This window comes from Amycolatopsis sp. NPDC005003 (assembly GCF_053600695.1).
Genome location: NZ_JBSGAI010000035.1, coordinates 56,226 through 113,000, shown reverse-complemented (window position 1 = coordinate 113,000; position 56,775 = coordinate 56,226). Strand labels below are relative to the sequence as shown.

At 71.9% G+C, this 56,775-nt stretch carries 50 protein-coding genes (2 of these 50 running past the window's edge); 32 read left to right on the top strand and 18 right to left on the bottom strand.

The window, feature by feature from the left end; all coding sequences use genetic code 11:
- From ACWED2_RS33660 to ACWED2_RS33640, 5 genes are all read left to right on the top strand, one after another.
- On the top strand, window positions 1–2,030 hold the 3' portion of the coding sequence (locus ACWED2_RS33660; protein ID WP_449694543.1) for a bifunctional FO biosynthesis protein CofGH. 568 nt of this gene lie to the left of the window's left edge; only the last 2,030 of its 2,598 coding nucleotides appear in the window; its start codon lies off the left edge, out of view; the stop codon is at window positions 2,028–2,030.
- 44 nt (window positions 2,031–2,074) lie between these two features.
- Window positions 2,075–2,602, top strand: coding sequence for a DUF4232 domain-containing protein (locus ACWED2_RS33655; protein WP_449694542.1), 528 nt, complete (start codon window positions 2,075–2,077; stop codon window positions 2,600–2,602).
- A gap of 90 nt (window positions 2,603–2,692) precedes the next feature.
- Window positions 2,693–3,547 (top strand): HalD/BesD family halogenase, encoded by an 855-nt coding sequence (locus tag ACWED2_RS33650; RefSeq protein ID WP_449694541.1) that lies wholly within the window; start codon window positions 2,693–2,695, stop codon window positions 3,545–3,547.
- A 13-nt stretch (window positions 3,548–3,560) separates the two neighbouring features.
- Window positions 3,561–4,370 (top strand): class I SAM-dependent methyltransferase, encoded by an 810-nt coding sequence (locus tag ACWED2_RS33645; protein ID WP_449694540.1) that lies wholly within the window; start codon window positions 3,561–3,563, stop codon window positions 4,368–4,370.
- Complete coding sequence (locus tag ACWED2_RS33640; protein ID WP_449694539.1) at window positions 4,367–6,103, top strand: choline/carnitine O-acyltransferase; 1,737 nt, start codon at window positions 4,367–4,369, stop codon at window positions 6,101–6,103. The genes ACWED2_RS33645 and ACWED2_RS33640 overlap by 4 nt, the downstream gene beginning before the upstream one ends.
- On the opposite strand, the gene ACWED2_RS33635 is transcribed toward ACWED2_RS33640, so the two are convergent.
- On the bottom strand, window positions 6,089–7,012 hold the full coding sequence (locus tag ACWED2_RS33635) for an alpha/beta hydrolase fold domain-containing protein (protein WP_449694538.1): 924 nt from the start codon (window positions 7,010–7,012) through the stop codon (window positions 6,089–6,091). The two genes, ACWED2_RS33640 and ACWED2_RS33635, sit on opposite strands and share 15 nt — an antisense overlap.
- On the bottom strand, window positions 7,009–7,791 hold the full coding sequence (locus tag ACWED2_RS33630) for a class I SAM-dependent methyltransferase (RefSeq protein WP_449694537.1): 783 nt from the start codon (window positions 7,789–7,791) through the stop codon (window positions 7,009–7,011). Before ACWED2_RS33630 ends, ACWED2_RS33635 begins: the two co-directional genes overlap by 4 nt.
- A 198-nt stretch (window positions 7,792–7,989) precedes the next feature.
- Between ACWED2_RS33630 and ACWED2_RS33625 the strand changes: the two genes are divergently transcribed.
- The 9 genes from ACWED2_RS33625 (at window position 7,990) to ACWED2_RS33585 (ending at window position 22,347) form a co-directional block, all read left to right on the top strand.
- Complete coding sequence (locus tag ACWED2_RS33625; RefSeq protein WP_449694536.1) at window positions 7,990–10,221, top strand: discoidin domain-containing protein; 2,232 nt, start codon at window positions 7,990–7,992, stop codon at window positions 10,219–10,221.
- Window positions 10,222–10,227: 6 nt separating this feature from the next.
- Window positions 10,228–12,408, top strand: a complete 2,181-nt coding sequence (locus ACWED2_RS33620) for a discoidin domain-containing protein (protein ID WP_449694535.1) — start codon at window positions 10,228–10,230, stop codon at window positions 12,406–12,408.
- A gap of 101 nt (window positions 12,409–12,509) precedes the next feature.
- Entirely contained in the window at window positions 12,510–13,184 is a 675-nt protein-coding gene (locus ACWED2_RS33615) for a winged helix-turn-helix domain-containing protein (RefSeq protein WP_449694534.1), read from the top strand.
- Window positions 13,181–14,599: a sensor histidine kinase gene (locus ACWED2_RS33610; protein WP_449694533.1), complete on the top strand. Its 1,419-nt coding sequence runs from the start codon at window positions 13,181–13,183 to the stop codon at window positions 14,597–14,599. The genes ACWED2_RS33615 and ACWED2_RS33610 overlap by 4 nt, the downstream gene beginning before the upstream one ends.
- A 1,120-nt stretch (window positions 14,600–15,719) precedes the next feature.
- Entirely contained in the window at window positions 15,720–16,727 is a 1,008-nt protein-coding gene (locus tag ACWED2_RS33605) for a LacI family DNA-binding transcriptional regulator (protein WP_449694532.1), read from the top strand.
- Between the two features lie 831 nt (window positions 16,728–17,558).
- Entirely contained in the window at window positions 17,559–18,932 is a 1,374-nt protein-coding gene (locus ACWED2_RS33600) for an ABC transporter substrate-binding protein (protein WP_449694531.1), read from the top strand.
- Window positions 18,910–19,878, top strand: coding sequence for a carbohydrate ABC transporter permease (locus ACWED2_RS33595; protein WP_449694530.1), 969 nt, complete (start codon window positions 18,910–18,912; stop codon window positions 19,876–19,878). The genes ACWED2_RS33600 and ACWED2_RS33595 overlap by 23 nt, the downstream gene beginning before the upstream one ends.
- Entirely contained in the window at window positions 19,875–20,744 is an 870-nt protein-coding gene (locus ACWED2_RS33590; RefSeq protein ID WP_449694529.1) for a carbohydrate ABC transporter permease, read from the top strand. The genes ACWED2_RS33595 and ACWED2_RS33590 overlap by 4 nt, the downstream gene beginning before the upstream one ends.
- A 31-nt stretch (window positions 20,745–20,775) precedes the next feature.
- Complete coding sequence (locus ACWED2_RS33585) at window positions 20,776–22,347, top strand: glycoside hydrolase family 13 protein (protein ID WP_449694528.1); 1,572 nt, start codon at window positions 20,776–20,778, stop codon at window positions 22,345–22,347.
- A 145-nt stretch (window positions 22,348–22,492) separates the two neighbouring features.
- Here the strand turns inward: ACWED2_RS33585 and ACWED2_RS33580 are convergent, their stop codons facing one another.
- Window positions 22,493–23,827, bottom strand: a complete 1,335-nt coding sequence (locus ACWED2_RS33580) for an LVIVD repeat-containing protein (protein WP_449694527.1) — start codon at window positions 23,825–23,827, stop codon at window positions 22,493–22,495.
- 104 nt (window positions 23,828–23,931) lie between these two features.
- Between ACWED2_RS33580 and ACWED2_RS33575 the strand changes: the two genes are divergently transcribed.
- Both ACWED2_RS33575 and ACWED2_RS33570 read left to right on the top strand, forming a co-directional pair.
- Entirely contained in the window at window positions 23,932–25,380 is a 1,449-nt protein-coding gene (locus ACWED2_RS33575; protein ID WP_449694526.1) for a peptide ABC transporter substrate-binding protein, read from the top strand.
- Window positions 25,377–25,958, top strand: coding sequence for a nucleotidyltransferase domain-containing protein (locus ACWED2_RS33570; RefSeq protein ID WP_449694525.1), 582 nt, complete (start codon window positions 25,377–25,379; stop codon window positions 25,956–25,958). The genes ACWED2_RS33575 and ACWED2_RS33570 overlap by 4 nt, the downstream gene beginning before the upstream one ends.
- Before the next feature lie 144 nt (window positions 25,959–26,102).
- On the opposite strand, the gene ACWED2_RS33565 is transcribed toward ACWED2_RS33570, so the two are convergent.
- Window positions 26,103–26,981 (bottom strand): LysR substrate-binding domain-containing protein, encoded by an 879-nt coding sequence (locus ACWED2_RS33565; RefSeq protein WP_449694524.1) that lies wholly within the window; start codon window positions 26,979–26,981, stop codon window positions 26,103–26,105.
- A gap of 70 nt (window positions 26,982–27,051) precedes the next feature.
- On the opposite strand from ACWED2_RS33565, the gene ACWED2_RS33560 reads away from it, so the two are divergent.
- Window positions 27,052–28,059 carry an SDR family oxidoreductase gene (locus ACWED2_RS33560; protein ID WP_449694523.1) on the top strand — a complete coding sequence of 336 codons (1,008 nt, stop codon included), beginning with the start codon at window positions 27,052–27,054 and terminating at the stop codon, window positions 28,057–28,059.
- A gap of 47 nt (window positions 28,060–28,106) precedes the next feature.
- Here the strand turns inward: ACWED2_RS33560 and ACWED2_RS33555 are convergent, their stop codons facing one another.
- Window positions 28,107–28,841, bottom strand: coding sequence for an SDR family oxidoreductase (locus ACWED2_RS33555; protein WP_449694522.1), 735 nt, complete (start codon window positions 28,839–28,841; stop codon window positions 28,107–28,109).
- Between the two features lie 21 nt (window positions 28,842–28,862).
- Here ACWED2_RS33555 and ACWED2_RS33550 point away from each other — a divergent pair, with 21 nt between their 5' ends.
- On the top strand, window positions 28,863–29,495 hold the full coding sequence (locus ACWED2_RS33550; RefSeq protein ID WP_449694521.1) for a class I SAM-dependent methyltransferase: 633 nt from the start codon (window positions 28,863–28,865) through the stop codon (window positions 29,493–29,495).
- Between the two features lie 50 nt (window positions 29,496–29,545).
- Here ACWED2_RS33550 and ACWED2_RS33545 read toward each other — a convergent pair whose 3' ends face one another.
- A complete protein-coding gene (locus ACWED2_RS33545; RefSeq protein WP_449694520.1) occupies window positions 29,546–31,450 on the bottom strand; it encodes a S8 family peptidase in 1,905 nt (634 codons plus the stop codon).
- Between the two features lie 136 nt (window positions 31,451–31,586).
- Window positions 31,587–32,483 carry an NADP-dependent oxidoreductase gene (locus ACWED2_RS33540; protein ID WP_449694519.1) on the bottom strand — a complete coding sequence of 299 codons (897 nt, stop codon included), beginning with the start codon at window positions 32,481–32,483 and terminating at the stop codon, window positions 31,587–31,589.
- Window positions 32,484–32,564: 81 nt separating this feature from the next.
- On the opposite strand from ACWED2_RS33540, the gene ACWED2_RS33535 reads away from it, so the two are divergent.
- Window positions 32,565–33,011: a GNAT family N-acetyltransferase gene (locus tag ACWED2_RS33535; protein ID WP_449694518.1), complete on the top strand. Its 447-nt coding sequence runs from the start codon at window positions 32,565–32,567 to the stop codon at window positions 33,009–33,011.
- On the opposite strand, the gene lpdA is transcribed toward ACWED2_RS33535, so the two are convergent.
- The 4 genes from lpdA to ACWED2_RS33515 form a co-directional block, all read right to left on the bottom strand.
- Window positions 33,001–34,392, bottom strand: a complete 1,392-nt coding sequence (lpdA, locus tag ACWED2_RS33530) for a dihydrolipoyl dehydrogenase (protein ID WP_449694517.1) — start codon at window positions 34,390–34,392, stop codon at window positions 33,001–33,003. The two genes, ACWED2_RS33535 and lpdA, sit on opposite strands and share 11 nt — an antisense overlap.
- 245 nt (window positions 34,393–34,637) lie before the next feature.
- Window positions 34,638–35,501, bottom strand: a complete 864-nt coding sequence (locus tag ACWED2_RS33525) for an alpha/beta fold hydrolase (protein ID WP_449694516.1) — start codon at window positions 35,499–35,501, stop codon at window positions 34,638–34,640.
- A gap of 94 nt (window positions 35,502–35,595) precedes the next feature.
- A complete protein-coding gene (locus tag ACWED2_RS33520; protein WP_449694515.1) occupies window positions 35,596–36,366 on the bottom strand; it encodes a lysophospholipid acyltransferase family protein in 771 nt (256 codons plus the stop codon).
- A 68-nt stretch (window positions 36,367–36,434) separates the two neighbouring features.
- On the bottom strand, window positions 36,435–36,839 hold the full coding sequence (locus tag ACWED2_RS33515) for a nitroreductase family deazaflavin-dependent oxidoreductase (protein WP_449694514.1): 405 nt from the start codon (window positions 36,837–36,839) through the stop codon (window positions 36,435–36,437).
- A gap of 215 nt (window positions 36,840–37,054) precedes the next feature.
- On the opposite strand from ACWED2_RS33515, the gene ACWED2_RS33510 reads away from it, so the two are divergent.
- From ACWED2_RS33510 to ACWED2_RS33485, 6 genes are all read left to right on the top strand, one after another.
- Window positions 37,055–38,095: a LacI family DNA-binding transcriptional regulator gene (locus ACWED2_RS33510; protein WP_449694513.1), complete on the top strand. Its 1,041-nt coding sequence runs from the start codon at window positions 37,055–37,057 to the stop codon at window positions 38,093–38,095.
- 82 nt (window positions 38,096–38,177) lie between these two features.
- A complete protein-coding gene (locus tag ACWED2_RS33505) occupies window positions 38,178–39,311 on the top strand; it encodes a dihydrodipicolinate synthase family protein (protein ID WP_449694512.1) in 1,134 nt (377 codons plus the stop codon).
- Window positions 39,311–40,123 (top strand): sugar phosphate isomerase/epimerase family protein, encoded by an 813-nt coding sequence (locus ACWED2_RS33500; protein WP_449694511.1) that lies wholly within the window; start codon window positions 39,311–39,313, stop codon window positions 40,121–40,123. The genes ACWED2_RS33505 and ACWED2_RS33500 overlap by 1 nt, the downstream gene beginning before the upstream one ends.
- A gap of 51 nt (window positions 40,124–40,174) precedes the next feature.
- Complete coding sequence (locus ACWED2_RS33495; RefSeq protein ID WP_449694510.1) at window positions 40,175–40,840, top strand: IclR family transcriptional regulator; 666 nt, start codon at window positions 40,175–40,177, stop codon at window positions 40,838–40,840.
- 47 nt (window positions 40,841–40,887) lie between these two features.
- Entirely contained in the window at window positions 40,888–41,601 is a 714-nt protein-coding gene (locus ACWED2_RS33490) for a response regulator transcription factor (protein ID WP_449694509.1), read from the top strand.
- A gap of 2 nt (window positions 41,602–41,603) precedes the next feature.
- Window positions 41,604–42,884 (top strand): sensor histidine kinase, encoded by a 1,281-nt coding sequence (locus ACWED2_RS33485; protein WP_449694508.1) that lies wholly within the window; start codon window positions 41,604–41,606, stop codon window positions 42,882–42,884.
- Between the two features lie 97 nt (window positions 42,885–42,981).
- On the opposite strand, the gene ACWED2_RS33480 is transcribed toward ACWED2_RS33485, so the two are convergent.
- Window positions 42,982–43,803, bottom strand: a complete 822-nt coding sequence (locus ACWED2_RS33480) for an SCO6745 family protein (RefSeq protein WP_449694507.1) — start codon at window positions 43,801–43,803, stop codon at window positions 42,982–42,984.
- A gap of 220 nt (window positions 43,804–44,023) precedes the next feature.
- On the opposite strand from ACWED2_RS33480, the gene ACWED2_RS33475 reads away from it, so the two are divergent.
- The 4 genes from ACWED2_RS33475 (at window position 44,024) to ACWED2_RS33460 (ending at window position 48,599) form a co-directional block, all read left to right on the top strand.
- Window positions 44,024–45,415 carry an amino acid permease gene (locus ACWED2_RS33475; RefSeq protein ID WP_449694506.1) on the top strand — a complete coding sequence of 464 codons (1,392 nt, stop codon included), beginning with the start codon at window positions 44,024–44,026 and terminating at the stop codon, window positions 45,413–45,415.
- Window positions 45,412–46,155, top strand: a complete 744-nt coding sequence (locus ACWED2_RS33470; RefSeq protein ID WP_449694505.1) for a carbon-nitrogen hydrolase family protein — start codon at window positions 45,412–45,414, stop codon at window positions 46,153–46,155. Before ACWED2_RS33475 ends, ACWED2_RS33470 begins: the two co-directional genes overlap by 4 nt.
- Window positions 46,152–47,843, top strand: coding sequence for a flavin monoamine oxidase family protein (locus ACWED2_RS33465; RefSeq protein ID WP_449694504.1), 1,692 nt, complete (start codon window positions 46,152–46,154; stop codon window positions 47,841–47,843). The genes ACWED2_RS33470 and ACWED2_RS33465 overlap by 4 nt, the downstream gene beginning before the upstream one ends.
- 90 nt (window positions 47,844–47,933) lie before the next feature.
- Window positions 47,934–48,599 (top strand): TetR/AcrR family transcriptional regulator, encoded by a 666-nt coding sequence (locus ACWED2_RS33460; RefSeq protein ID WP_449694503.1) that lies wholly within the window; start codon window positions 47,934–47,936, stop codon window positions 48,597–48,599.
- 108 nt (window positions 48,600–48,707) lie between these two features.
- On the opposite strand, the gene ACWED2_RS33455 is transcribed toward ACWED2_RS33460, so the two are convergent.
- Complete coding sequence (locus ACWED2_RS33455; RefSeq protein WP_449694502.1) at window positions 48,708–49,439, bottom strand: TetR/AcrR family transcriptional regulator; 732 nt, start codon at window positions 49,437–49,439, stop codon at window positions 48,708–48,710.
- 67 nt (window positions 49,440–49,506) lie between these two features.
- On the opposite strand from ACWED2_RS33455, the gene ACWED2_RS33450 reads away from it, so the two are divergent.
- Both ACWED2_RS33450 and ACWED2_RS33445 read left to right on the top strand, forming a co-directional pair.
- A complete protein-coding gene (locus tag ACWED2_RS33450) occupies window positions 49,507–50,376 on the top strand; it encodes an alpha/beta fold hydrolase (protein WP_449694501.1) in 870 nt (289 codons plus the stop codon).
- A 74-nt stretch (window positions 50,377–50,450) separates the two neighbouring features.
- Window positions 50,451–50,861 carry a hypothetical protein gene (locus ACWED2_RS33445; protein ID WP_449694500.1) on the top strand — a complete coding sequence of 137 codons (411 nt, stop codon included), beginning with the start codon at window positions 50,451–50,453 and terminating at the stop codon, window positions 50,859–50,861.
- Between the two features lie 163 nt (window positions 50,862–51,024).
- On the opposite strand, the gene ACWED2_RS33440 is transcribed toward ACWED2_RS33445, so the two are convergent.
- Window positions 51,025–52,248 carry a helix-turn-helix domain-containing protein gene (locus ACWED2_RS33440; protein ID WP_449694499.1) on the bottom strand — a complete coding sequence of 408 codons (1,224 nt, stop codon included), beginning with the start codon at window positions 52,246–52,248 and terminating at the stop codon, window positions 51,025–51,027.
- Window positions 52,249–52,360: 112 nt separating this feature from the next.
- Between ACWED2_RS33440 and ACWED2_RS33435 the strand changes: the two genes are divergently transcribed.
- Window positions 52,361–53,206, top strand: coding sequence for an SGNH/GDSL hydrolase family protein (locus ACWED2_RS33435; RefSeq protein ID WP_449694547.1), 846 nt, complete (start codon window positions 52,361–52,363; stop codon window positions 53,204–53,206).
- Here the strand turns inward: ACWED2_RS33435 and ACWED2_RS33430 are convergent.
- The 4 genes in view from ACWED2_RS33430 to ACWED2_RS33415 are tightly spaced (at most 4 nt apart) and all read right to left on the bottom strand, a layout consistent with a single transcriptional unit that may run on beyond the window.
- Window positions 53,196–53,717 carry a pyridoxamine 5'-phosphate oxidase family protein gene (locus tag ACWED2_RS33430; protein ID WP_449694498.1) on the bottom strand — a complete coding sequence of 174 codons (522 nt, stop codon included), beginning with the start codon at window positions 53,715–53,717 and terminating at the stop codon, window positions 53,196–53,198. The two genes, ACWED2_RS33435 and ACWED2_RS33430, sit on opposite strands and share 11 nt — an antisense overlap.
- Window positions 53,718–53,719: 2 nt before the next feature.
- The gene (locus ACWED2_RS33425; protein ID WP_449694497.1) at window positions 53,720–54,703 is read right to left on the bottom strand and encodes an LLM class F420-dependent oxidoreductase; all 984 of its coding nucleotides are present in this window, start codon (window positions 54,701–54,703) and stop codon (window positions 53,720–53,722) included.
- The gene (locus ACWED2_RS33420) at window positions 54,700–55,887 is read right to left on the bottom strand and encodes an acetyl-CoA acetyltransferase (protein WP_449694496.1); all 1,188 of its coding nucleotides are present in this window, start codon (window positions 55,885–55,887) and stop codon (window positions 54,700–54,702) included. Before ACWED2_RS33420 ends, ACWED2_RS33425 begins: the two co-directional genes overlap by 4 nt.
- 4 nt (window positions 55,888–55,891) lie before the next feature.
- Window positions 55,892–56,775, bottom strand: the 3' portion of a protein-coding gene (locus tag ACWED2_RS33415; protein ID WP_449694495.1) for a class I adenylate-forming enzyme family protein. It continues 808 nt past the right edge of the window; the window shows 884 of its 1,692 coding nt (coding positions 809–1,692); the start codon falls outside the window, past its right edge; the stop codon is at window positions 55,892–55,894.

Below are 56,775 nucleotides of genomic sequence, written 5' to 3'. Positions count from 1 at the left end.
CGATGGGCATGATGCTGGAGACCACCGCGACCCGGCTGTGGAGCGAGAAGGGCGGCCCGCACTACGGCTCGCCGGACAAGGATCCGGCGGTCCGGCTGCGCGTGCTCGAAGACGCCGGGCGCAGCAGCGTCCCGTTCACCACCGGTGTCCTGATCGGCATCGGCGAGACGTTCGAAGAGCGTGCGGACGCGCTGTTCGAGATCCGCAAGGTCGCCAAGACCTACGGCGGCATCCAGGAAGTCATCGTGCAGAACTTCCGGGCCAAGCCGGACACGAAGATGCGCGCGACGCCGGACGCCGACCTCGAAGAGCTGGCCGCGAACATCGCCGTGGCGCGGCTGGTGCTCGGCCCGAAGATGCGGATCCAGGCACCGCCGAACCTGATCGGCAACCAGTACGACCTGATGATCCGCGCCGGCATCGACGACTGGGGCGGCGTCTCGCCGCTGACCCCGGACCACGTCAACCCGGAACGCGCGTGGCCGCAGATCGACGAGCTCGCCCGCCGCACCGAGAAGGCCGGCTTCGAGCTCAAGGAGCGGCTGACGATCTACCCGGAGTACGTCAAGGCCGGCGAGCCGTGGCTGGACCCGCGGATCACCCGGCACGTCGCCGCGCTCGTCGACTACGACACCGGGCTGGCCCGCGAAGGCGCGATGCCGGTCGGCATCCCGTGGCAGGAGCCGGACGGCGGCTGGCAGGAGTCCGGCCGCACCGACCTGCACACCGAGATCGACACCAGCGGCCGCACCGAAGACCGCCGCAGCGACTTCGACTCCGTGTACGGGGACTGGAAGGAGATCGGCGACCGGATCAAGACCGGGCCGGCCAGGTTCGACACGGACATCCTGGAAGCGTTGCGCAGCGCGGAAAAAGACCCCGCCGGGCTTTCCGACGACGCTGCGCTGGCCCTCCTGCACGCCGACGGCAAGGAACTCGACGCGTTCACCCGGATCGCCGACGACCTGCGGCGCGAGACGGTCGGCGACGACGTCACCTTCGTCGTCACGCGGAACATCAACTTCACCAACGTCTGCTACACGGGTTGCCGCTTCTGCGCCTTCGCGCAGCGTCGCACCGACGCCGACGCGTACACGCTCTCGCTGGAGCAGGTCGGCGACCGCGTCGACGAGGCGTGGGCCGCGGGCGCGACCGAGATCTGCATGCAGGGCGGCATCCACCCGGACCTGCCGGGCACCGCGTACTTCGACCTCGCGGCCGAGGTCAAGCGCCGTCAGCCGGAGATCCACCTGCACTCCTACAGCCCGATGGAGGTCGTGAACGGCGCTTCGCGGACGAACCTCTCGCTGAAGGACTGGCTGATCAAGGCCAAGGAAGCCGGTGTCGACTCGCTGCCGGGCACGGCGGCGGAGATCCTCGATGACGACGTCCGCTGGGTGCTCACCAAGGGCAAGCTGCCGACGTCGGAGTGGATCAAGGTGGTGACGACCGCGCACGAGGTCGGCCTGCCGACGACGTCCACGATGATGTACGGCCACGTCGACACGCCCGCGCACTGGGTCGCGCACCTCAAGCTGCTCGCGCGGCTGCAGCGCGAAGGACTGGAGAAGCACGGCCGGCGCGGGTTCAGCGAGTTCGTGCTGCTGCCGTTCATCCACCAGAGCGCGCCGATCTACCTGGCCGGTCTGGCCCGCCCGGGCACGACGCTGCGCGAGAACCGCGCGGTGCACGCCCTGTCCCGGCTGCTGCTGCACGGCATGATCGACAACATCCAGAGCTCCTGGGTGAAGCTCGGCGAAGAGGGCAGCCGCGCGGTGCTGCAGGGCGGGGTCAACGACATCGGCGGGACGCTGATGGAGGAGACGATCAGCCGGATGGCCGGCGCGTCGCACGGGTCGTACAAGACGATCAGCGACATGCGCGCGATGGTCGAGCCGCTGGGCCGCCCGCTGGTCCAGCGCACGACCGGTTACGGCCGGCCGAGCGCCGAGCGGCTGGCCGCGGCGGAGGCGTCGGACGGCGTCGCGACGCAGGTGCGCAAGCCGCTCCTGCCGCTGCTGACGCCGTGAGGTGAGGCGGGCGCCTTCCAGGGCGCCCGCTACCCTTTCGCCGCATGGGGGTTTCTCGCTTCACACCACTTCTCGTCGTAGCTCTTCTCGCGGGTTGTGGCACTCCGCCGCCACCGGCTCCGACACCCACTCCGCCACCGAGACCGACGTACGGGCCGCCGCCGCCCACCGGCCTGTCCCTTTCGGTCGGTCAGGTCGAAGCCGGTCTCGGGCACCGCGCCAGCGTCCTGACGCTGACCAACCGGGACACCGTGCCGCGCAAGGTCACCGGCTACCCGGACCTGAAGGTCCTGGCGGGCGACGGGACCCCGCTCGACGTCAAGGTCCTGCACGAGACGTCCTACTTCGCCTCGGATCCGGGCCCGCAGGACCTCACGCTCCAGCCGGGCGAGAAGGCGCTGTCGGTGCTCGCATGGTCGGCGACCGTCACCAGCGGCGACAAGCACACCGGCGCGGCGATCTCGGTGGTGCCGATCCCCGGGGAACCCGAGCAGAAGCAGCCCCTGGAGACCGATCTCGGCACCACCGACACCGTCAAGCTCAGTGCGTGGGCCAGCAGAATCGGCAATTGACGACCGTGTGTCACCGCTCACAAACCGACGGTTGACCAGCGGGCTTCTGTGCTACCTCTGTTTCTTCACCCGCCGGAAGGGACCTCGACGATGAGCACCTCCGTAGCGCCACTGGAAATGGTCGGCACCGACCGCTACCCGCTCACCGAACCGGACAGCCCGGCCTGGCGGGAGGTCGTCGGCCGCACCCGCGCGGAGCTGGCGGACGCCGGCTGCAGTGTCCTCACCGACTTCATCCGCCCCGAGCTGCGCGAGGTGCTGCGCGCGGAGTGCGCCGCACTCGAAGCGCACGCGTACACGAAGATCGAGCAGGTCAACGCCTACAACACCGCGATCGGCGAGCCGCTGCCCGAAGACCACCCCGGCCGGACGATCATGGAACGCGGCAACGCCTTCGTCGCGCGCGACCGCATCCCGGCGTCGTCGCTCATCAGCCGGCTCTACACCAGCCCGCTGTTCCAGCGGTTCGTCGCCGACTGCTTCGGGCTGCCGGAGCTGCACGAACTCGCCGACCCGCTGTCCGGGCTGACGCTCAACGTGATCGCGCCCGGCCGCGCGCACCCGTGGCACTTCGACACGAACACCCATACCGTCAGCATGCTGACGCAGGCCGCCGAGGACGGCGGGACGTTCGAATTCTGCCCGGGCATCCGGTCCGCCGCGGACGAGAACTTCGGCGCCGTGCGGTCGGTGCTGGCCGGCGACACCCGGCTGGTCCGCCGCCTGGAGCTGCGGCCCGGTGATCTCCAGCTGTTCAAAGGACGGTTCGCCCTGCACCGGGTCAGCACCGTGACGGGGACGGTCGCGCGGCACTCGGCGATCTTCGCCTACAGCGAGCGCCCGGGCGTCATCGGCAGCGCGGAGCGGACCCGGCAGCTGTTCGGCCGCGTCCTGCCGGCCCACCTCGCGGAGCGGACCGCCCGCGGCGACGCACTGCTCGACTAGAGGAGCCTGGCCCGTGCCCTTCGACTCGACCGGCAAGATCTCGTTCGACCACATCTACACCGCGCCCGACCCGCGGCCGTTCTTCGGCACGCTCAGGCGGGTCGGCTACGGCATTCCCCAGCTGGCGAAGCCGTACTTCGCGAAGCTGATCGAAGCGCACCCCGCCGAGCGGCCGACCGTGCTCGACGTCGGCTGTTCCTACGGCGTCAACGCGGCCCTGCAGCGCTGCGAAACGACGATGGACGACCTCTACGCCCATTACACCGACCCGGCCGTGCGCGCGCTGGACCACGCGGCGCTGATCGAAGCGGACCGGAAGCGCCTCCGCACCGGCAACCCGCGGTTCTACGGCCTCGACAGCTCCGCCCCGGCGCTCGAGTACGCGCTTTCCGCCGGCTACCTCGACGAAGCGATCCACGCCGACCTCGAACGCGACGACCCGGACGTCGTCCAGCAGAAGCTCCTGGACGACGTCGACCTCGTCGTCTCGACCGGCTGCGTCGGGTACGTCACCGAGAAGACGCTTTCCCGGGTCGCGCGGGGCGCGCGGCCGTGGATGGCGCACTTCGTGCTGCGGATGTTCTCCTACGAGCCGATCGCCGAGAGCCTCGCCGGGCTGGGGTACGAGACCGCGCGCGTCGGCGGGGTCTTCCGGCAGCGGCAGTTCGCCTCGGCCGAGGAGCAGGCGCAGATCCTGGACACCCTGAGCGCGGCCGGCGTCGACCCGAAGGGCCTGGAGTCCGACGGGTGGCTCTACGCGCAGCTGTATGTTTCCCGTCCTGCAGGCTTGCCCGAACTCGAACTCCAAGACCCGGAAGGATGACCGTGAGCAGTCCGGAATGGTCCACCCGCACCTTCGGCAACGAGGACCGGCTCCCCCGTGTCCCGCTTCCCACGCTGGAGGACAGCGGCCGCCGGTTCCTCGAGTGGTGCGCCCCGCTGCTGACGCCGGAGGAGCTGGCGGAGACCGAAGCGGCGGTTCGCGAGTTCCTGGCGAGTCCCGGGCCGGAGCTGCAGGCCCGGCTGGAGGAGTACGACCGCTCGCCGGGCGTGCGCAGCTGGCTCGACACGTTCTGGCCGTACCGCTACCTCGGCCGCCGCGACCGGATCGCGCTCAACGCCAACTTCTTCTTCCTGTTCCAGGACTCCCCGCTCGGCCAGGTGGAGCGCGCGGCCGAGCTGACCGCGTCCGCCGTGGACTACAAGCTGAAGCTCGACGCCGAACACGTGCCGCCGGTCCTCCTGCGCGGCACGCCGCAATCGATGGTGCAGCACAAGTTCCTGTTCTCGGCCACGCGGATCCCGGGCGAGGTGCTCGACACCGCGCGCACGCGGTACCCGTCGCCCGAGCGGCACATCGTCGTGTTCTCCAAGGGCACGCCGTTCCGGATGGACGTCCTCGCCGAAGACGGCCGCCCTCACTCGCCGGCGCAGCTGGCCGACGGGCTGCGCGCGATCCTCAAGGACGACCACGTCACCGACGTCCCGGCCGGCGCCTTCACGACGAAGGCACGCGCGGAATGGGCGGCTTCGCGGGCTGCGCTCCTCGAAGCGGGCAACGCGGAAGCCCTCGAGACCATCGAGACGGCGTTGTTCTGCCTGTGCCTGGACGACTTCACGCCGTCGGACGCCCTGGAGGCGGGCGACCGGCTGCTGTACGGCGACAACCGGTGGTACGACAAGGCCGTGTCGCTGATCGTGTTCGAGGACGGCACCGCGGGGATCAACGTCGAGCACTGCGAACTCGACGGCACGACGATCCTCGGCTTCACCGACGCCCTCCTGAGCGGTGCGCGCGAGGAGCGCGAAGCGGCTGACGCGGTCCCCGGCTACGAAGTCGTCGAGTTCACGCTGACCGACGCCCTACGCGAAGACGCGCGCGCCGCATGGGAAGCCTTCAAGGCCTACGCGGACGCGACAGCGACGCAGACCGTGTCGTTCGACTTCGGCGCCAACCGGGCGAAGGAGCTCGGGATGTCCCCGGACGCCTTCGCGCAGATGGCCTACCAGCTGGCCCACCGCCGCGCGAAGGGCCTGACCGGCGCGACCTACGAATCGATCGCCACCCGGCAGTTCCAGAACGGCCGGACCGAGGCCATGCGAGTGGTGACGCCCGAGGTCGTGCGCTTCGCCGACGCCATGACCTCCGACGCCTCTCCCGAGGAGAAGCGAGCGGCCTTCCGCGCGGCGGCGGCGAAACACGTCGCCCGGGCCAAGGAGTGCCAGGCCGGGGACGCGCCGGAGCAGCACCTGTGGGAACTGCAGCTGATCGCGAAACGCCGTGGCGAGCCCACGGACCTGCCGCTGTACACCTCGCCGGGCTGGGTGAAGTCCCGCGACGACTACCTGAGCACGAGCTCGGCACCGTCGGTCAACATCCAGTACTTCGGCTTCGGCTCGACCAGCCCGCAGTGCATCGGCGTCGCGTACGTGCTGCTGCCGGACCGGTGGAACATCTACCTCAGCACGCCTAAGCACGTGTCGGCGGAGATGTACCGCTTCGCCGGCGAACTCGCCGTCGCGGTGCGGGAACTGCAGGAGCTACTGGCCGAGTAGGCGGCGCAACCAGGTCCGCCGGGCGGCGCGGGCCGCCCGGCTGATCTTCGCCTCCGGCGCCAGCGAATCGAAGCCGTGGAAACCGCCCGGCCACACGTGCAGCTCGGCGTCCCCGCCCGCCTCCCAGATCCGGCGCGCGTAGGTGACGACCTCGTCGCGGAACGTCTCGACCGCGCCGACGTCCAGGAACGTCGGTGGCAGGCCGGAAAGGTCCTCGGCGCGGGCCGGGGCCGCGTAGGCCGGGACGTCGGCGGTGCCCCGGCGGTCGCCGAGGTACGCCGTCCAGCCGATGAGGTTGGCCGTCCGGTCCCACAGGCCGTGGCCGTCGAGGTCGATCGCCGACGGTGTGTCGTTGCGGTCGTCGAGCATCGGGCAGGCGAGCAGCTGGCCGGCCAGGGCCGGCCCGCCGCGGTCGCGGACCAGCAGCGCCAGCGCCGCGGCCAGCCCGCCGCCCGCGCTGATGCCGCCGAGCACGAGCGGACCGGCGCAGTTCTCGGCCGTCCACAGCAGACCGGCGTGGCAGTCCTCGAGCGCCGCCGGGTACGGGTGCTCGGGCGCGAGCCGGTAGCCCGGCGAGACGACGGTCAGGTTCGGTTCGCCCGACCAGGCCAGCGCGTTCCGGACGTCCTGGCCGAGGTGGCTGCTCGCGATCAGGCCGCCGCCATGGATGTAGTACAGGACGCCCACGCTCTCGGCCGGGCGCAGGACGAGCAAGGGGACCTCGCCCGCGTGCTTCTCGGATACCCGGTACGCCGGGTATGCGGCGGCCAGCTCTTCGAGCGTCCAGTTGTCCGCGGCGTTGAGCTCCCGGCGTCCCGGGATTTCGTCCAGGCGCGACAACGACGGGCGAAGCGCGCGGATCGCCTCGATGACCGGCGCCAGCTCGGGGTCGAACCGCGGCGGGGTCACGCCGTGGGGTCCGAGACGACGAGCACCAGCGAGCCCTCGAAGGTCGGCTGCTCGCGCAGCTTGCCGTAACGGCGTTCCCAGGTGCCGTCGTCGAGGTCGTGCTGGAGTTCCGCCGCGAACCGGTGGTGCACGCGGTCGTCGACGAAGCTCCACGCCGAGCACGACAGGCGCGCGCCCGGGTCCAGCAGGCGTTCCGGGCGGGCGTAGTAGGCCTCGTTGAAGCCGTCGGTGCAGTCGATCGGGATCGGCACCCCGATGACCGACGTGTGCCCGCCGAGGCCGTCGGCGATGTCGTCGACCGACGGGTAGCGCCGGGCCTCGGTCTCGATCACTTCGGGTGCGTAGTCGAGCAGCCAGAAGCGGCGCAGCAGGTCCGGGTCGCAGGTCAGGATGGCGATCGGGCCGCGGGTGACGCGGCGAATCTCCTTGAGGCCGGTCCACAGGTCGTTCCACTGGTGCACGCTGAACGTGCTCATCGCGCCCTCGAACGCCCGGTCCCCGAACGGCAGCTTCTCGGCGACGGCGTCGATCGCCGGCGGCAGGCCCGCCGGGCGTTGCGCGCGCATCGACGCCGACGGCTCGACGGCGGTCACTTCACGGTCTTCGGGTTCGTACGCGCCGGCGCCCGCGCCGACGTTGAGCACGGTCCGCGCATCCCCCAGCGCGTCGAGGATGTACTGGCCGATCCGGGGATCCGGCTTGCGGTAGTCGGTGTAGACCCCGCCGATCGCGCCGTAGTCCGCGTCCCCGGCGCTCCCGTCCGCACGTCGCTGGCTCATGACTGAAAACTATCAGCGCGGGCCACCGGCGAGGGTGTTGCTCCGCGAGGCGTAAGCGGACGTCGGGCATGCGGCCCAGTCGTCAATTTCTGTCGCAAACTTGCGTAAGTTCGTTCGACTATTGCGATTTCTTGTCCGGGATTCGTATGATCCCGATCACAGAGGTCCCCACCAGCTGCGGAAAGGCCAGTGCCGCCCATGTCTCCCAGCTCTGTCTTCAGCGCGCCCAAGTTCAGGTTCGGTGCCCTCGCCGCCGCGGTGATCGCCGCCGCCGGCGTCACCATCGCCGCGGTCCCGGCCGACGCGCTCGCCGCCGGCCGCGGCGCGACCGTGCCGTTTCTCGAGCAGGAAGCGGAAACCGCCGTGACGAACGGTTCGGTCATCGGCCCGAACCGGGCCGCGGGCACCCTCGCCGGTGAAGCCTCCGGCCGGAAGGCGGTGACGCTCTCCGGCCCGGGCCAGTACGTCGAATTCACCCTCACCGCACCGGCGAACTCGATCGACTTCCGGTACAGCGTCCCGGATTCCGCCGACGGCACGATCTCGCTGTACGTCGGCGGTGCCCACAACCGCGACATCGCGGTGACGTCGAAGTGGGCCTGGTACTACGGCTCGTACCCCTTCACCAACAACCCGGGTGACGGGCACGCCCACCACTTCTACGACGAGGCCCGCGCGCTGCTCGGCACGTCGTACCCGGCGGGCACCAAGATCCGGCTGCAGGCCGACGCGGGCGACGTCACGCCGGTCACCGTCGACCTCGCCGACTTCGAGCAGGTCGGCCCGGCCGCCGCGCGGCCCGCGAACTCGGTGTCCGTCACCGACTACGGCGCCACCGCCGGTGACACGAGCGACGACGCTTCGGCGTTCGACGCGGCGGTCGCGGCCGCCCGCGGCCAGGGCAAGGAGGTCTGGATCCCTTCGGGCACCTTCACCCTCGGCCACCACGTCACGGTCGACCAGGTGACGATCCGCGGCGCCGGGCCGTGGTACTCGGTGCTGACCGGGCCGCGCGCCGGGATCTTCGGCAAGGGCGAACCGGCGAGCTGCGGAACTCCGACGTATCCGGGCAATCCCGCCGTGCCCGGGGTCAGCAGCGCCGTGAAGCTGTATGACTTCGCGATCATCGGCCAGGTCGACGCGCGCGTCGACTGCGACCAGTCCAACGCCGTCGGCGGCGCGCTGGGCGGCGGCTCGGTGGTGCAGAACCTGTGGCTGCAGCACACGAAGGTCGGGCTGTGGCTCGACGGGCCGTTCGACGGGCTCACCGTGTCCGGCAACCGGATCCTCGACCAGACCGCCGACGGGCTGAACCTGCACCAGGGCATCAGCAACACGCTGGTGACGAACAACTTCCTGCGCAACACCGGCGACGACGGCCTGGCCATGTGGTCCGAGCACGACGCCGACCACCACAACACGTTCTCGTTCAACACCGTGCTGCTGCCGATCCTCGCCAACAACATCGCGGTCTACGGCGGGCACGACAACACCGTGTCCGACAACGTGGTGGCCGACAACCAGGACCAGGGCGGCGGCCTGCACATCGCGAACCGGTTCAGCGCGGTGCCGCTGTCGGGCACCACGACGGTCGCGCGCAACACCGCGATCCGCACCGGCGTGCTCGACTCGAACTGGCAGTTCGGCGTCGGCGCGCTGTGGTTCGACGGCCGCGACTCGGCCATCACCGGCCGGGTCGACGTCACGGACAACGACCTGGTGGACAACAACTACGAGGCGATCCAGTTCATCGACGGCGCCACCACGGACGTGCACTTCGACGGCGTCCGGATCACCGGCGCCGGCACGTTCGCCTGGCAGGTGCAGGCCAAGCCGTCGGGATCGGTGAAGAACGTCGTCGCGACCGGGGTCGGCCGCGCGGGCGTCTACAACTGCATGGGCCCGGACGCCATGGCCGGGCTCGCCGACCAGGGCGGCAACTCCGGCTGGACGACGACCTACTGCGGCTCGTGGCCGACACCGGTGTACGGCTCCGACAACGGCGGCACGACGACTCCGCCGACCACCACGCCGACCCAGCCGGGCGGGAACCTGGCGCTGCACAAGAGCGTCAGCGCGTCCGGCTCGCAGGGTGGCTACCCGGCGGCCAACGCCGTCGACGGTGACGCGAACTCCTATTGGGAGAGCACGAACAACGCGTTCCCGCAATCGTTCACCGTCGACTTCGGCAGCACGGTGACCGTCTCGCGGCTCGTCCTGAAGCTGCCGCCGTCGTGGGGCGCGCGGACCCAGACGATCTCGGTGGACGGCAGCAAGGCCGCGGCGACTTACACCTTCAGTCCGGGGTCCGGGAACACGGCAACGGTGACCTTCCCGGCAGCTTCGGTGCGCACCCTGCGGCTGACTTTCACCGCCAACACCGGCTGGCCCGCCGGGCAGCTGTCCGAACTCGAAGCCTATTCCTCCTGAGAGGTGATGACGATGTCCCGCATTCCGGCGTTGCTCGCCGCCGCGCTCGCGGCGTCCGGCTTGGCCGTGCTGTCCGGCGGCACCCCCGCGGCGGCGGCGTCCTGCCCGGCGACGGCCTCCGGCGGCGCGAGCGTGCCGTTCCGGACGGTCGAGGCCGAGTGCTCGGCCACCAACGGCTCGGCCGTCGGCCCCGACTACACGCAGGCGTCGATCGCCTCGGAAGCCTCCGGGCGGCAGGCCGTGCGCATCACGACCGGCCAATACGTCGAGTTCACGCTGCCCGCCGCGGCCAACTCGATCAACGTCCACTACAACCTCCCCGACGGCTCGTCCGGCCGCCTCACGGTGTCCGTCAACGGGACCAGGCTGGCCCTGCCGGTGACCTCCCGGTATTCCTATGTGGACACTTCTTGGATCCCCGGCGCGAAGACGCACCACTTCTTCGACGACGCCCGGCTGCTGCTGGGCCAGAACCTGGCCGCGGGCGCGAAGGTGCGCGTACAGGCGGATTCCGGCGACGTCGGTCAGGCGACCATCGACCTGGCCGACTTCGAGCAGGTCGGCGGCGCGGGCACGAAACCGTCGGCCGCGCTGTCGGTGACCGTCTACGGCGCCACGGCCAACGACTCGTCGGACGACTCGCAGGCGTTCCGCAACGCGCTCTCGGCGGCCCGTTCGCAGGGGCGTGAGGTGTGGGTTCCGTCCGGGCGGTTCGAAATCGGATCGGCGCTGCAGATCGACCAGACGACCGTCCGCGGCGCGGGCCAGTGGTACACGGTGCTGCACGGCAACAACATCTTCAACAACGGCAGCGCGTCCGGGAACATCAAGCTCTACGACTTCGCCGTGTTCGGCGACGTCACCGAGCGGAACGACGGCAGCCCGGACAACGCGTTCCACGGCGTCCTCGGGAACGGCTCGGTCGTGTCCGGGCTGTGGATCCAGGACACGAAGTGCGGGCTGTGGCTGATGAACGGCGCGTCCTCGAACGTCACCATCGAGAACAACCGCATCCTCGACACCCAAGCCGACGGCATCAACTTCGACGGCGCCGTCACGAACTCGACACTGCGCAACAACTACCTGCGCAACAACGGCGACGACGGCCTCGCGCTGTGGTCCAACGGCCAGGCCGACTCCGGCAACTCGCTGGTCGGCAACACGGTCGTGCAGCCGAACCTGGCCAACGGCATCGCGCTGTACGGCGGCTCGAACAACACGGTGAGCGGCAACCTCGTCCAGGACACCAACGCCCTCGGCGGCGGCTACCTGGTCGCGAACCGGTTCAACTCGGTGCCGCTGTCCGGCACGGTCACGCTGTCGAACAACACCGCGCTGCGGGCCGGCGCGCTCGACCCGAACTGGCAGTTCGGCGTCGGCGCGCTGTGGTTCGACGCGCGTGACCAGGCCATCACCGGCGTGACCGTCCGCGTCACCGGGTTCACCGCGATCCAGAGCCCGTACGAGGCCATCCAGTTCATCGACGGCAACGGCGCGGGCAAGCCGATCCAGGGCATCACCATCGACGGCGTCTCGGTGCAGGGCGCCGGCACGTTCGTGGCGCAGTCGCAGACACAGGGTTCGGTGTCGATCAGCAACCTGACCGCGTCCGGCGTCGGCGTGACCGGGACGTACAACTGCCCCTACCCGGCGTCGATCCCGAAGATGACCTTCAGCGGGTCGGGCAACAGCGGCTGGACCGGCACCTGGGGCGACTGCTCGACCTGGCCCGCGCCGAACTCGGGCCCGCCGCAGCCGCCGCAGCCCGGCACCAACCTGGCGCGGGGGAAGGCGATCACCGCGTCCGGGTCACAGGGCGGCTTCCCGCCGTCGAACGCGAACGACGGGGACGCCAACTCGTACTGGGAGAGTGCGAACAACGCGTTCCCGCAGACGCTGACGGTCGACCTGGGCACGGCGGCGTCGATCAACAAGGTGACGCTGAAACTGCCGCCGTCCTCGGCGTGGGGCGCGCGCACCCAGACGGTGACGATCTCCGGCAGCACCGACGGCGGCTCGTACACGACGCTGGTGGGTTCGCGCGGGTACCAGTTCGACCCAGCTTCCGGGAACACGGCGTCGGTGTCCTTCGCGACGACGTCCCAGCGGTTCGTGCGGCTGACGTTCACCGGCAACACCGGCTGGCCCGCGGGACAGGCGTCGGAGTTCGAGGTGGCGGCGGCCTGATGTGACGAAACCGCACGGCGGTTCGACGGTTCCGCACGGAAACCGCCGGGCCGCCGTGCGCTGCATTAGCATCGCCCCGGAGATCATCCCGGGGAGGACCAGTGCCGCGTCTGCTGCTCGTCGAGGACGACGAGGCCCTGGCCGAGGCGCTTTCGCTGGCGTTGCGCGCGCTGGGCCACGACGTCGTGCACGCTCCCACCGGCGAGCACGCGCTGACCTCGCTGGGCGACGCCGAGTTCGTCCTCCTCGACGTGATGCTGCCCGGCATCGACGGCTTCGAGGTGTGCCGCCGCATCCGCGCCCGCAGCCGGCTGCCGATCGTGCTGCTGACCGCGCGCGGCGACCCGATCGACGTCGTCGCCGGGCTCGAGTGCGGCGCCGACGACTACGTGGTCAAGCCGGCGGAGCCGCGCGTGCTCGACGCGCGGATCAAGGCGATCGGCCGCCGCGCGCAGCCGGCCGTGCCGGAAGCCGGCCTGCTGCGCGTGGGCGAACTGGAGATCGACGCCCCCGCGATGAGCGTCACCCGCGGCGGCGAGGAACTCGCGCTGACCGCCACGGAGATCCGCCTGCTCGTCGAGTTCGCCGAGCACCCGAACCAGGTGCTGAGCCGCCAGGTGCTGCTCAAGCGCGTCTGGGACTACGGCTACGTCGGCGACTCGCGGATCGTCGACGCGGCGGTCGCGCGGCTTCGGGCGAAGGTCGAGGACGACCCGGCGAATCCGGTGCTGCTGCGCACGGTCCGCGGCTTGGGCTATCGCCTGGTGACCAAGTGAGGCTCCCGGCGATCAGCCTGCGGACCCGGATCGCCGCGGCGATCGTCGGCGTGACCACCACGGCGACGGCGGTCATGGCGTATTCGGCCTACCAGGTGCAGGCGGACGAGGCACAGGGCCGCTTCGCCTGGTCGGCCGTGCGCAACGTGGCAGCCGACCGCCGGATCCTCGAGGAGTATTCGAAGGTGGGCACCGCAGGGTGGCTCGACGACGTCACCGCCCGCCTCGGCCCCATCCCGGACTGGGCCCTCGTGGCCGGGCGCCCCGGCGGGACGGTCGAAGTCGTTCGGGCCGCCACCGGGTACGTCTCGCTCATCCCGGTGCCGGACAAGCTCACGGTGCTGCGGACGGTACGGGACGAGCTGTTCCTCCAGACGCTGCCGGAGCAGTTCGGAAGCGCCTACGCGAGAGTGCCGCAGACCGGCCGGAAGGTGCTCGTGGTCAGCGCGAACCTGTCGCTGCCGGGCTACCACCTCGTCCAGTTCGTCGACTTCAGCCGGTTCGACGACGACCTGACCGAGCTGCGCTGGAAGCTGGTCCGCATCGCGCTCGGGGTGAGCGTGCTCGGCGTCGGCGTCGCGCTCCTGATCGGGCGCCGGATCCGCCGTCCGATCAAGGCGTTGTCCGCGGCCGCCGACGAACTCGGCGCGGGCGCGCTCGACACCCGCGTCCCGATCAAGGGCCGGGACGAAGTCGCCGCACTGGCCGCTTCCTTCAACGCGATGGCCGCCCGACTCGGCGAGTCCATCGAGGAGCTGCACGCGAAAGACCGCCAGCAGCGGCGGTTCGTCGCCGACGTCGCCCACGACCTGCGGACGCCGCTCGCCTCGATGATCGCCACCGTCGACAGCCTCGACCACGCCGAGCCCGCCACCCGCACCCGCGCCGCCGAGATCCTCGGCACCCAGGCGCGGCGGCTGGCGAAGCTCGTCGAAGACCTCCTCGAGATCGCCCGCTTCGACGCCGGGAAGGCCGACCTGCGGGTGGCACCCGTCGACCTCGCCGATCTGGTCGCGGACGCCGCCGCGGTCACCGGCGTCGCGGCCGCGGTGACCGCGAGCGGCGACGTCACGGTCGTCGCCGACCCACGGCGGGTGCACACCGTGGTGGCGAACCTGCTGAGCAACACCGTCCGGCACGGCGCCGCGCCGGTCACGGTCACCCTCGACGGCACCGGCGAAGACGTCGTCGTGCGCGTCGCCGACGCCGGTCCCGGGGTGCCGGAAGACCTGCTGCCGATCCTGTTCGACCGGTTCGCCCGCGGCGACCACGCGCGTCAGGCGACCGAGGGCAGCGGGCTCGGGCTGGCGATCGCCCGGGAGAACGTGCTGGCGCACGGCGGATCGCTCGCGGTGCACAACGACGGCGGTGCGGTGTTCACCGTGCGGTGGCCCAGGGGTGCCGAGAACACCTGAGCGGCGGTCAGCTCACGCGGGTGCTGCCCGTCGAAGTACGGCAGCGGCAGGTGGGCGAGCAGCGCCGCGGCGGCGAGCAGCGGGAGCGGGCGAAGGTTCCGCGGCGGGGTCAGCCACAACACCACGGCGAAGTTGGTGACCAGCAGGAACCCCCAGCGCGCCCAGTCCCAGCCCGCGAAGGCGAGCAGCGCGGGCGCCGCGACGGACGCGACCGCGAGCGCGTCGAGGCGTTGCAGCAACGCGCCGAGCACGACCACGGCGAAGATCGGGGTCAGGGACAGCAGCACCTCGGTGATCGAGTACAGCTGCCAGCTCTGGCTCTGGGTGCGTTCGAACAAGGCCAGCGCGTCGGCTCGCGGGGTGAAGTCCGCGGCGGCCAGCGCGGTCCCGAGCCGCGCGACCGCGCCCGGGCTCGACGCCGGGAGCGCGAGCACGGCGAGTTCCGCCACGATGGGCGGCACGAGCAGCATCGCCGTGTTCCGCACCGGGAACCGCCGGGCCAGCACGACCGCGAAGACCGGGAGGACGGTGAGGGGGGCGATCTCGTGGGTGAACACCGCGGCCGTCAGCAGCCCGGAGGCCACCTCGGGCCGGCGCGGCAGCTGCCACAACGCGGCGAACAGCAGCAGGTAGAGCACCTGGTCGAAGTAGCCGACCTCGTGGAAGAGGAATCCACCGGAGGGCAGCAGCAGCCAGCCGGCGACCAGGAGCTTCCGGGCCGGGTGCCGGGCGCGGGCGAACGCGACGGCCACCACCCCGAGCAGCGCGGCGAGGACGGCGAACGCGGCAGCCGCGAACACCCAGTACGCGTACCCGGTGGCGAGCGCGAGCGGGTGGAGCAGGGTGCCGACGAGGAACCGGCGGTGGAAGCCGTCGGTCACCGAGACGGCCTCGAGCGTCACGGCCCAGTCGCCCGGCAGCCGGAACCCGCGGTAGGCGGCGAGCACGAGAGCGAGCGCGCCGAGCGCGGTCAGGCCGCGAGACGTGGTGGTGCGATCAAGGGTGCTGGTCACGACGCCAAGCTAGGAACGGGGTGTGCGCGCTCCATGACCGTTGATCACCAGTTCGGAGCGGTTTCGCACGTCGTACTTTTGCGCTCGGTTGCTGTAAAGTTTCAGCCATGACGCGTCGTCTTGCCGAAGTCGCCCGCCAGGTCGGGGTCAGCGAAGCCACGGTCAGCCGGGTGCTCAACGGCCGGTCCGGGGTCTCGGCCAGCACCCGGGCCGCCGTGCTCACCGCACTGGACGTGATGGGCTACGAGCGGCCCACCCAGCTGCGGGGCGAGCGGGCCCGCCTGGTCGGGCTGGTGCTGCCGGAGCTGCAGAACCCGATCTTCCCGGCGCTGGCCGAGATCATGGGCAACGCCCTCGCCCAGCAGGGGTTCACGCCGGTGCTGTGCACCCGGACCGCGGGCGGGGTGTCCGAGGCGGAGTACGTCGAGCTGCTGCTGCAGCAGCAGGTGTCGGGCGTGGTGTTCGCCGGCGGGCTGTACGCGCAGGCGGACGCGATCCACACGCACTACCACCACCTGGTCGAGCGCCGGCTGCCGACGGTGCTGATCAACGCGGCGGTCGACCACCTCGGCCTGCCGCAGGTTTCGTGCGACGACGCGGTGGCCGTCGAGCAGGTGGTCGGGCACCTGAGCTCGCTCGGGCACGAGAAGATCGGGCTCGTGCTGGGCCCGTCGGACCACGTCCCGTCGCAGCGCAAACTGGAGGCGTTCCGCTCGTACGCCGCCAAGCTCGGGCTGCCGGTGCTGGACGAGCTGGTCGAGCACGGCATGTTCTCGATCGAAGGCGGCCACGCGGCGGCGGCCCGCCTGTACCCCCGAGGGGCGACGGCGGTGCTGTGCGCGAGCGACCTGCTGGCACTGGGCGCAATCCGCGCGGCCCGACGGCAGGGGCTTTCGGTGCCGGAGGACGTTTCGGTGGTCGGCTACGACGACTCGGCCCTGATGAACTGCACCGACCCGCCCCTGACGACCACCCGCCAGCCGATCGAGGCAATGGGGCGAGCAGTGGTGGAACTGCTGGTCAAGCGCATCAACGGCGGCGAGGTGGCGGCGGAGGAGCTCCTGTTCGCGCCGGAGCTGGTGGTGCGGGGGTCTACCGCGCGCCGCATCGCCTGACCCCTGCGGCCCGAGAGGCGCGATGGCTTGCGAGCTGTCGCGCCTTTCTTGTGTGCGCTTTCCGGGATCTGGCCCCGGAACTCCGCGGCCTCCCTGGGCAGGGTTCCGGCGAAGTCGTTGGTTCTGTGGGGATTCGGAGGAGGGCTCGGGAGGCGGCTGAGGGTGCGGCCGTCCTGGGTGATGCCGGGTTGCCTCGGCCCGACGGGCGGCGGGGGCCCACCGCCTCGAAGCCCGAGTCGGCGGCCACCACCCCGAAGCCAGAGGCCGCCGCCCCACCACCCCGAAGCCGGAATTGTGACTACGGCCGGTGGTACCGCGTCAAGGCGGGAAAGCGTGCCTTGACCCGGCACCACCGGCCGTGTTGGGGCTTCGGATCGGGGTTGCGGGGGGTCTGGGTGGGTGCCTGGTCGGGAGCCGTGGGAGGTCTGGCTGGGTGCCCGGTCGGGGGTCGTGGGGAGGTCTGGCTGGGGTGCAGGTCCGCGCGTCAGCCTGCCGCTCACGCCGGTGGAGCCACCTGAAGCAGCCCCTCCGACCGCCCCGAAACTCCCCCGCCCTCCCTAGGGGGCGTGCCCAAGTCCAGCTTATCGGTCCCGCCCGACACAAAGCCGCGAAAGACGCCGCTCGAGCGTGGCTGTCCACAGCCCTCACCCGATGTGGATGAGCCCAGCGGAAGGTCGCGCACGCCGGACGCCCCACGATCCACGCCCGAAAGGCATCACAGTCTGTTCGTAAGTTGCAGATTCTCGTCGGGTTATTGCGGTCATCGCGTCTCCCACTTTAGAGTGACCGCAATCACGTGACAGCCGTCGCGACCCGAGAAGAGGGCTTGAGATGAGCAGCACTTGGTCCCGAACCGTCTCCCGCCGAACGTTGTGCCTGCTCGCCGCGGGCGGGCTCGCCCTGAGCCTGGCCGCCTGCGGGGACAGCGCAAGCACCCAGGCCGGCGGCAAGGTCAAGATCACCGTTACCGGGCAGCCGCCGACCAGCCAGCCGTTCGAGCGCAGCGTCTTCGACGCCGACGTCAAGGAGTTCGAGGCGTCCCACCCGAACATCGACATCGATCCGCACGAAGGGTTCATGGACCCCAAGACGTTCTCCGCGAAGCTCGCCGGCGGGCAGCTCGAAGACGTCTACTACGTCTACTTCACCGACCCGGCGCAGATCATCGCCCGGCACCAGGCCGCCGACATCACGGAAGCCGCGAAGAGCGTTCCGCACGTCAACGACATCAAGCCGGAACTTCTCGACAACTTCCGCGACGCGAACGGCAAGCTCTACGGCCTGCCGACGATGAACTACACGATGGGCCTGCTCTACAGCCGCCCGCTGTTCCAGAAGGCCGGGCTCGATCCCGACAAGCCGCCGCAGACCTGGGACGAAGTCCGCGAAGCCGCGAAGAAGATCTCCGCGCTCGGCAACGGCGTCGTCGGGTACGCCGACTACAGCAAGAACAACCAGGGCGGCTGGCACCTCACCGGCTGGCTCTACTCGATGGGCGGCGACATCGCCCGCAAGGACGGCGACAAGTGGGTCGCCGACTTCGACAACGAGAAGGGCAAGCAGGCCCTCCAGTACCTGCACGACATGCGCTGGACCGACAACTCCATGGGCGCCAAGCAGCTCCTCGAAGCCCAGGACGTCCAGCGCATGATGGGCGCCGGCCAGCTCGGCATGTACATGGCCGCCCCGGACAACGTCCCGGTGCTCGTCAAGCAGTTCAACGGCAAGTACGAGGACTACGGCATCGCCGGCATGCCCGGCGGCCAGGGCACCCTGCTCGGCGGCGAGGGTTACATGATCAACCCGAAGGCGTCGCCGGAGAAGGTCAAGGCCGGCCTCGAGTGGATCCAGTGGAAGTACCTCAACCCGGACCGCTTCGAGAAGCACATCCAGCAGTACGTCGACGGCAAGCAGCCGGTCGGACTGCCCGCCGAGCCGACCCCGGACGTCTGGACCGGCGCCGTCCGCGAGCAGCAGCTGACACTGAAGGCCAAGTACGCCAACGTCCCCGCCGCCAACTACAAGTCCTATGTGGACACCACGAGCCGGATCAAGGGCAGCATCGAGCCGCCGAACGCGCAGCAGATCTACGCCGCGCTCGACAGCGTCATGCAGGCCGTCCTGACCGACCAGAACGCGAACATCGACCAGCAGCTGAGCTCCGCCGCGTCGAAGGTCAACAGTGTCCTCGCCCAGGTCAAGTAGCCTGCTCGCCTGGCCCGCGGCGAAACCGTCGCGGGCCGGGCGCCCGGCCGCCACCCCGGCGAACCGCACCAGACTGAAGCGCAAGCTCAAGGAGAACGTCACCGCGTACGGCCTGCTCTGCGCCGCGCTCGTGGTGTTCGCCCTGTTCTCCTGGTACCCGATCGGGCGTGGCGTGCTGCTGAGCTTCCAGCAGGTCGACTTCGTCAACGCGCCCACGTGGGTCGGCTTCGACAACTTCGCGAAGCTCTTCGAAGACCCGCTCTTCGGGATCGCCTGGCGCAACACGCTGCTGTTCACCGGGCTCGCGCTGGTCTTCGGCTTCGCCGTCCCGTTCCTCACCGCGGTGCTGCTGAACGAACTCCGCCACGCCAAGGCGTTCTTCCGGCTCGCCGTCTACCTGCCGGTGATGCTGCCGCCCGTCGTCACGGCGTTGATGTGGAAGTGGTTCTACGACCCCGGTCCCGGCCTGTTCAACTCCGCCCTCGGCGCGGTCGGCCTCCCCGGCGGCCAGTGGCTCGACTCGAGCGGCACGGCGATGCTGAGCCTGGTCTTCGTCTCGACGTGGGCCAACATGGGCAGCACCACGCTCATCTACCTCGCCGCGCTCGGCACGATCCCCGGCGAGCTCTACGAAGCCGCGGAACTCGACGGCGCCGGGTTGTGGAAACGCCTGCGGCACGTGACGTTCCCGCAGACGCGGTTCGTCCTGCTGGTGCTCCTGCTGCTGCAGATCGTCGCCACCATGCAGGTGTTCACCGAGCCGTACGTGATGACCGGCGGCGGCCCGGACGACTCGACGGTCACCGTGCTCCTGCTCCTGTACCGCTACGCCTTCGTCTACAACGACTTCGGCTCGGCGAGCGCGCTGAGCCTGCTGCTGTTCGTGGCGCTCGGCGTGTTCTCGGCGTGGTACGTCCGGCTGACGCGGAAGGCGGACCAGTCATGAGGACCCTCGTCTCCCCCGGCGCGTTGCGCAGCCCGCGCGGCAAGCTCGTCTACGGCGTGGTCTTCGCGTGCACCCTGGCAGTCTTCATCCTCGCCTTCATGTTCCCGCTCTACTGGGCGGTGACCGGCGCGATGAAGTCGCCGCAGGAACTGGCGCAGACGCCGGCGACGCTCGTCCCGCACGAGTGGCACCCGGAAACCTTCGCCGACGCCTGGGACCAGCTCAGCCTCGGCAAGTACTTCCTCAACACGCTCGTCGTCGCGGGCGGCGCGTGGCTGGCTCAGCTGGCCATCGACGTCCCGGCCGCGTTCGCGCTGTCGAAGCTGCGCCCGAAGTTCGGCAACGTCGTGCTCGGGCTCATGCTGGCCACGCTGATGCTGCCCGCCACCGCGTTGCTGGTCCCCACGTACGTGACCGTGACGGACCTGCCGCTGCTGCACCTCAACCTGATCAACTCGCCGGCCGCGGTCTGGCTGCCCGCGGCGGCGAACGCGTTCAACATCTACCTGCTGAAGCGGTTCTTCGACCAGATCCCGGACGAGCTGATCGAAGCGGCGCGGCTCGACGGCGCCGGGCCGGTGCGCACGCTGTGGCGGATCATCCTGCCGATCTCCCGGCCGATCCTGGCCGTCGTGTCGATCCTCGCGGTGGTCACCGCGTGGAAGGACTTCATCTGGCCGCTGCTGGTGTTCCCGGACACCGGGAAGCAGACGCTCTCGGTGATGCTGCAGCGGGTGGCGATCGACATGCCGCTCAACGTGCTCGTCGCCGGGATGGTGCTGGCCAGCCTGCCGATGGTGGCGCTGTTCCTGGCCTTCCAGCGGCAGATCCTCGCCGGGCTGACCGCCGGCAGCCTCAAGGGCTGACCTGTCCACTACAAGGAGGAGGGGCACTTTCGTGACCGACAAGACCGGCTGGTGGCGGAGCGCGGCGATCTACCAGGTGTACATCCGCAGCTTCGCGGACGGCAACGGCGACGGCGTCGGCGACCTCGCCGGCGTCCGCGCCCGGCTGGACCACCTGGCCGACCTGGGGATCGACGCGATCTGGTTCACGCCGTGGTACCCGTCGCCGATGGACGACGGCGGCTACGACGTCGCCGACTTCCGCGACATCGAGCCGCTGTTCGGCACGCTCGCCGAGGCGGAGGACCTGATCACCGAGGCGCACGCCCGGAACATCCGGGTGATCATCGACATCGTCCCCAACCACTGCTCGGACGAGCACCCCTGGTTCCGGGCCGCGCTCGCAGCGGGCCCGGGTTCGCCGGAGCGGCAACGGTTCTGGTTCCGGCCCGGCCGCGGCCCGGACGGCAGCGAGCCGCCGAACAACTGGAAGTCGCGCTTCGGCGGATCCGCGTGGACCCGCGCGGGAGACGGCGAGTGGTACCTGCACCTCTACAGCTCCCGCCAGCCCGACTTCAACTGGGACAACCCGGAGATCCGCACGGAGTTCGAGGACGTGCTGCGCTTCTGGTTCGACCGCGGGGTGGACGGCTTCCGCATCGACGTCGCCGACGGGCTGGTCAAGGACCCGCACCTGCCCGACGTCGACGACGGCGACGAGACGCCGTTCTCCGACCAGGAGGGCCTGCACGAGATCTACCGCTCGTGGCGCAAGATCGCCGACAGCTACGGCGGCGAGCGCGTGCTGGTCGGCGAGATGTGGCTGCCGGACATGGCGCGGGCCGCGCGCTACCTGCGCCGCGACGAGCTGCACTCGGCGTTCAACTTCGACTTCCTGGTCTGCCCGTGGGACAGCGAGCGCTTCCGCGACGTCATCGACCGCACGCTGAAGGCGCACGACGAGGTCGGCGCCCCGGCGGCGTGGGTGCTGTCGAACCACGACGTCACCCGGCACGTCACCCGCTACGGGCGGCAGGGGGACACGGGGTTCTCGTTCGCCGACCGGCTGCACGAGCTCCCGGTGGACCGCGAGCTGGGCACCCGCCGGGCGCGCGCGGCGGCGCTGCTGACCCTGGCGCTGCCCGGCGGGCTGTACGTCTACCAGGGCGAGGAGCTGGGGTTGTGGGAGGTCCTGGACATCCCCGACGACCTGCGCCAGGACCCGGTGTTCGCCCGCACCCGCGGCGCCGACCCGGGCCGCGACGGCTGCCGGGTCCCGATCCCGTGGTCCGGGACCGAGCCGCCGTTCGGGTTCGGCAGCGGCGGCGCTTGGCTCCCGCAGCCCGCGGAATGGAGGGAGTACACGGCCGAGGCCGAAGCGGCGGACCCGGCGTCGATGCTGTCGCTGTACCGCGCGGGGCTCCGGCTGCGGCGGGATCTCCCGGGCGGCCCGCTCGAGTGGCTCTCGCTGGGTGAGGAGGTGCTGGCGTTCCGGCGGGGGTTCACCTTCGCGCTGAACTTCTCGGCCGCGCCGGTCCCGCTGCCGGCCGGGGAGGTCGTGCTGGCCAGCGGCCCGCTGGACGGCGAGCTGCCCACGGACACGGCGGTCTGGCTGCGGCACTAGGACACCGGAGGCCGCCGCCGGGCAACCCCGGCGGCGGCTTCCAGTGGCAGGGGCAGAGCGTCATCGTCTACAGCGCGGACACGGGGTCACCGTCCGAGGAGAAGCTGCGCCTGCTGGCCAGCTGGACGGCGACCCCCCGCGCCGGCTACTTCGTGAGCTGCAGGACGTCCACGCCGCGGGTGTTGTCGGCCACGTACACGTACTTCCCGTGCCAGTACGGCGCCCACGCGCTCGCGTCGGCCGGGCGGTAGTAGGCGATCTGCCGCGGGTTCGTCGGGTCGCTGACGTCGAGGAACCGGGTGCCCTGCGCGTAGAACGACTGCACCAGGACCTTGCCGCGGACGTCGAAGTAGTGCGCGGAGCAGTCGTCCGAGGCCGGGTCGCTGCCCTCCTGGCCGTTGACGCTCCACGTGCCCACGCTCTCCAGCCGGAACGGCTTCTCCGGCGTCGAGCGCCAGCCTTCACCGTGGTAGGAGCCCTTCAGCGAGGAGATCGTCAGGACGCCGTCGCCCGCGCAGCCGTCGACGAAGTTCTCCTCCGTCGCGTAGATCAGGTCCTGGCCGCGCCAGGCGCCGTCGCCGATGCGGTGGCCGGCCGGGTGGAAGCTGTTGTGCATGAACCGCGAGGGCGCCGCCGTCTCGGCGATGCCGCCGCCGGCGTACGGGATCGGCTCGTGCGCCGTCGCGCGGCGGAGCTTGTTCGTCAGCGGGTCACGGTGCACACCGTTCGTCCAGTAGCCGCGCACCCCGCCGCGGCCGGACACCCAGGCCACGCCGTCGGCGTCGACCTGCACGTCGTGCACGTAGTCGGTCTTGCCGTCGTTGCGGGCCAGCTCGATCGGCTCCGGGTTCACCTTCGGGTGCTTCGGGTCGCGGATGTCGGTGACCCAGATCGGGCGCCCGCCCCAGTCGGCCGGCTGGTTCTCGGCCTTGGCCGGACCGCCGGTCCACAGGTAGCGGCAGCCGTCGACGCAGCTGGTCGTGTGGCCGGCCGGGACCTGGACGTAGCTGAGGATCGCCGGGGCCTCGGGCTTCGAGACGTCGACGACGTAGATGCCGGACTCGCCGGTGCGCGTGGTGCCGCCGTACGCGCGCGGGTCGCGGGAGAGGAACACCAGCTTGCGGCCCTGGTCGACCTCGGTGTCCTCGGTCTCCCACAGCCCGGGCAGGCTGACCTGCCCGACCAGCTTCGGCGCGGCCGGGTTCTTCGTCAGGTCGTAGACCTTGAGCCCGAACTCGCCGGACACGACCATGACGTCGCGGCGGCCGTAGTCGAGGAAGTTGATCGAGATGGCGCCGGCGGCGTCGGGCACGTTGCCGACGGTCTTGACGTTCTTGATCGCCCCGGGGTCACCCGCCGTGCGGGCGGCCGGGGTCGCCGGCTTGTCGTCCTCACCGCAGGCCGCGGCCGGCAGCCCGGTCGCGACCAGCGTGGCGCCGACGGTGACGGCGGCGAAGCACGACCGCAACCAGGTGCGCACGCGAAACCTCCCAGAACGCTCCGAGCGTGACCACCCGAACGGTACGACGGAGATCAACCGGACACAACCGTCTTTCGTTGCCTTCCGACTGGTAGGACTTTCGCATGCGCCTGTTCGTCCTGCTCGCCGCCGTGGCCCTCGCCGCCACGGGGTGTTCCGCCTCCGATCCCGCCCGGCCCGGAGTCCTGACCGTCGGTATCCGGGAGCCCGCGACGCTGCTGCCCGCCGACCTCGACGACCAGGCGGGCCGGCTGGTGACGAGCGCACTGTGGACTCCGCTCGCCGGCTACGACGCGGCGTCCGGGAAGGTCACCCCGCAGGCGGCGACGGCGATCGAGAGCACCGACCGGGTGCACTGGACGGTCAAGCTGCGGCCGGCCACGTTCCACGACGGCACCCCGGTCACCGCTCAGTCCTACGTGGACACCTGGCGCATGATCGCCGGTGAGCAGTGGGTGTCCTCGCCGGTGCTCACCAAGCTGCTGCACGCCCGCGAGATCAGGGCGGCGGCCCCGGACACGATCGCGCTGACCCTCGACCGGCCGTCCGGCCAGGTACCCGCGCTGCTCGCCGCGCCGGGCCTGGTCCCGCTGCCGGCGTCGGTGCTCGCCTCCCGCGACTGGAACGGCTTCGCGAAGGCGCCGGTCGGCAACGGCCCGTACCGGCTCGACGGCGGGTGGCGGCCGGGCTCGGGCGGCACGCTCAAGCGCGTCGGCGCCGGCAAGGCCGAGGAGATCGACCTGCGGGTCAGCGAGCCGGCCGCCCAGTACGACGCGGTCAAGGCCGGCAAGCTCGACCTCGCGACCGAAGTGCCCGACGAAAAGCACGAAGCCATGCACCCCGACTTCGGCGACGACCACCACGTGACGTGGGCGCTCCCGCAGGCGGGCTACCTGGCGTTCCCGGTGGCGGACCCCCGCTTCGCCGACGCGACGGTCCGCCACGGCTTCGCCCTCGGCGTCGACCGCGCGGCGCTGGAGGCCGGCCCGCTCGCGCACCAGGTCGACCCGGCCAAGGCCATGCTGCCGCCCGCGGACGCGCCGGGCGAGCGTGCGGGCACCTGCCGTCCGTGCAGCTTCGACGCGGCGGCCGGCAAGGCGCTCCTGAAGCAGGCGAACTTCCCCGGCGGCGCCACTGTCTACTTCGGACCCGGCGCGGAAGCCTGGACGCGCACCCTGGTGGTCGGCTTGCACCGGGCACTGGACGTTTCCGTGACGGCACAGGCCGCCCCGCACACCGGCCGGCTCGACGGTCCATCCACAGTGGACGTGAAGCTGGCGACGGGGAGCCCGTACGAGCTGCTGTCGCTCCTGGCCGCGGAGTCTGGTTACACGGACGAGGTCTTCCGCCAGAACCTGGAGCTGGCCGACGCGGCGACCACCCCGGAGGAGGCGGGCGAGCTGTACCGGCTGGCGGAGAACCAGCTACTGCGCGACCTGCCGGTGGCACCGCTCTGGTCCGGCCACGGCCACGCGGTGTGGGCCCCACGGGTCCACGACGTCACGGCGACGCCGTTCACGGGCCCGCTGCTGGCGGGGATCGGCGTCTCGTGAGCTGGGAGCCCGCGACCCTGCCCGAGGCGGCCAAGCTGTTCGCGCAGGTCCGGGCGCCGTGGTGGATCGCCGGCGGCTACGCGATCGAGCTGGCGGTGGGCCGGGCGTTCCGCGAGCACGCCGACATCGACGTCCTGCTGCTGCGCCGCGACCAGCGCGCGGTCCAGGAGGCGCTGCCGTCGTGGGAGTGGTGGGCGGCGGACCCGCCGGGCACGCTGCGCCCCTGGGCGCCCGGCGAAGTCCTGGGCGAAGACATCGACGACGTGTGGTGCCGCCCGTCGGCGTCCGCGCCCTGGCGGCTCCAGATCATGTTCGACCGAGCGCAGGACGACGAGTGGGTCTCGCGCCGGAACCCCTTGGTGCGCCGGGAAATCGCCCTGCTGGGCCGGATCTCGGCGGAGGGTATTCCGTATTTGGCTCCCGAGGTGCAGCTGTTCGCCAAGGCGCACGGCACCCGCCCCAAGGACGAGCAGGACTTCGAAGCCACCCTGCCGGTGCTCGATGCGGCGCAGCGGAAGTGGCTGGCAACGGCGCTGGAGAACACCTACGGCCGGCACCCCTGGCTCAGCCGCCTCTAGCGTCACGCGCTACCGCTCGGACCGAAGCGCCCTCATGCGTTGAGTGAACGCTGTGGCGCGAAGTGCCTCCATTGAGGTCGGCGGTGGGGGCACGGGGCCCCAAGGTGGAGCGCTTGGCGGGCCGCCGGAAACGAACCTCGACCGCTAAACCGTGGCGTGCGCCGCGAGGGTCTCGATGAATGCCCTGGTCAGCGGGTCCGGAATCCCGCGGGTGTAAGCCGTCAGCGTGCGGCGGACCGGCACGCTCGGGCGCAGCACCCGGCCGTCGAAGCGGGGCGGCAGGACGTTCGCCGGGACCAACGCGGGCCCCAGGCCCGCCGCCGCGAGGATCGGGGCGGCCGCCGTCTGCTCGGTGCGGACCGCCGCTCGCGGGCGGAAGCCCGCCGCCAGGCAGGCCGCGTCGACCAGCTCGGCCAGGCCGTTGCCCGGGGCGTAGTGCACCCACGCGCAGCCGGCGAGCGTGGCCAGGTCGACTTCGCCGGTGCTGTCGTCCTCGCGGGCGCCGTCGGCGGGCAGCACGACGACGAACTCCTCCACGCCCAGCTCCCGCACCGGGCCCGCCCAGCCGCCGGGCCGCGGGCCGAGCGCGATGTCGGCCTCGCCCGCGGCCATCGCCTCGCGCAGCTCGTCGGCGTGCCGGAACTCGATCAGCCGGACGTCGACCTCGGGCCGGTCGCGCCGCCACACGCGCAACGCCGGCGGCAGCACGCCGAGGCTGACCGAGTACACCGTCGCGACCTGCAGCTCGCCCGCCGCCGTCCCGGACGCGAGCCGGGCCGCGCAGCGCGCTCGCTCCGCGTCGGCCAGCGCCGCCCGCGCGTGCGGCAGCATCGCCCGGCCCATCGGGGTGAGCCGGACCGCGCGCGGCAGCCGCTCCAGCAGCGGGCCGCCGAGGCTGCGCTCGAGGGCGCGCATCTGGTGCGACAACGCCGGCTGCGTTACGTGCAGCTGCTCGGCGGCGCGGGTGAACGAGCCCGTGTCGACCACCGTGACCAGGTACTCGAGCTGCCGCAGACTTGTCATGAACTCAGCTTATCGACTTGGTGACAATCAAGCCTTGGACTTATCGGTGCGGCGAACCGAGCCTGGAGACATGGAACGCAAGACAGCTCTGGTCGCCGGAGCGAACGGGATCATCGGCCGCACGCTCACCGAGCACCTGCGCACGAACGGCTGGCACGTCACCGGCCTCTCGCGCCGAGGCGGCCCGGGCACGATCGCCGTCGACCTCCTCGACCCGGCCGACACCCGGGCCAAGCTCGCCCCGCTGACCTCGGCCACGCACCTCTTCTACGCCGCCTACCAGGACAAACCGACCTGGGCCGAGCTCGTCCCGCCCAACCTGGCGATGCTGGCCAACCTCGTCGACGCGGCCCCGCCCGGCCTGGAGCACGTCAGCCTGATGCAGGGTTACAAGGTCTACGGCGCCCATCTCGGCCCGTTCAAGACCCCGGCGCGCGAGACCGACGCCGGGCACATGCCACCGGAGTTCAACGTCGACCAGCAGCGGTTCCTCGAACGGCGGGCGGGCGCGTGGACGTGGTCGGCGATCCGGCCGTCCGTGGTCGGCGGCACGGCGCTGGGCAACCCGATGAACCTCGCGCTGGTGATCGCGGTGTACGCGTCGATTTCGAAGGAGCTCGGCCTGCCGCTGCGGTTCCCGGGCAAGCCGGGCGCGTACGACAGCCTGCTGGAGATGACGGACACCGGGCTGCTGGCCTCGGCGTCGGTCTGGGCGACCGGGCACCAGGGCGCGTTCAACATCGCGAACGGCGACCTGTTCCGCTGGCGCGAACTCTGGCCGAAGCTGGCGGCCTACTTCGACCTGGAGGTGGCGCCCCCGCTGCGGATGTCGCTCGTGGACGTCATGGCGGACAAGGGTCCACTGTGGACTCGAATGGCCGCGGAACGCGGTCTCACGGCGTCCTATGCGGACGTCTCGTCCTCGTGGGCGTTCGGCGACTTCGTGTTCGGCTGGGACTACGACATGTTCGCGGACACGTCGAAGTCACGGCGGGCCGGGTTCCACGAGTACGTCGAGACCGAGCAGATGTTCTACCGGCTCTTCGACGAGTTCCGGAAGGCGCGGGTCATCCCCTAGAACGGGTCCGTAGTCGTCCATGCCGGCACGGACACCCGGGAATGCAGCTAGCCGCGGCCGATGAAGGGCATGGTCGTCGCCGTGACGGTGAGGAACTGGACGTTGGCGTCGAGCGGCAGGCCGGCCATGTACCGCACCGCGTCGGCCACGTGCCGGACGTCGAACGTCGGCTCGGCGACGATCCGGCCGTCGGCCTGCGGAATGCCGGCGGCCATCCGTTCGGTCATTTCGGTGGCGGCGTTGCCGATGTCGATCTGGCCGCAGGCGACGTCCCAGGCCCGGCCGTCCAGCGAGATCGACCGCGTCAGCCCGGTGACGGCGTGCTTGGTCGCGGTGTAGGCGACGCTCGCGGGCCGCGGCGCGTGGGCGGAGATCGAGCCGTTGTTGACGATCCGGCCGCCGCGCGGGTCCTGGTCCTTCATCAGCCGCACGGCCTGCTGCGCGCAGAGGAACATGCCGGTGAGGTTGACGTCGACGGTCCGCTTCCAGTCCTCGACGGACAGATCGGCGACGGTTCCGCCCACGGAGATCCCGGCGTTGTTGAACAGGAGATCAAGCCGCCCCCACCGGTCGCGCACGGCCGTGAAGAGCGCCTCGACGGCTCGTTCGTCGGAAACGTCGGTGGGCACGGCGAACGCGGTGGTGAAGCCCGCGCCGGTTTCCTCGAGAGCGTCAGCGCGCCGCCCGGCCAGGGCGACCTGGTAGCCGTCTTCCAGGAGTGCACGGGCCACGGCCCGCCCGATGCCCGAGCCGGCTCCGGTGACCACCGCCGTTTTCGCCATCCCGCCTCCTAGACTGCCCGCATGGGACTTCGCGAAGGTTTCCAGGCCGGGCTGGCCCGGCAACTCGGCCACCCTAGCGGCCTGCGGGGCCGGATCGTCGGCGCGATGCTCAACCGCAGGAACCGCGGGCCGGTCACCGCGGCCGTCGCCGCGCTCGGGCTCGAGGGCGGGGAAACGGCCCTCGACATCGGGTTCGGCGGCGGTCTGGGACTCGCGCTGCTGCTGCGGAGCGCCGGCGCCGTCCACGGTGCCGAGATCTCCACGACGATGCTCGAGCGGGCCCGTCGCACCTTCCGGCGCGAGATCGCGGAAAACCGGCTGCACCTGCACGAGGGATCGATCACCGCGCTGCCGCTCGAAGCCGGCTCGATCGACGCCGCCGTCACCACGAACACCGTTTACTTCGTAGACGACCTCGACGGCGCGTTCGCCGAGGTCGCGCGCGTGCTGAAGCCGGGCGGCAAGTTCGTGCTCGGCATCGGCGACCCGGAGCTCATGAGCCGGGCGCCGCTGTTCACCGAGCACGGCTTCCGCATCCGCCCACTGGCCGAGGTCGAGGCCGCGCTCGCCCGTGCCGGGCTCGAAGTGCGCGGCCACGAGCGGCTCACCTCCGGTGAGCTCGTCTTCCACCTGCTGGTCACCGGCCCGGAATGACGGAAAACGGGGGCCCGGCGCACGCCGGACCCCCGTTGCCCGGACCGTCCTTACTTCGCCGCCACGCCCAGCGCGGCCAGCGCCGGGCCGGCCATGATCACGCCGTTGCCGGTCACCGTGTCGAAGCCCGGTGCGCCCAGGTCGATCGACGAGGAGACCAGGGCCGTGCGGATCTCGGCCGGCGTCGCCGTCGGCTTGCCCGACAGCAGCAGGGCCGCGATCGCCGCCGCGTGCGGGGCGGCCGCCGACGTCCCGAAGAACGGCTGGAAGCCCGTCACCGACGTCGCGACGCCGTCGGCCGCGGTGATGTCCGGCTTGTTCCGCACCGTGCCGCCGGTCGAGGACACGTTGCCCGGGGTGATCGCCGAGCCGTCCGCGTTGTAGAACAGGCGGCGCTTGCCGTCGGAGGAGAACCGCTCCCACTTGCTCGACGCCGTGTACAGGCCGGGGTACGGGCCGGCCGGGTTGGCCGGGTCGCCGGTCTCCAGCGGGCGGGTGAACGCCCCCGCCGCCGGCGCCGCCGCCACGCTGAACGCGTTGGCCGCGGCCGAGTGGCCGTTCGTGACGCCGTTGGTGCTGAACGCCTTGAGCGAGCCCGAAGCCACGAACCGGCCGCGGATGACGTTCAGCGCGATGAAGCGGTCGGCGCCGCTGTACTTGACCACCGCGACCTTGTAGCCGGAGCCCGAAGAAGGCACCGAAGCGATCTCGTAGGGGTTCTGCGAACCGGACTGCGCGTTCTCGCTGGAGGCCACGACGCTGCCCGAGGAGTTCAAGATGAACAGGTCGTAGTCGTTGGCGGACTTGCCCCACGGGTCGGACCAGAACAACGTCACCGGGCGGCCGAGCGAGCCCGCGGAAAGCGCGTCGAAGTTCTGCGTGGTGCTGCTCGGGTCGAAGTCGTGCGGAGTGCCGGTGACGCCGCTGATCTTCGACGACGAGGCCCGGAAGTCACCCTCGTAGTAGCCGCTGGTGCCGTCGGTCGCGTTGCCCGAGTTGCCGGCCGAGGAGAAGTAGAGCGCGCCGGCCGCGGTCACGTCGTTGACCGCCTGCGCGACCTGCGTGTCCTGGAACGGCGATTCGTCGAAGTAGGAGACGTCGTCGACGATGATCTGGCAGTTGCCGGTGCTGCGCAGCGCGCGGATGTTCGCCGCGAAGCTGGCCTCGCTGGTGAAGGCGGTCGCGAAGCCGAGGGCCGCGTCCGGCGCGAGGTCGTGGATGATCTCGAGCATCGCGGTGCCCTCGTCGCCGCTGCCCTTCTGGCCGGACAGCACGTCGACGGCGGGCAGCTCGCCGGCGGCCTGCGACTTCGCGAGGGAGTCGACGCCGTCGGAGAGCACGCAGACCTTCACGCCGGAGCCGCTGACGCCGTAGGTGGTGCGGGCGGTGTCGGCGCCGTGCGCCTTGTCCCCTTCGGACACCTGCGTCGCGGCGGCGGCCTGCTTGGCCAGAGCCCGGCGGAAGTCGCGGTTGCCCTGCTCGCTCCAGGTGGTGGCCTGTGCGGCGGGCTTCACCTCGGTGACGTCGGCCCGGCCCGCGATGGCGTCCAGCGCGGACAGCGGCAGGTCGGCGCGGACGGCGCCGTCCGGCGAGACGTACCGGACCGCGCCGCCGGCCGCCTTGACGGCGTTCGCGACGGCCTTGCCCTGCGCGGCGATGTCGACCGAAACGGTGCCGGCGTTGCTGACGCCGACGCCGGAGCGGTATTCGGGCAGCTTCGCGGCCAGCGACCGGTCGGCCCGCAACCGCTTCTCGACGACCAGCTGGCTCGATTGCTTGCGCTCCGCGGGGCTCAGGCTCTTCTTGATGCTCTGCAGCGCGTTGATGCCCGCCTCGGTGCGCGCGGCCGCCGCATCCACGGTGGACGGCTGCGCGGCCGAGACCCCCGTGGTCAGCAGCAGTGCACCGACCGTCAGCGGAACCGCGTGCGCGGCGACCCGGCTGAATCTCACCATCGATGTCTCCCTGTGGTACTCGGCCACCTGACCGAATGACACCCGACCGGGTGTAATGGGGAGAATCTAAGGAGTGACCGGCCCGGATTCCAGCGACCAAAGTCGGGAACGCCCGCGGGTCCACATGCTGGAACGATCAGGGGAATGTGAGAACTATTTTTCCCCGGACGTGCCCGGTCTCGATTTCCCGATGCGCCGCCGCGGCCTCGGTGTACGGGTAGGCCCGGCGCACGGTGAAGCGCAAGTCGCCCTTGGCGTAGAGCGCGGCCAGCTCGGCGAGCCGAGCGGCCGAGCGCCCGGACTTCGAGACGAGCACGCCGAGATCCGCGGCCCGGTGGTGGTCGACGAGGGTCAGGATCCGGTTCCGGTCCTTCACCAGTTCGAGTGAGACGTCGAGCGCTTTCCCGCCGGCTCCGTCCAGTACCACGTCGATCCCCTGCGGCGCGGCGGCCTCGATCCGCTCTCGCAGGCCGTCGCCGTAGCTGACGGGTGTCGCGCCCAGCTCGCGCAGGTAGTCCTGGTTGGCCGCACTGGCGGTGCCGACCACCCGCGCGCCCCGGAGTTTCGCGAGCTGGACGGCGGCGGTGCCGACCGACCCGGCGGCGCCGTGGATGAGCAGCGTCTCCCCGTCCCGCAGTTCCAGCGTCTCCAGGGCGATCGACGCGGTCTGCGTCCCGGCGGTGAACCCGCCGGCGACCTCCCACGGCATTTCCGGCGGCTTCGGCGTGACGTCGGTGACGGGAACGACGATGTATTCGGCGGCGGCCTGCACGGCGGTGAAGCCGAGAACTTCGGTACCGGCCTCGAGATCGCCTTCGTCGACGACCCCGGCGAACTCGTTCCCGGGCACCCGCGGCCAGCCGAGCTCCAGCCCCGGCGGCTCCCACCCGGCCCGGACGGCGGCATCGTACGGCTGCACCCCGGCGGCTCTGACCCGGACGCGAACCTGCCCCGGCCCGGCGTGCGGCTCGGGCAGGTCGAGGACGCGGAGCACTTCGGGCCCGCCGAATTCGGTGAACGCTACGGCTTTCATGACCCCAGCGTGATACTTCAAGCCCACTGGAGGTCAAGCGTGCGACGGTGATTGTCGGTGCCCTGCCGTACGTTCGGTGGCATGACAGAGATCGAGATCCTCCGCGCCACGCCGGACCAGGCCGGTACCCTGACCGCCCTGATGCACGCTTCCTCGGCGTACCAAGGCGAGTATGCGTCCATCTTGGACGGTTACGTGATCGCGCCCGGGTACGTGGAGGCCAACCCCACCTTCGCCGCCACCAGGCACGGCGAGCTCCTCGGCTTCTACGCGCTCCTGGAAGCGGAACTCGACCTGCTCTTCGTCGCGGACCAGGCACAGGGGCTCGGCATCGGCCGCCGCATGGTCGACCACATGCTCGCCGAAGCCCGCGAGCGCGGCCTGGGCAGCGTGCGCGTCGTCTCGCACCCGCCCGCGTTGGCGTTCTACGAGCGGATGGGGGCGCGGCGCACCGGCACGATCCCGGCCAAACCGCCGAAGGTTCGCTGGGACCGGCCGGAGCTCCGCTTCGACGTCCCTACATGTTGATCATGTGACCCGCGAGGCCGTGGATCGCTTCCTTCACCGCTTCGCCCAGCGTCGGGTGGGCGTGCACGTTGCGCGCCACCTCGTGCACCGTCAGGTCCCACTGCTGGGCCAGCGTCAGCTCCGGCAGCAGCTCCGTCACGTCCGGGCCGATCAGGTGCCCGCCGATCAGTTCGCCGTACTTCGCGTCGCTGATCAGCTTCACGAAGCCGGCCGCGTCGCCCAGGCCGTGGGCCTTGCCGTTGGCGGTGAACGGGAACTTCGCCACCTGGACGTCGTATCCCTTCTCGCGGGCCTGCGCCTCCGTCCAGCCGAAGCTGGCGATCTGGGGCTGGCAGTACGTGGCGCGCGGGATCATCGGGAAGTCGAGCTCCATCGTCTCGGCGCCCGCGATCGTCTCCGCCGCCACCACGCCCATCGACTCGGACGCGTGCGCCAGCATCAGCTTCGCCGTCACGTCGCCGATCGCGAAGATGTGCTCGACGTTCGTCCGGCCGCGGCCGTCCACGGCGATCGCGCCGCGCTCGGTCAGCGCCACGCCCGTCTTCTCCAGGCCGTAGCCCTCCACGCGCGGCTGGAAGCCGATCGCCTGCAGCACCTTGTCGGCCTCGAGGACCTGCTGCCCGTTCTTCTCCGACGACACCGTCACGCGGACGGACGAGCCCGAGTCGTCGATCGACTCGACGCGCGTCGACGTCAGCACCTTGATGCCGAGCTTGCGGTACCGGCGCGCCAGCTCCGCCGACACCTCGGCGTCCTCCAGCGGCACCATCCGGTCGAGGAACTCGACGATCGTGACGTCGACGCCGTAGTTGTGCAGCACGTAGGCGAATTCGACGCCGATCGCGCCCGCGCCGGCGATCACGATGCTCGACGGCAGCTCGCTCGAGAGGATCTGCTCTTCGTACGTGACCACGCGCTCGCTGCGCGAAGTCCCCGGCAGCAGCCGCGTGGTCGCGCCGGTGGCGATGACGCAGTGGCCGAACGTGATCCGCTCGCCGTTGACCTCGAGGGTGTGGTCGTCGACGAACGTGCCGTGCCCGTCGAACTCGGTGATCTTGTTCTTCTTCATCAGGAAGTGCACGCCCTTGACGCGCCCCTCGGCGACCTTCCGGCTCCGCTCGTACGCGGCCGTGTAGTCGACCTTGATCGGGCTGTCGGAGGAGATGCCGAACGCCTTCGCCTCCTGCGTGACGACGTGGGCCAGCTCGGCGTTGCGCAGCAGCGCCTTCGACGGGATGCACCCGACGTTCAGGCAGACGCCACCCCAGTACTTCTCCTCGACCACCGCGGCGCTCAGCCCCAGCTGGGACGCGCGGATCGCCGCGACGTAGCCGCCCACCCCGGCCCCCAGCACGACGACATCAAAGTGTTGTGCACTCATGCCCCGAAACTACCCTCCTCACGACCGCCCGGCGGAGTGACGGCGACCTCAGGCGGCGAGCAGCGCCGCCGGTGGGAGCGGCGACGGCGCGGGGCTCCCGGCCGCGGCGAGAAGCGGGACCAGGACCGTCCGGCGCACCGACCCAGGCCTCAGGTGGCGAGCAGCTCGCGCAGCGCCGGCCGCGCGGGGCTCCCCGGCCGCGACGAGAAGCGGGGCCGGATCCATCCGGCGCACCGACCCAGACCTCAGGCGGCGAGCAGCTCGCGCAGCGCCTCGACCACCTCCTCCGGCCGTTCCTCGGGCAGGAAGTGCCCGCAGTCCAGCACGTGCGTCCGCAGGTCGGGCGCCCACGAGCCCCACACCGCCGCCGGATCGAACGGCAGCTCGCCGACCGGTCGCTGCCACAGCGCCGCCACCGGCATGGAGAGCCGGCGGCCGGCCGCGCGGTCGGCCGCGTCGTGCTCCGCGTCCACCGTCGCGCCCGCCCGGTAGTCCGCGCACACCGCCGCGATCGCCTCCGGCGTCGAAGCCGCCGCCAGGTACTCCGCCCGGATCGATGGCGGGATCGCGCCCGCCTCCCGCACCCAGGTGTCCAGGAAGTGACCGAAGAACTCCGCCGGCGCCGCGCCGAGCAGCCGCTCCGGCAGCGGTGGCGGGTGCGCGAGCAGGAACAGGTGGAACGCGAACACCCCGGCGGTGCCCGTCAGCGACTCCCACAGGTCCACGGCCGGGATCACGTCGAGCACCGCCAGGTGGCTCACCGCCGCGGGGTGGTCAAGCGCCGCCCGGAACGCCACCAGCGCGCCCCGGTCGTGGCCGGCCAGCGCGAACCGCTCGTGCCCGAGCGCGCGGGCCAGCTCGACGACGTCCGCCGCCAGCCGCCGCTTCGAGCAGTCACCCGGTGGCTTGTCGCTGCCGCCGTAGCCGCGCAGGTCGGGGCAGATCACCCGGCGGTCGCGCGCGAGCCGCACCGCCACCTCCCGCCAGGCGAGGTGGGTCTGCGGAAACCCGTGCAACAGCACCACCGGCGGCCCGGCGCCGCCCTGCGCGACGCCGAGGCGCCCGCCGTCGACGGGGATCCGCTCGTAGGAGAACCCGGAGATCGTCATGCCGGCAGGTTCTCACCCACCACCGACATTTTCGGGGGGTGCGGGTGGCGAAGCCCCCGCCCCGGGGCAAAGCCCCGGATCTCACCGCCGCCTTTCAGGCCGCGGCCGGCCGCTTCTCGCCGCGGATCGACTCGAGCAGGGCGGTCACCTCGCCCATGATCCGCGCCGTCGCCTCCTCGAGCACCGCTCGCGTCAGCTCGCGCCCGACGAGGTCCGAGAGGTCGACCGGCGGCCCGGCGACCAGCTCGACGGTCTTGCGCGGCAGCACTCGCGGGAGCTTCGCCGTCGACGGCAGCAGGTGGTGGGTCCCCCAGTTGGCCACCGGGATCACCGGGGCCCCGGTCTCCAGCGCGGCCCGCACCACGCCGGTCTTGCCGCGCATCGGCCAGCCGTCCGGGTCGTTCGAGAAGGTGCCTTCCGGGAAGATCGCGACGCATTCGCCCGCCCGCACGGACGTCACCAGGTCGCGGTAGGCCTCCGCGGCCGTCGCGGCACCGCGGTACACCGGGATGTGGCGTCCCGAGCGCATCACGCGGCCGACCACGGGCAGCTTCCAGAGCGACGCCTTCGCGAGGTAGCGCGGCACGCGGCCGGCCTCGAGGCAGAACGCCGTGAGCGTGGTGGGGTCGGCGAACGACAGGTGGTTCGACGCCACCAGCACGCCACCGGTCTTCGGGATGTGGTGCGCGCCCCGGACGCGGAACCGGGTGGTCTGGACGAGGAACTGCCAGACCACCTCGATGGCGAAGCTGTACCAGGCGCCCCGGCCGGCGCGGGCGAAGCGCCGGCCGTAGGCGATCATCTGGCGTCGGGTGAGCAGCTCACCTTCGGTGTCCAGGGCGGTCCAGCGGTCCATGAGTGTCATTCGTAGCCCACGACCGGCCGGATCGGCCCGTGCCCGCGCCGAACGCGGCGCAGATCACAGCGAAAACTTCAGAGCCGCTCGAGCACCACGACGGGGATCTCGCGGTCGGTCTTCTTGGCGTATTCGTTGTAGTCCGGCCAGACGGCGGCGAGCTTCTCCCAGAGCTTCGCGCGCTCCTCGCCGGCGGCCGTGCGGGCGCGCGCGGAGAACTTGTCCGCCTTGACCTGCACGCCGACCTCGGGGTGCTCGACGAGGTTGAAGTACCAGCCGGGGTGGTTCGGCGCACCGCCCTTGGAGGCCACGATCACCGGGTTTCCGTCGACTTCCTGGTAGATCAGGGCGAACTTGCGCTCCTGCCCGGTCTTGCGGCCCTTGGTGGTCAAGACCAATGTCGGGACGCCTTCCTTCCACTCGTGGCCGACCTCGCCGTCGGTCTCCTCGTAGCGGCGGACGTGCTCGTCACCGAACAGCATGCGGGTTCCTTTCGCGTCGCTCAGCAGTGGCGGACTCACTACTTGAAGGTTCTCCTTGTTTCCAACAAACTCACGGCGCGCGATCTTCCCGGCCGTTTTCACTCGTTCGGGGGAGGTCCCCCGAGCAGCGGCTTCTCCCGGCACACCCTCCTCCCAGTAGATTGCACCGACCGAGCACGCCGAGACACTCGACACCGATCTTGGAGGAGCCAGCCATGAAGGCCCGGCCGCACGTGACACTCGAAGACGTGGCACGCAGCGCGAACGTCTCGCTCGCGACGGCGTCGCGGGTGCTCAACGGCACCGCGTCCGTCCGCGCCGACCTGCGGGAGCGGGTGTCCGCCGCCGCGGCCGAACTGGCCTACGCCCCCAACGCGCACGCTCAGGCCCTCGCCGGCGGCACGCACCGCACGGTCGGCGTGATCTGCCACGACGTCAGCGACCCGTACTTCGCCGCCATCGCGGGCGGGGTGATGCGGGTGGCCACCGACAACGGGCTGCTCGTCATGCTCGCCGGCACGTTCCGCGACCCGGACCGCGAGGTCGCCTACGTCTCGACGCTGCGCGCGCAGCGGGCCGCGGCGATCCTGCTCATCGGCTCGGCGTTCGAAGACCGGGCGTGGGAACGCGCGATGGCCGCCGAGCTGGAGCCCTACCGCCGCGGCGGCGGCCAGGTCGCGGCGGTCAGCCGTCACCGCGGGCTCAAGATCGACACCGTGCAGCCGGACAACAAGGGCGGCGCCGCGGCGCTGGCGAAGGAACTCGTCGGCCTCGGCCACAAGCGGTTCGCCGTGCTGGCCGGGCCGCGGCGGCTGAGCACCGTGATCGACCGCCTGGCCGGGTTCACCGGCGAGCTCGCCGCGCACGGCATCGAGCTGCGTGAAGACGACGTCGTCGAGGCCGCGTTCAGCCGCGACGGCGGCTACGAGGCGACCAAACGGCTGCTCGCCGGCCGCAAGCGCAAGCTGCCGACCTGCCTGTTCGCCGTCACCGACGTGATGGCGATCGGGGCGATGACGGCGTTGCGCGAGGAAGGCCTGTCCGTGCCCGGCGACATCTCGGTGGCCGGGTTCGACGACATCCCGGTGGTCCGCGACCTGGCCCCGGCGCTGACCACGGTGCGGCTGCCGCTGGAGGAGCTCGGCGAACGCGCGATGGACCTGGCGATCAAGGGTTCCGCCGGCGCCCGGCCGCGGACGGTCCGGCTGTCCGGCGAAGTCGTCCTGCGCGAAAGCACCGGACGCCCCAAACGCTGACCCCACCGGGCCTTGCCGCGGACGCGGCACAGGCCCTACCGTGGGCCGAGAAAGCGCTTTCTGACCCTTCCGGAGGTCTTCGATGCTCGTGCTCCCGGCTCCCGGCGGCGAGCTGCTGCACTGGTCCCCGTCCGGGCCGCGGCCACCGGCACCCCCGAAGACACTGCCGACCTCACGCATCGCCTACGCCGCCGCGCACGTCGTCGCGGACGCGCTGGCCGACGAGCCCTACGCCGTGGACTGGGACACGACGCTGGCCTTCCGCGAGCACCTCTGGTCGTGCGGGCTCGGCGTCGCCGAGGCGATGGACACCGCGCAGCGCGGCATGGGCCTCGACTGGGCGACGACACAGGAGCTGGTGACCCGCACCGGCGCGGCCGCGGCCGGGCGCCGCTGGTGCGCCGGCGTCGGCACCGACCAGCTGCCACCGGGCCCGGCCACCGTGGCGTCCATTGTGGACGCCTGGCGCGAGCAGCTCGGCCTGGTCTCCGGCGCGGGCGCGGTCCCGGTCGTGATGGCCAGCCGGGCGCTGGCCGCCGCCGCCAAGAGCCCCGAGGACTACCACGCGGCATACGGGAAGCTGCTGTCCGAGGCGGGCGGGCCGGTCCTGCTGCACTGGCTGGGCGAGCAGTTCGACCCGGCGCTGGCCGGCTACTGGGGCCACGACGACGTCCGCGCCGCCGCCCGCGAGCTGGCCGCGCTCTGCACCGAGCACGCCGCCACCATCGCCGGGGTCAAGGTTTCGGTGCTCGACGCCGAGGTCGAGGTCGAATTCCGCCGCGCCCTCCCGGACGGCGTCGCCTGCTACACCGGCGACGACTTCAACTACCCGGAACTGATCGCCGGAGACGCCGAAGGCCACAGCGAGGCCCTGCTCGGCATCTTCGACCCGCTCGCCCCGGTGGCCGCGGCGGCGCTGGCCCGCCTCGACGACGGCGACCGGGCCGGGTTCCGCGCCCTGCTCGACCCGACCGTGCCGCTGTCGCGCGAGATCTTCCGCGCGCCGACCCGGCACTACAAGACCGGCGTGGTGTTCCTGGCCCACCTCAACGGCCACCAGGACCACTTCCGGATGATCGCCGGGCAGGAGTCCGCGCGCACGATCACCCACCTGGCGACGCTGCTGCGGCTGGCCGACGAAGCCGGCGTGCTGGCCGACCCCGACCTGGCCGAGGCCCGGATGCGGCCGCTGCTGCAGGTGGCGGGGGTCGCGTGATGGACCCGCGGCTGAGCCTCAACCAGATCACCACGAAGTCCTGGTCGCTGCCCGAGGCGGTGGCCGGCTGCGCCGAAGCGGGCGTCGGCTGGATCGGGCTGTGGCGCGACAAGGTCGCCGAGACCGGCGTCGACGAGGCCGCGCGGCTGCTCAAGGAGCACGGTGTCCGGGTTTCGTCGCTGTGCCGCGGCGGGTTCTTCACCGGTGTGACGCCGGAAGGGTCCCCTGTGGACGGTGTGGCGCAGACCCGGGAGGCGATCGACGAAGCCGCCGCGCTCGGCGCCGACGTGCTCGTGCTGGTCGTGGGCGGGATCGCGGGCAACGACCTCGCCGCGTCCCGGCAGCGGGTCGCCGACGCCGTCGGCGAGCTCGCGCCGTACGCCGGGGAGCGCGGGGTCCGGCTCGGCCTGGAACCGCTGCACCCGATGCAGTGCGCGGAGCGGTCGGTTCTGTCCACTGTGGACCAGGCGCTGGCGATCGCCGCGGCGCACCCGGCCGAGCAGGTCGGCGTGGTCGTGGACGAGTTCCACGTCTGGTGGGACCCGCGGATCGAGGAGTCGATCGCCGCGGCCGCCGGCCGGATCGCCGGGTTCCACGTCTGCGACGTCCTGGTGCCGCTCCCGGACCCGCTGCTGGGCCGCGCCCTGCCCGGCGACGGCCCGATCGACCACCGCCGGCTGCGCGCGGCCGTCGAGGCGGCGGGCTACACCGGGCCGATCGAGGTCGAGGTGTTCAACGCCGATCTGTGGGCCCGGCCGGGCGGGGACGTGCTGGCGGAGACCGTTGCGGCGTTCGAGCGACACGTGGCCTGAATCCGTCCACCAGTCGGTACGCTGGGTCCATCAGGCGGGACGGGGCGCTCGATGACGGCAGGCGAAGACGGCGGGGTCCGCAGCGTGCTGCGCGCGTTCGACCTGCTCGCCCTCTTCACCGAACACCGCCGGACCTGGGCGGTCAAGGACCTCACCGCGGCCAGCGGCCTGGCGAAGACGACGGTGCTGCGGCTGGTCGCCACCTGTGAGCAGCGGGGGCTGCTGTGGACGCGGCCGGACGGGCGGATCACCGTGGGGCCCGGGATGCTGCGCTGGGCCCAGCTGGCGAACACGGCGTGGCAGCTGCCCGAGCCGGTCCGGGAAGTGCTGCGCGAGCTGGCCCGCGACTGCGGCGAGACGGTGCACCTCTACGTGCGCAGCACCGCCGTGCTGGTCTGCGTGGCCCAGCAGGAGGGGTCCCGGGCCATCCGGCACGTGGGCCGGGTGGGTGACGAGCTGCCGCTGCGGTGCGGGGCCGCCGGGCAGGTCCTCGGCGAGGCGGCCGCGGACACCGCGGTCAGCCACGGCGAGCCGGAGGCGGGCGCGTCGAGCATCGCCGCCCCGGTGCGCGACGGCGAGGGCCGGGTGCTGGCCGCGCTGGCGATCACCGGACCGAGCAGCCGGTTCGGACCCGCGGAAATCACTGCGTTAACCGCAGCGGTGGCCGGGGCCTCCCGGCGGATATCGCAGATCGGGCTCGGCACGCGGACGGAATAGCCCACAATCACCCGGCGCTCGCCGGAACGTTGGTTAGGCTTCCCGGCATGCCGAACCTGCTGGTGGTGGAAGACGACGCGGCGATCGGCAGCGCGCTCGAATCGACCCTGCGACTGCACGGTCACCAGGTGTGCTGGCGCCGCGACGGGCGGACCGCCCTGCAGGCGGCCGAATCCGGCGACGATTTCGACCTCGTGCTGCTCGACCTCGGCCTGCCCGACCTCGACGGCGTCGAGGTCTGCCGCCGCCTGCGGGCCGCGTTGCCCGCCGCGGTGCTGGTCATCCTCACCGCGCGGCAGGAGGAAATGGACGTCGTCGTCGGCCTCGACGCCGGAGCCGACGACTACCTCACCAAGCCGATCCGGCTGGGCGAGCTGCTGGCCAGGGTGCGGGCGCACCTGCGGCGCGGCGCGCCGGCCGGGGCCCGGCCCCCGGTGACCATCGGCGGGCTGACCGTCGACATCGCCGGCCGGCGCGCCGTTCTGGGCGGGCGCGAGGTGGTGCTCCGCGCCAAGGAGTTCGACCTGCTGGCCCGGCTCGCCGAGCAGCCCGGCGTCGCGGTCAGCCGGGAGACGCTGATGTCCGAGGTCTGGGACGCGCACTGGTACGGCTCGACGAAGACGCTGGACGTGCACATCGCGGCGGTGCGCCGCAAGCTGTCGGCGGCCGCCGGGCCCGACGACGAGGTGCCGCGGATCGCCACCCTGCGCGGGCACGGCTACCGGCTGGAAGACCCGGCCCGGTCCGCGGCCGAAGGGTAGCCGTGCGCCGCCGGATCACCTCGCTGACGGTACTGGCCGCCCTGGTCGCGACCATGCTGTTCGCCCTGCCCCTGGGCTTCGCGGTGTGGCAGTACTACCATGACGACGCGAAGGGCGACCTGGAGCGAGCCGCGGACGCGGCCGCGCTCGCCGTGTCGCACGAGCTGAACGCCGGCCTGACGCCGGACGTGCCGCCGGTCGAGGAGGAGGCGGGCGAGGTCGACGTCGCGATCTACCTCCCGGACGGGCGGCTGCTCGCGGGGCGCGGGCCCGCCGTCGGCGGCCCGGTCGAGCGGCAGGCCGCCCAGGCCACGGTGGACGTGGTCATCGGCCGCGAAGACGGCGAACTGGTGCTGGCGGTGCCGGTGGTCAGCGGCTCCCGGGTGACGGGCGTGGTCCGCGCCGCGCGGCCGTTGTCCGAGCTGAAGCGGCAGATCATCCTGACCTGGGTCGGCATGGCCGGGCTCGCGGTCGCGACGACCGGGGTGAGCTGGCTGCTGGCCCGGCGGTTCACGAAGCGGCTCGTCCGGCCCCTGGAGGAACTCGCCGCCACGGCCGAGCGGCTCGGCGACGGCGACTTCACCGCCCGGTCCCCGCGCACGGGCATCCCCGAGATCGACCAGGTCGGCGAGACCCTGGACGCCACCGCGGCCCGGATCGGCTCGACGCTGGAGCGCGAGCGGGCGTTCTCCGCGGAGGCGTCGCACCAGCTGCGCACCCCGCTGACCGGGCTGCGCCTGCAGCTCGAGGCCGCGCTGGAAGCCCCGGCGGCGGACCCGTACGCGGCCATCCGCGCCGGCATCGCGTCCGCCGACCGGCTGGAACGCACCATCGAGGACCTCCTGGCACTGGGCCGGGAACGCCGGGCCCCGCGGGCCGAGCTGGACCTCGGCGCGATCCTCGAAGAGGTCCGGCAGACCGGCGAAGCCCTGCTCGGGCCGCAGGGGCGGACGCTGCGGATCCTCCGGGAGGACCCACCCCAGGCCCGCGCGGCGGCCGCGGCGGTCCGGCAGGTCCTCGGCGTGCTGGTGGACAACGCGGTGACGCACGGCCGTGGCACGGTGACGATCCTGGCCCGCGACGCCGGTGACGCGCTCGCCATCGACGTCGCCGACGAAGGCCCGGACCTCGGCGAGACGGACCCGTTCGCGACCACGCCCACCGGCCACGGCATCGGCCTCCGGCTGGCCCGCGGCCTCGCCGAAGCCGAGGGCGGCCGCCTCCGGCTCAGCCGCCCCGACCCACCCACGTTCACCCTCCTCCTCCCCGCCGCCCCACCGTGACGAACCAGGCATCACCCGTGTCTGGAGAGGCATCGGCGTGATGCCCTCCCGGTCACGCGAGATGCCCCGCTGATCACGCTTGATGCCTCGGGGACGGCTACATCGGGAAGGTTGCCCGGAAGGGGGCCGAGAGGGGTTCGAGGTCGGCGATGAGGTGGTCGAGCTCGGCGGGGGAAAGGGCCGTGTAAGGGGCCTCGGCGAGCTGGTCGGTCAGGGCCTCGACGCGGTCCTTCGTGGCCCGGCCGTCGGAAGTGAGCCAGCCGTCGGGGCCGACCAGGCCGCGGACGCGCATGCCTTCGATCACGGCGTCCAGCTGGGCCGCCGGGAGGTGCCAGACCCGGCCGAACTTCTCCGCGGGCAGATCGATGGACAGGGCGTGGAGCACGTGGGCCTCGGTCCCGCCGATGCCCTCGGTCAGCAAGGCGACCGTGTGGCCGTCGCCGCGGTGCTCGCGCAGCAGGGTGGCCGCGTGCCACAGCCGGGCCACCGGCTCCCGCGGCACCGGGAGCGCGCGCAGCGCGGCGTAGAGCGGACGTCCCCCGACCGGCGCGCTGGTCGCCGCCTTCAGCAGGACGTCGGCGGCGCGGGCGACGCGCGGATCGTCCGCGAGTTCACCGAGGATCCGCCGCATCCCCGCGACGCAGCCGCGTTCGCGGGCGGCCAGCGCCGCCTCGGGGGTGGTCAGTTCCCAGACCGCCGGGATGTGGCGGGCCACCTCGCCGGGGGCGAAGTTGTAGAAGACCGCGTGGACCACCTCGGCCGGGACGGACCGGCCGAAGGGCGCGGCCCGGCCGGCGAAGTAGGCGTCCCACACGTTGCGCAGGCCGAGCGCCAGCAGGGCCTCGTCCGACTCGTCGGCGAAGTAGGGCACCAGGCCGATCGGCTCGACCAGGTCGTACATGCGGCGGGCGACGGGCATCTTCTTCCCCCTGCGGGTCCTGCGGCACCCTCGTGGCGGCCGCGCTCACCCCCTCCACGAACAGCTCACCCCGGATCCGACACCTCGGCACCCGGCAAAATCCGGTGCGGAACGAATCGCCATGATCCGAAGCCGCTGTGCAATGAATCACCTGTGATTCATCTGTACGCGCAATGTTCCCCTGTTTTGCGCTCCGAAGACGACCGTTACCGTCGTCGACATGACTCTGCGAGCCGCGACGGTGCGGCGGAAACCGGTCGCCGACCTGGTCGCCGAAGGTGATCATGGCACGTTGAAGCGGTCGCTCGGCCTCGGGCAGCTCACCATGCTCAGCATCGGCGCGACGCTGGGCAGCGGCATCTTCGTCGTGCTCGGCGAGGCCGTCCCGGTGGCCGGCCCGGCGGTGGTGCTCTCGTTCGTGCTCGCCGGCGTCACGGCGTTGTTCTCGGCGCTGTCCTACGCCGAGCTGGCCGGGATGATCCCGCTGTCCGGTTCGTCCTACTCCTACACCTACGCCACGCTCGGCGAGCTCGTCGCCTGGATCTGCGGCTGGTGCCTGGTGCTCGAATACGGCGTCTCGGTCGCTTCGGTCGCCGTCGGCTGGGGGCAGTACCTCAACGAGCTGCTGCGGCTGGCCTTCGGCTTCGCCATCCCGGACGCGCTCAGCCAGCCGCCGGGCTCCGGCGGGATCGTGAACGTGCCCGCCATCCTCGTCGTCGTCCTCGCGATGCTCCTGCTGCTGTCCGGCGCGAAGGAGAGCGCGCGGGCCAACGCGGTGATGGTCGTGATCAAGATCGGCACGCTGGTGCTGTTCTGCGCGATCGCCTTCAGCGCGGTGCAGGCGAAGAACTTCACGCCGTTCCTGCCGCTCGGGCTGGCCGGGCTCAGCGCCGGCGGCGCCAAGCTGTTCTTCTCCTACATCGGTTTCGACGCGGCCTCGACGGCCGGCGAAGAGGCGAAGAACCCGCAGCGCGACCTGCCGCGGGCGATCCTGCTCTCGCTCGGCATCGTCACCGTGCTGTACTGCCTGGTCGCCGTGGCCGCCGTCGGCGCGCTGCCGTGGCAGCAGTTCGACGGCCAGGAGGCCGCGCTCTCGCGCGTGCTCGACGTCGTCTCGGACAACCCGTTCTGGGCCGGGCTGCTGGCCGTCGGCGCGATCGTGGCGATCTCCAGCGTCGTGCTGACCGTCCTTTACGGACAGACGCGCATCCTGTTCGCGATGTCCCGCGACGGCCTGGTCCCGCCCGCGCTGTCCAGGGTGGACGCGAAGACCGGCTCCCCGCGGATCAACACCCTCGTGGTCTCGGCCTTCGTCGCCGCCCTCGCCGCCTTCATCCCGCTCGGGAAGCTGGCCGACGCCACCAGCATCGGCACGCTGTTCGCGTTCGGCCTGGTCAACGTCGCGGTCCTGCTGCTCCGGAAGCGCCAGCCCGACCGCCCGCGCTCGTTCCGCGTCCCGCTCTCGCCGGTCACCCCGATCCTGGGCGTGCTCTGCTGCGCGTACATGATGCTCAGCCTCGACGGCGCCACCTGGCTGGTCTTCGGCGCCTGGATGGTCCTCGGCCTGCTGATCTACTTCGGCTACGGCATCCGGAAGTCGAGGCTGGCGTGAGGGTCGCGATCCACCAGGGCCCGCTCGACGACCTGCGCGAGATCGACGCCGACCTCGTCGTCACCGCGGAAATGAGCACCACCGGCTACCACATCGGCGCGCGCACCCACGAGCTCGCCGAGCCCGCCGACGGGCCCATCGCGGCCCGGATGGCCGCGCGGGCGCGGCAGCTGGGCACCGCACTGGCGTACGGCTACCCGGAAACCGACGGCGAGCACGTCTACAACAGCGTCCAGCTGATCGACGCGACCGGCCGCCGGCTGGCCAGCTACCGGAAGACGCACCTCTTCGGCGACCTCGACAAGGCCTGGTTCACCCCCGGCGACGAGCCGGTGGTCCAAGCCGACCTCGGCGGCCTCCGGATCGGGCTGCTGATCTGCTACGACGTCGAGTTCCCGGAGCTGGTCCGCGCGCACGCGCTCGCCGGCACCGAGCTGCTGGTGGTGCCGACCGCGCTGATGAGCCCGTACGAGCTGGTCGCCGACACGCTCGTGCCCGCGCGCGCCTACGAAAGCCAGCTGTTCGTCGCCTACGCGAACCGCTGCGACACCGAACGGGAGCTGACGTACTGCGGGCGGTCCTGTGTGGTGGCCCCCACCGGCGAAGTGCTCGCCCGCGCCGGCGCCGGGCCCGAGGTGATCGCCGCCGACGTCACGCGGGCCGCCCTGGCCGCGTCCCGCCTGGAAAACACCCACCTGGCCGACCGACGGCCCGAACTGTACCGAGGAACCACCGCATGACCTCCGCCGTCCCGACCGCGCTCCACCACGACGAACCGGCGGGCCGCCCGATCACGATGTTCGGCCCGGACTTCCCGTTCGCCTACGACGACTACCTCGCCCACCCCGCCGGCCTGGGCTCGCTGCCCGCCGGGCGGCACGGCACCGAGGTCGCCGTGATCGGCGGCGGCCTCTCCGGCGTCGTCACCGCGTACGAGCTGATGAAGCTGGGCCTGCGGCCGGTGGTGTACGAGATCGCCGAGCTCGGCGGCCGGCTGCGGACGGTGCGGTTCCCCGGCTGCCCGGACGACGTCGTCGCCGAGATGGGCGCGATGCGCTTCCCGCCCGCGTCGACCGCGCTCTTCCACTACATCGACAAGGTCGGGCTGGAGACGACGCCGTTCCCGAACCCGCTGGCACCCGGGACGCCGAGCACGGTCGTCGACTTGAAGGGGCAGAGCCACTACGCCCGCACGCCCGAGGACCTGCCCGCCGTCTTCCGCGAAGTCGCCGCGGCCTGGGACCGGACGCTGGCCGAACACGCCTCCTTCGCGGAAATGCAGACGGCGATCCGCGACCGCGACGCGAAGACGATCAAGCGGCTGTGGAACGACCTGGTCCCGAAACTGGACAACCAGACGTTCTACGGCTTCCTCTGCGACTCCCCCGCGTTCGCCTCCTTCCGCCACCGCGAGATCTTCGGCCAGGTCGGCTTCGGCACCGGTGGCTGGGACACCGATTTCCCGAACTCGATCCTGGAGATCCTGCGGGTCGTCTACACCGGAGCCGACGACGAGCACCGCAGCATCGTCGGCGGCAGCCGGCAGCTGCCGCTGCGGCTGTGGGAGCACACCCCGGAAGACACCGCTTTCTGGCCGGCGGGCACCAGCCTGAGCACGCTGCACGGCGGACGCCCACGGCCGGGCGTCGCGCGGCTGCACCGCACGGCACCCGGCAACATCACCGTGACCGACACCGAAGGGCACATCCGGACGTATCCGGCGGCGGTGTTCACCGCGCAGAGCTGGATGCTGCTGTCGAACATCGAGTGCGACGAAGCGCTGTTCCCGATCGACCACTGGACGGCGATCGAGCGCACGCACTACATGGCGTCGTCGAAGGTGTTCGTGCCGGTCGACCGGCCGTTCTGGCTGGACCGCGACGCAGGCACCGGCCGGGACGCGATGAGCATGACGCTCACCGACCGGATGCCCCGCGGCACGTACCTGCTCGGCGACGACCCGGCGAAGCCCGCGGTGATCTGCCTGTCCTACACGTGGGCCGACGACTCGCTGAAGTGGCTACCGCTGTCCGTCGGCGAGCGCGTCGAGGTGATGCTGCAGTCGCTGCGCGAGATCTACCCGGGTGTCGACGTCCGGCGGCACATCATCGGCGACCCGGTGACCGTGTCCTGGGAGGCCGAGCCGCACTTCATGGGCGCGTTCAAGGCGAACCTGCCCGGCCACTACCGCTACCAGCAGCGGCTGTTCACGCACTTCGTGCAGGACGAGCTGCCGCCGCGGTACCGCGGCCTGTTCCTGGCCGGCGACGACATCTCGTGGACGGCGGGCTGGGCCGAGGGCGCGGTGCAGACGGCGCTGAACGCGGTGTGGGGCGTCCTGCACCACTTCGGCGGGGTCACCGATCCGGCGAATCCGGGCCCGGGAGACGGCTTCGCGGACCTCGCGCCGATCACGCTGCCGGACTGACCGTGCCCCGATCGGGTATTGGCGTGGCGGCGCATCCGACATCGTGCTGACTACCCTGCCCGGCACAACGGCCCGTGCGACGATGGGGCCATGAACACCGAGCCGGCGCCGAGATGGCGAAGACTGGAACCGGACGAACGGAAGGAACAGATCTACGCCTGTGCAGCGCAGCTCTTCGGTGAGCGCCCGTATTCCGAAGTGTCCACTTCGGACATAGCCGCGGCGGCCGGCGTCGCGCGGGGGCTGATCAACCACTACTTCGGCACGAAACGCGAGCTGTACCTGGAAATCATCCGCCGCGCGCTGACCGTGCCGCGGCTGGCCGTCGAAATCCTCCCCGACGGGCCGCTCGAGCTGCGCGCCGACGTCGCCATCGAGTGGTTCCTCGACATGGTCACCAGCCAGGAGCGGATGTGGCTGGCCGCGATCGCGCCGGAGGGGATCGGCCGCGACCTCGAGGTGGAGCGCATCCTCGAAGAAGCCGACCGCGAATCCGCCGACCGCGTGCTGGAGGCCGTCGGGCTCTCCCGGGAGAGCGACCACGGGCCCGAGCTGAACGCGCTGGTGCGCGCGTTCGGCGGGATGGTGAAGGCGGCGGGCCGGGAGTGGCTCGTGCGGCGGTCGCTGACCCGCGACCAGGTGCACCTGCTGCTGTCGAAATCGCTGGTGACGCTGGTCGGCGAGATCTTCCCGGCCATCCAGGCGAAGCCGCCGCGCACCGGCCCGCCCGCGCCCCGGCAGGGCGATCCCGGGTAGACCGAAGCCCCCGGCGCCACGAGGGGGAGGAGGGCGCCAGGGGCTCCGGGTCAGTGGGCGAACCACCGACGCACGCCCACGGTACGCCGACGCACTGTCAAGTTGCTGTCAACCCGAGATGTCCGGTTTACGAAGCTCGTCCAGGCGATGGGCGAGGCCGTCCAGGCATCGCCGGACCGCGTAGTCGTACAGCTGCGCGTAATAGCCCGACGCGAGCTCCGGGTCACCCATCAGGTCGTGCATCGCCGCGCCCAGCTCGGCCATCCCCGGCAGGTCGGTCCGCTCGCGGTAGGTGGCGTACTCCTCGGTGTTGTCGAGCCGCAGCGCGAGCGCGCCGTCGCGGTCGTCCTCCATCGCGACGAACTGGCAGGCGGTCATCAGCAGCAGGTTGTAGGCCAGCACGCTTTCGCGGCCGAACCCGGCGGCCAGCAGCACCCCGACACCGGCGTCGATCGTGCGCGTGGCCGCTTCGACCGACGGGCCGAACAGCGCCAGCCGCCGCGCGCAGCCCGGGTACGTCCGCAGCACCGCGCGCAGGCCGGCCAGCAGCTCGGTGAACCACTCCTGCCACGGCAGCTGCTCGTCCGGCAGCTCCAGCAGCCCGACGACCCGGTCGACGACGGCGTTCACCACCGCGTCCCGGTCGCCGACGTGGTGGTAGATCACCGCCGGGTAGGCCTCGACCGCGCGGGCGAGCTCCCGCAGCGTCCAGTTGTCCAGGCCGCGCTGGGCGGTGAGGGCGGTGGCGGCGCTGACGATGCAGTCGGCCGTCAGCGCCGGCAGCCCCGCCGCGGCCCGCGACCGGGGGCGCTGTCCCGTGCCCGAGGATGAGGTCGGCATGGGGCGTAACGGTAACGGCCCGACCGGGCCCGGTGCCAGCTCCGCACGGGTACGGCAGGATCGGGGTATGGCACGCGCACAGGCCAACGGTCTCGAGCTCGAGTACGACACCTTCGGCGATCCGGCGGCCCCGCCGCTGGTCCTCGTGATGGGCCTCGGTGCCCAGATGATCACCTGGGAGGACGGCTTCTGCGAGCTGCTCGCCGGCCGCGGTTTCTTCGTCGTGCGTTACGACAACCGGGACGTCGGGCTCTCGACGTGGCTCGACCACCTGCCGCCGCCGGACCTGGCCGCGCTGGCCGCCGGGGACCTGTCGAGTGCGCCGTACACGCTTTCGGACATGGCGGACGACGCCGTCGGGCTGTTCGACGCGCTCGGCATCGCCGCCGCCCACGTCGTCGGGGCGTCGATGGGCGGGATGATCGTGCAGCAGCTGGCGATCGACCACCCGGACCGGCTGTTGTCGGTCACGTCGATCATGTCGACCACCGGCGACCCGGCGGTGGGCCAGGCCGAGCCGTGGGCCCTGGCGTTGCTGACCCGGCCGCCCGCCACGACCCGCGAGCAGGCACTGGTGGACAGCGTGGAGGGCTACCGGCAGCTCGGCTCCCCCGGCTACCCGGACGACGAGGCGTTCCTGCTGGCCAAGGCGGCGCTGCACTACGACCGCGCCCGCCACCCGGTGGGCACGCTGCGCCACGCGGCGGCGGTGGTGGCCTCGGGCGACCGCACGGCCGGTCTGCGTTCGGTGCGGCTGCCGGCGTTGGTCGTCCACGGCGACGCGGACCCGCTGATCAACGTGAGCGGCGGCAAGGCGACGGCGGAGGCGATCCCGGGCGCGGAGCTGCTCGTGATCCCGGGTATGGGGCACAACCTGCCGCGCGCAGTCTGGCCCACGCTCGCCGACGCGATCGAGGGCGTTGTCAACAGGGCGTAAAGATCCCGGGGTCGTGGCGTAGGGAAGGTGTCCTGGCCCACGCTTTCGTTCGTCCGCCGGACTGGACTGGGCGAATGGGCTTCGGATTCCCGTTCGGATGCGTGGCGGCGGTCGCCGCGGTGATCGTCGCGGACCTCTTGGGCGCGACGAGTCACCCCTGGTACGCGCTGGTCACCCTGGGCGCGGTCGTCCTGGCTTCCGCCTACCGAAGTACTTTCGCGGCGGCGACGGGGGTCGCGGTGGTCGCCTGGGCCCTGCACACGGGCTTCATCCTCGGCCGCCTCGGTGCGCTCACCTTCACCCCCGCCTCCGGCCTCGCTGCGCTCGTCCTCGCCTCGGCCCTGGTCGCCGGCGCCCTCGCCCGCGCCGTGTCGTCCCGCCAATCACGCGAACCGACCCTCCAGGTACGCGAGTCGTCCCTCCAGGTACGCGAGTCGTCCGTCGGGGTACGCGAGTTCGCCGGACGGGTCCTCCGGGTTCCGTGATCGGAAGGTCGACTCGCGTGCTTAGGGAGTCGACTCGCGTACCGGGAGGGTCGGCTGGCGTACCTGGAGGGTCGGCTGGCGTGATCAGCGGCGCATCTCGCGTGATTGGACGCGTATCTCGCGTGATTCGAGGGGCATCTCGCGTGATTGGAGGGGCGGCGCGTCAGTGGCGGGCGGCGCGGCGGGCGGCGGAGGCCGCGATGATGCGGGGCAAGCCGGCCGGGTGGAGGGGGTCGATGCCGGTGAGGTCGCGGATGCGGCGGAGGCGGTAGTCGACCGTGTTGGGGTGGACGTGGAGCTGGGCCGCCGTGCGGCGGCGGTTCGTGTCCAAGGCCAGGTACGTGTCGAGGGTCTCGACGAGCTCGGGGTGTGCGTCCAGCGGGTCGAGCGCCGCCGCGAGGCGGTCTCGGGCCGCTCCCGGGCGGGTCAGCTGGTACTCGACCAGGACGTCGTCGAGGCGGTACAGGCCCGGCGGCCTGCCGAACCAGCGCAGCACGTCCAGCACCTCGCCGGTCTGCGCGGCCGCCGCCCGGACCTCCGGCGGCGCCGCCGTTTCCGCCGCCGCCAGCACGGTGACCCCCGCCGCGCGCCCGGCCGCGTCCAGCACCGCGTCCCAGTCCGGGAGGCGGCCGGCCGCCGGGAGGAGGACGAGCCCGCCGGGACCGTCCAGGGACGCGAGCACGCCGTCGCCGCAGAACCGTTCGAACGCCGCCAGGAACCGGCGGAGCTTGCGCCGGACGGCGATCTCGGCGTCCACCCCCGGCGACTCCTCGTCCGCGTGCGGCCCGAGTTCGACGCTCAGCACCAGGTACCCGGCGGGCAGCGTGATCCCGGCGCTGCGGGCGACGACGTCGACCGGGCCGCCGTCGACCAGCACCGAAAGCAGCGTCCGGCGCGCGGTGTGCTCCTGCCCGACCTTCGTCCGCAGCTCCTCCAGGTACCCGCGCGTCACCGCGCCGGTGACCGTGCCGACGAACGCCAGCACCCGGTCGGCGACTTCGAGCAGGTCGGCGACGTCCGCGCGGCCCGACTCGGCCGACCCGACGGCGAAGATCTCCCGCGCGCCGACGTGGTACGCGGTCAGCACGGCCTCCAGCGGGAAGCCCTCTTCCGCCCGGCGGACGGCGGACGCGCCGACCTGCCGCAGCTCGGCCACGTTGAGCTCGCGGTCCTCGCGCAGGCTGCGCACGAACGCCCGCACCGCCTGCCGGGTGATGCCCGCGATGTCGCCGGCCAGTTCCTCCACCGGCAGCCGCCGGTAGTCCGCGACCTCGGCCTGGATGCGCGTGAGCACCCGGGCGATCAGCTCGGGCTCCTCCCGGGTGAGCCGCTCGTGCACGCGCTGCCCGCCGAGGGTGAGGTCCTCGCCGCACTTGTGCTCGGTCACAACCGATCCCCCCGTTCTCTGCCCGGATTCCCAGTCAATCCGGTGACGCCCGGTGCCGATGGTGTCACGGAGACCAACGTTGAGCACAACGTCAAGGAGGACGGGCGTGCGAGTGAGAACGACGGCGTTCATCGCGATCCTGGTCACCGCGCTGACGGGCGCGACAGCGGGCACGGCAGCGGCGGGCACCGCCGGGGAGTACGTGGCACTGGGCGATTCGGCGGCGGCCGGGCCGCTGATCCTGCCCTGGGACCTCTCCTCCCCCGGCTGTCTCCGCTCCCTGCTCGACTACCCGCACGTCGCCGCGAAGGAGCTCGGCGTGCCGCTGAAGGACGTCACCTGTTCCGGCGCGACGACGGCGGACATGACCGCCCCGCAGCAGACGTCGGCCGGGGCGGTGCCGCCGCAGCTGGACGCGCTGAGCGAGCAGACGCGCACGGTGTCCGTGACGATCGGCGGCAACGACGTCGGCCTGGTCGGCGCCGCGACCAGCTGCATCAACCTGCTGCCCGGAGTCGTCCCCGACTGCGTCGACCGGTACACCGCGGGCGGCCACGACCAGCTGGCCGAGAAGATCGCCGCGTTCGAGCCCGTGTGGGGCGCGCTGCTGGACGCGATCCACGCGAAGGCACCGAACGCCGACGTCTTCGTCGCGGGGTACGGCACCTACCTGCCGCGCAACGGCTGCTGGCCGGTCGCGCCGCTGACCCCGCGCGACGCGAACTACATCCAGGGCAGCATCGACAAGACCAACGCCGCCCTCGCCCGGCAGGCCGCCGCGCACGACGCGCACTACGTCGACGTCCGGACGGCCTCGATCGGGCACGACGTCTGCAAGCGGCCCGGTGTGAAGTGGTTCGAGAGCCTGATCCCGACGTCGGTCGCCGCGCCGCTGCACCCGAACGAGGACGGCATGGTGGCCATCGGCGGGCTGGTCGCCTCGGCGATCAGCGGCTGAAGTCCCAGCGGGTGGCGCCGTGGGGCTCGGCGGTGGCGACGCCGACGGCCCGGTGCAGCGTGAGCCGGTACAGGTGCCACGGCGCCGGGCCGGCGCTCGCCGCCATGAACGGGGCGTTGAACCCGCCGTCCTCCACGGTCGCGGGCCAGCCGCCCTCGCGGTAGACGGCCGCCACCCGCTCCAGCGTCGCCGGATCGGCGATCCGGTGGGCCTCGCCTTCCATGGTGAGGTCGAGGCCGCGCAGCCGCACCGACACGCTGCACGCCGGGCTCGCCGCCAGGTTGCGGGCCCGGCGCGTACCCGGCCCGCTCACGAAGTACAGGGCGTCGTCCACCCAGATGGCGCCGACGCCGGCAGCGTGCGGCCGTCCGTCGGGGCGGACGGTGCCGACGAAGAAGGTCAGGTCTTCCTTGGGGGTCTGGGTGGCGAGGAGGTCGCGCGCCCTGCTCCACGGCAGCGCCGCCGCGGACCCGGTGTGGTCGAGGTTTCGGGTCTCCTGAGGTTCCGTCATGCCTACGCGTCGAACGGGACGACGGCGGATCGACACGCGGCGAGAGTTTTCGCGCCACCGGGGTCGTCGTCGCTGGTCGCGGGCACGATCGCCAGCTCGTCGATCCCGGCCGCCGCGTACTCGCCGGCCTTCGCCGCGATCTCGGCGCCGGACCCCAGCAACCCGACCACGGCGATGGCTTCGGCGGGCACCGCGGCCAGCAGCTCACGCGGATGCGGCCGGGTGCGCGCGAAGTCGATCAGGTCGCCGAAGCCCGCCGCGCGGAACATGTCCGCATAGCCGGGCGCCGCGAGGTAGCCGACGACACCCCGGCGAAGCTGCTCCAGCTCGGCCGGGCCCGGGTCGGCCGCGGCGACCACCCAGGCGGCCACCGGCGGCGGGGTCGTCCCGGCCTGCTCGGCGGCCGCGTGCAGCCCGCGGACCAGCGTCGCCGCGGCCGCCGGGCTGACCAGGTTGACCACCATCCGGTCGGCATGACGCGCGGCGGCGTCGAGCGCCCGCGGCCCGAACGCGGCGATCGTCAAGGGCGACTTCGGGGCGGCCAGCCGCAGCCGGTACCCCTGCGAGCCGACAACCGATCCGTCCACAGTGGACTTGGCGCCGGCCAGCAGCTGACGGACCGCTGCGGCGGACTCCGCCAAGGCCGTGGCCGCCCGATCGCGCGAACGCCCGTGCCAGCCGCGCACCACGACGTCGCTGGACGTCCCCAACGCGACCCCGGTCGACCGGCCGGTCAGCGCCGCCACCGACGCGACGCCCATGGCGATCGTCGCCGGGTCCCGCACGGTCACGGCCAGTGGCCCGAAAGTCAGGGAAATCCGTGAGGTGGCCGCCCCGATCGCGGTGCCGAGCGCGAAGGCGTCCCACGTCGCCATCTCGCCGATCCACAGCTCCGGATAGCCCGCGGCCTCGGCCGCGCGGGCCGTCTCCAGTGCCTCCTCCGGCGGCCGGTCCTGCCATAGCCCCAGCGACACCGAAAGCCTCATGCGGTGACCACCATCGTGACCACCGTGGTGAACGACCCGCCGATGTTCAGCGTCAACGCCGTCCGCGCGCCCCCGACCTGGGTCTCGCCCGCCGTGCCCGAGACCTGGCGCGCCGCGTCGCGCAGCATGCGGACGCCGGTGGCGCCGACCGGGTGGCCGAGGCCGATCAGGCCGCCGCCCGGGTTGATCCCGGCCGCGTCGAGGCCGCCTTCGGCGATGAACCGGCCTCCGTCGCCGGGTGGTGCCGCGCCGAGGTGCTCCAGCGCGACCAGGCCGGTGATGGTGAAGCAGTCGTGCAGCTCGACGACGTCGAGCGCGTCGAAGCCGGGGACGCCCGCTCGCCGGTAGGCGTCGGCGACGGCGCCGCGCAGGTGCGGGAACAGGTACTCGCCGCCGGACGCGATCTTCGGCGCGAGGCCGATGTGCGCGGTGCGGTGCCCGAAGCCCGCGATGCGGGGGAAGCCGCCGCCGAGCCGTTCGGCGAACGCGGGCGAGGCCAGCAGGACGGCCGCGGCGCCGTCGGTGATCCGGCCGCAGTCCTGCTTGCGCAGGCGTCCCTCGATCACCGGGTTGAGCTCGTCGTCGGGGCCGAACGAGCCGGCCGGGAACCGCCAGTCGCGGGCCTGGGCCAGCGGGTTCGACGTTGCCCGGTCGAAAGCGTGCGAAGCGAACTGCCCGAGGTGGTCCGGGTCGAGGCCGTACCGCTCGTCGTAGGCGGAAGCGATGTCGGCGAACAGCGCGGGCCACGGGAACTTCGCGGCGACGGCCTCGTGTCCGGCCCAGGCGGCGGACCCGAGGTGCTCGGCCGCGCGCTGCCCGTCGACGTTGCGCATCAGCTCGACGCCGACGACCAGCGCCACGTCGTAGCGGCCCGCCTCGAGGTCCGCGCAGGCGGCGAGGACGGCGGTGCTGCCGGACGCGCACGCGGCTTCGTGCCGCGTCGACGGCACGCCGTCCAGCTCCGGGACGGCCGCCACCAGCAGCCCGCCGAGCTGGGCCTGCCCGGTGAACAGCTCGGCGGCGAGGTTCCCGACGTGCGCGACTCCGACGTCTTCGGCCGAAACACCGGCGTCGGCCAGCGCGGCGGGCACGACCTCGGCGAACAGCTCGAGGAGCCCTCGGCCTTCCTTGGTGAAATTGCGCGCGAAGTCGGTCTGCGCCCCGCCCAGCACGAACACCGTCATGGCCTCACCCCAAGCTTTCCCGCAGCTGCCGCTTCAGGATCTTCCCCACCGGGTTGCGGGGCAAGGCGTCGGCGTACTCGATCCGCTCCGGCAGCTTGAACGCGGCCACCTTCTTCTCGCGCAGGTACGCGACCAGCTCGTCCAGGGTCGGCTTCCGCGAGCCCGGCACGACGACCGCGCACACCCGCTCCCCCATGACCTCGTCGGGCACGCCGATCACGCCGACGTCGGCGACGTCCGGGTGCCCGGCCAGCAGGCCCTCGACCTCGGCGGGCGAGATGTTCATGCCGCCGCGGATGACCAGGTCCTTCATCCGGTCGACGTACTTCAGAAACTCCCCGCGCTCGCCGTCGACCTCGAAGACGTCGCCGGTGCGGAAGTGACCGTCGTCGTCGAACGACGACGTGTCCAGCGGCTCGCCCACCTGCTTGAGGTACCCGGCGAACACCGTCGGCCCGGCGATGTGGAGCTCGCCCGGACGCCCGGGCTCGGTCACGCGCTCGCCGGTGACCGGGTCGTGCAGCCGCACCGACGTCCACTCGGCCACCGGCGTCGACCAGGTGACGGCGGAGGCGTAGTTGGGGAAGTAGGTCGCGCGCTGGTCCGGGTCCGGGATGTCCACCGGGCCGGACAGCAGCGCGGTGCCCTCGTTCGAGCCGAAGAAGTTGATGATGTCGATGCCGTACCGCTCGGCCCAGGTGCGCACGAGCCACGGCGAGAGCGGGGCCGAGCCGGACCCGATCTTGCGCAGCGCGGAGATGTCCACTCCGGACAGGATCTTTTCGTTGTGCAGCAACATGGTCAGCAACGCCGGCGGCGCGAGCGTGTACGTCACGCGTTCGGCGGCGAGCTGCCCGAGGAACACCGGCAGGTCGAACGGGTGGTGCG

Excerpts from the sequence above, each read along its gene's own strand:
- ACWED2_RS33655 (WP_449694542.1), top strand. The coding sequence starts at position 2,075 with ATGGGGGTTTCTCGCTTCACACCACTTCTCGTCGTAGCTCTTCTCGCG.
- ACWED2_RS33650 (WP_449694541.1), top strand. The coding sequence starts at position 2,693 with ATGAGCACCTCCGTAGCGCCACTGGAAATGGTCGGCACCGACCGCTAC.
- ACWED2_RS33640 (WP_449694539.1), top strand. The coding sequence starts at position 4,367 with ATGACCGTGAGCAGTCCGGAATGGTCCACCCGCACCTTCGGCAACGAG.
- ACWED2_RS33630 (WP_449694537.1), bottom strand. The coding sequence starts at position 7,791 with ATGAGCCAGCGACGTGCGGACGGGAGCGCCGGGGACGCGGACTACGGC.
- ACWED2_RS33625 (WP_449694536.1), top strand. The coding sequence starts at position 7,990 with ATGTCTCCCAGCTCTGTCTTCAGCGCGCCCAAGTTCAGGTTCGGTGCC.
- ACWED2_RS33620 (WP_449694535.1), top strand. The coding sequence starts at position 10,228 with ATGACGATGTCCCGCATTCCGGCGTTGCTCGCCGCCGCGCTCGCGGCG.
- ACWED2_RS33605 (WP_449694532.1), top strand. The coding sequence starts at position 15,720 with ATGACGCGTCGTCTTGCCGAAGTCGCCCGCCAGGTCGGGGTCAGCGAA.
- ACWED2_RS33600 (WP_449694531.1), top strand. The coding sequence starts at position 17,559 with ATGAGCAGCACTTGGTCCCGAACCGTCTCCCGCCGAACGTTGTGCCTG.
- ACWED2_RS33590 (WP_449694529.1), top strand. The coding sequence starts at position 19,875 with ATGAGGACCCTCGTCTCCCCCGGCGCGTTGCGCAGCCCGCGCGGCAAG.
- ACWED2_RS33575 (WP_449694526.1), top strand. The coding sequence starts at position 23,932 with ATGCGCCTGTTCGTCCTGCTCGCCGCCGTGGCCCTCGCCGCCACGGGG.
- ACWED2_RS33565 (WP_449694524.1), bottom strand. The coding sequence starts at position 26,981 with ATGACAAGTCTGCGGCAGCTCGAGTACCTGGTCACGGTGGTCGACACG.
- ACWED2_RS33560 (WP_449694523.1), top strand. The coding sequence starts at position 27,052 with ATGGAACGCAAGACAGCTCTGGTCGCCGGAGCGAACGGGATCATCGGC.
- ACWED2_RS33555 (WP_449694522.1), bottom strand. The coding sequence starts at position 28,841 with ATGGCGAAAACGGCGGTGGTCACCGGAGCCGGCTCGGGCATCGGGCGG.
- ACWED2_RS33550 (WP_449694521.1), top strand. The coding sequence starts at position 28,863 with ATGGGACTTCGCGAAGGTTTCCAGGCCGGGCTGGCCCGGCAACTCGGC.
- ACWED2_RS33545 (WP_449694520.1), bottom strand. The coding sequence starts at position 31,450 with ATGGTGAGATTCAGCCGGGTCGCCGCGCACGCGGTTCCGCTGACGGTC.
- ACWED2_RS33540 (WP_449694519.1), bottom strand. The coding sequence starts at position 32,483 with ATGAAAGCCGTAGCGTTCACCGAATTCGGCGGGCCCGAAGTGCTCCGC.
- ACWED2_RS33535 (WP_449694518.1), top strand. The coding sequence starts at position 32,565 with ATGACAGAGATCGAGATCCTCCGCGCCACGCCGGACCAGGCCGGTACC.
- lpdA (WP_449694517.1), bottom strand. The coding sequence starts at position 34,392 with ATGAGTGCACAACACTTTGATGTCGTCGTGCTGGGGGCCGGGGTGGGC.
- ACWED2_RS33525 (WP_449694516.1), bottom strand. The coding sequence starts at position 35,501 with ATGACGATCTCCGGGTTCTCCTACGAGCGGATCCCCGTCGACGGCGGG.
- ACWED2_RS33520 (WP_449694515.1), bottom strand. The coding sequence starts at position 36,366 with ATGACACTCATGGACCGCTGGACCGCCCTGGACACCGAAGGTGAGCTG.
- ACWED2_RS33515 (WP_449694514.1), bottom strand. The coding sequence starts at position 36,839 with ATGCTGTTCGGTGACGAGCACGTCCGCCGCTACGAGGAGACCGACGGC.
- ACWED2_RS33510 (WP_449694513.1), top strand. The coding sequence starts at position 37,055 with ATGAAGGCCCGGCCGCACGTGACACTCGAAGACGTGGCACGCAGCGCG.
- ACWED2_RS33505 (WP_449694512.1), top strand. The coding sequence starts at position 38,178 with ATGCTCGTGCTCCCGGCTCCCGGCGGCGAGCTGCTGCACTGGTCCCCG.
- ACWED2_RS33500 (WP_449694511.1), top strand. The coding sequence starts at position 39,311 with ATGGACCCGCGGCTGAGCCTCAACCAGATCACCACGAAGTCCTGGTCG.
- ACWED2_RS33495 (WP_449694510.1), top strand. The coding sequence starts at position 40,175 with ATGACGGCAGGCGAAGACGGCGGGGTCCGCAGCGTGCTGCGCGCGTTC.
- ACWED2_RS33490 (WP_449694509.1), top strand. The coding sequence starts at position 40,888 with ATGCCGAACCTGCTGGTGGTGGAAGACGACGCGGCGATCGGCAGCGCG.
- ACWED2_RS33480 (WP_449694507.1), bottom strand. The coding sequence starts at position 43,803 with ATGCCCGTCGCCCGCCGCATGTACGACCTGGTCGAGCCGATCGGCCTG.
- ACWED2_RS33475 (WP_449694506.1), top strand. The coding sequence starts at position 44,024 with ATGACTCTGCGAGCCGCGACGGTGCGGCGGAAACCGGTCGCCGACCTG.
- ACWED2_RS33465 (WP_449694504.1), top strand. The coding sequence starts at position 46,152 with ATGACCTCCGCCGTCCCGACCGCGCTCCACCACGACGAACCGGCGGGC.
- ACWED2_RS33460 (WP_449694503.1), top strand. The coding sequence starts at position 47,934 with ATGAACACCGAGCCGGCGCCGAGATGGCGAAGACTGGAACCGGACGAA.
- ACWED2_RS33455 (WP_449694502.1), bottom strand. The coding sequence starts at position 49,439 with ATGCCGACCTCATCCTCGGGCACGGGACAGCGCCCCCGGTCGCGGGCC.
- ACWED2_RS33450 (WP_449694501.1), top strand. The coding sequence starts at position 49,507 with ATGGCACGCGCACAGGCCAACGGTCTCGAGCTCGAGTACGACACCTTC.
- ACWED2_RS33445 (WP_449694500.1), top strand. The coding sequence starts at position 50,451 with ATGGGCTTCGGATTCCCGTTCGGATGCGTGGCGGCGGTCGCCGCGGTG.
- ACWED2_RS33430 (WP_449694498.1), bottom strand. The coding sequence starts at position 53,717 with ATGACGGAACCTCAGGAGACCCGAAACCTCGACCACACCGGGTCCGCG.
- ACWED2_RS33425 (WP_449694497.1), bottom strand. The coding sequence starts at position 54,703 with ATGAGGCTTTCGGTGTCGCTGGGGCTATGGCAGGACCGGCCGCCGGAG.
- ACWED2_RS33420 (WP_449694496.1), bottom strand. The coding sequence starts at position 55,887 with ATGACGGTGTTCGTGCTGGGCGGGGCGCAGACCGACTTCGCGCGCAAT.